Origin of the sequence: Catenuloplanes sp. NPDC051500 (assembly GCF_044454585.1) — a bacterium.
Taxonomy (GTDB): Bacteria; Actinomycetota; Actinomycetes; order Mycobacteriales; family Micromonosporaceae; genus Catenuloplanes.
This window is the reverse complement of sequence record NZ_JBITDX010000033.1, coordinates 1-56,564: the sequence shown is the minus strand read 5'-3', so window position 1 is coordinate 56,564 and position 56,564 is coordinate 1. Positions and strand designations below refer to the sequence as shown.

The 56,564-nt window shown below is 70.5% G+C and carries 53 protein-coding genes and 1 pseudogene (1 of these 54 running past the window's edge); 14 read left to right on the top strand and 40 right to left on the bottom strand.

Annotated elements, in window-relative coordinates; translation table 11 throughout:
• A protein-coding gene (locus ACIA8K_RS38085; protein WP_396068351.1) for a GNAT family N-acetyltransferase crosses the window boundary here: on the bottom strand, positions 1–226 show its 5' end (the start). Its footprint begins 614 nt before the window's first position; the window shows 226 of its 840 coding nt (coding positions 1–226); its start codon is at positions 224–226; the stop codon falls past the left edge of the window.
• A 107-nt stretch (positions 227–333) separates the two neighbouring features.
• Entirely contained in the window at positions 334–921 is a 588-nt protein-coding gene (locus tag ACIA8K_RS38080) for a TetR-like C-terminal domain-containing protein (RefSeq protein ID WP_396068350.1), read from the bottom strand.
• Between the two features lie 113 nt (positions 922–1,034).
• Here ACIA8K_RS38080 and ACIA8K_RS38075 point away from each other — a divergent pair, with 113 nt between their 5' ends.
• Positions 1,035–2,210, top strand: a complete 1,176-nt coding sequence (locus tag ACIA8K_RS38075; RefSeq protein WP_396068349.1) for a macrolide family glycosyltransferase — start codon at positions 1,035–1,037, stop codon at positions 2,208–2,210.
• A gap of 13 nt (positions 2,211–2,223) precedes the next feature.
• Here the strand turns inward: ACIA8K_RS38075 and ACIA8K_RS38070 are convergent, their stop codons facing one another.
• From ACIA8K_RS38070 to ACIA8K_RS38060, 3 genes are read right to left on the bottom strand one after another with little or no spacing between them, the layout of a single operon-like run.
• A complete protein-coding gene (locus ACIA8K_RS38070; protein ID WP_396068348.1) occupies positions 2,224–2,892 on the bottom strand; it encodes an NADPH-dependent F420 reductase in 669 nt (222 codons plus the stop codon).
• 30 nt (positions 2,893–2,922) lie between these two features.
• Positions 2,923–3,858, bottom strand: a complete 936-nt coding sequence (locus tag ACIA8K_RS38065; protein ID WP_396068347.1) for an SDR family oxidoreductase — start codon at positions 3,856–3,858, stop codon at positions 2,923–2,925.
• 27 nt (positions 3,859–3,885) lie between these two features.
• Entirely contained in the window at positions 3,886–4,509 is a 624-nt protein-coding gene (locus ACIA8K_RS38060; RefSeq protein WP_396068346.1) for an NADPH-dependent F420 reductase, read from the bottom strand.
• 154 nt (positions 4,510–4,663) lie between these two features.
• Here ACIA8K_RS38060 and ACIA8K_RS38055 point away from each other — a divergent pair, with 154 nt between their 5' ends.
• Complete coding sequence (locus ACIA8K_RS38055) at positions 4,664–5,575, top strand: LysR family transcriptional regulator (protein ID WP_396068345.1); 912 nt, start codon at positions 4,664–4,666, stop codon at positions 5,573–5,575.
• A gap of 42 nt (positions 5,576–5,617) precedes the next feature.
• Here the strand turns inward: ACIA8K_RS38055 and ACIA8K_RS38050 are convergent, their stop codons facing one another.
• The 5 genes from ACIA8K_RS38050 to ACIA8K_RS38030 all read right to left on the bottom strand — a co-directional run bounded on the left by ACIA8K_RS38050 (position 5,618) and on the right by ACIA8K_RS38030 (position 10,925).
• Positions 5,618–6,676 carry a PQQ-dependent sugar dehydrogenase gene (locus ACIA8K_RS38050; RefSeq protein ID WP_396068344.1) on the bottom strand — a complete coding sequence of 353 codons (1,059 nt, stop codon included), beginning with the start codon at positions 6,674–6,676 and terminating at the stop codon, positions 5,618–5,620.
• 89 nt (positions 6,677–6,765) lie between these two features.
• Positions 6,766–7,797, bottom strand: coding sequence for a LacI family DNA-binding transcriptional regulator (locus tag ACIA8K_RS38045; protein ID WP_396068343.1), 1,032 nt, complete (start codon positions 7,795–7,797; stop codon positions 6,766–6,768).
• Between the two features lie 26 nt (positions 7,798–7,823).
• A complete protein-coding gene (locus ACIA8K_RS38040) occupies positions 7,824–8,687 on the bottom strand; it encodes a carbohydrate ABC transporter permease (RefSeq protein ID WP_396068342.1) in 864 nt (287 codons plus the stop codon).
• Complete coding sequence (locus tag ACIA8K_RS38035; RefSeq protein WP_396068341.1) at positions 8,684–9,616, bottom strand: carbohydrate ABC transporter permease; 933 nt, start codon at positions 9,614–9,616, stop codon at positions 8,684–8,686. Before ACIA8K_RS38035 ends, ACIA8K_RS38040 begins: the two co-directional genes overlap by 4 nt.
• Position 9,617: 1 nt before the next feature.
• The gene (locus ACIA8K_RS38030; protein ID WP_396068340.1) at positions 9,618–10,925 is read right to left on the bottom strand and encodes an ABC transporter substrate-binding protein; all 1,308 of its coding nucleotides are present in this window, start codon (positions 10,923–10,925) and stop codon (positions 9,618–9,620) included.
• 260 nt (positions 10,926–11,185) lie between these two features.
• Here ACIA8K_RS38030 and ACIA8K_RS38025 point away from each other — a divergent pair, with 260 nt between their 5' ends.
• Together ACIA8K_RS38025 and ACIA8K_RS38020 are read left to right on the top strand one after the other, a co-directional pair.
• The gene (locus ACIA8K_RS38025; RefSeq protein ID WP_396068339.1) at positions 11,186–13,186 is read left to right on the top strand and encodes a beta-galactosidase; all 2,001 of its coding nucleotides are present in this window, start codon (positions 11,186–11,188) and stop codon (positions 13,184–13,186) included.
• Between the two features lie 111 nt (positions 13,187–13,297).
• The gene (locus ACIA8K_RS38020; protein WP_396068338.1) at positions 13,298–14,821 is read left to right on the top strand and encodes an arabinogalactan endo-beta-1,4-galactanase; all 1,524 of its coding nucleotides are present in this window, start codon (positions 13,298–13,300) and stop codon (positions 14,819–14,821) included.
• Between the two features lie 138 nt (positions 14,822–14,959).
• Here ACIA8K_RS38020 and ACIA8K_RS38015 read toward each other — a convergent pair whose 3' ends face one another.
• A complete protein-coding gene (locus tag ACIA8K_RS38015) occupies positions 14,960–15,427 on the bottom strand; it encodes a GNAT family N-acetyltransferase (RefSeq protein ID WP_396068337.1) in 468 nt (155 codons plus the stop codon).
• A 1,656-nt stretch (positions 15,428–17,083) separates the two neighbouring features.
• On the opposite strand from ACIA8K_RS38015, the gene ACIA8K_RS38010 reads away from it, so the two are divergent.
• The gene (locus ACIA8K_RS38010) at positions 17,084–17,683 is read left to right on the top strand and encodes a PadR family transcriptional regulator (RefSeq protein WP_396068336.1); all 600 of its coding nucleotides are present in this window, start codon (positions 17,084–17,086) and stop codon (positions 17,681–17,683) included.
• A 137-nt stretch (positions 17,684–17,820) separates the two neighbouring features.
• On the opposite strand, the gene ispG is transcribed toward ACIA8K_RS38010, so the two are convergent.
• From ispG to ACIA8K_RS37985, 5 genes are read right to left on the bottom strand one after another with little or no spacing between them, the layout of a single operon-like run.
• A complete protein-coding gene (ispG, locus tag ACIA8K_RS38005) occupies positions 17,821–18,999 on the bottom strand; it encodes a flavodoxin-dependent (E)-4-hydroxy-3-methylbut-2-enyl-diphosphate synthase (RefSeq protein WP_396068335.1) in 1,179 nt (392 codons plus the stop codon).
• Between the two features lie 16 nt (positions 19,000–19,015).
• Positions 19,016–20,281 (bottom strand): M50 family metallopeptidase, encoded by a 1,266-nt coding sequence (locus ACIA8K_RS38000; RefSeq protein WP_396068334.1) that lies wholly within the window; start codon positions 20,279–20,281, stop codon positions 19,016–19,018.
• Entirely contained in the window at positions 20,281–21,516 is a 1,236-nt protein-coding gene (gene dxr / locus ACIA8K_RS37995; protein ID WP_396068333.1) for a 1-deoxy-D-xylulose-5-phosphate reductoisomerase, read from the bottom strand. The genes ACIA8K_RS38000 and dxr overlap by 1 nt, the downstream gene beginning before the upstream one ends.
• Positions 21,517–21,567: 51 nt before the next feature.
• Positions 21,568–22,173, bottom strand: coding sequence for a Uma2 family endonuclease (locus ACIA8K_RS37990; protein WP_396068332.1), 606 nt, complete (start codon positions 22,171–22,173; stop codon positions 21,568–21,570).
• Between the two features lie 30 nt (positions 22,174–22,203).
• Positions 22,204–22,779: a GNAT family N-acetyltransferase gene (locus ACIA8K_RS37985; protein ID WP_396068331.1), complete on the bottom strand. Its 576-nt coding sequence runs from the start codon at positions 22,777–22,779 to the stop codon at positions 22,204–22,206.
• Between the two features lie 48 nt (positions 22,780–22,827).
• Between ACIA8K_RS37985 and ACIA8K_RS37980 the strand changes: the two genes are divergently transcribed.
• Complete coding sequence (locus ACIA8K_RS37980; RefSeq protein WP_396068330.1) at positions 22,828–23,613, top strand: YhjD/YihY/BrkB family envelope integrity protein; 786 nt, start codon at positions 22,828–22,830, stop codon at positions 23,611–23,613.
• A 9-nt stretch (positions 23,614–23,622) separates the two neighbouring features.
• Positions 23,623–25,191, top strand: a complete 1,569-nt coding sequence (locus ACIA8K_RS37975) for a phytoene desaturase family protein (protein ID WP_396068329.1) — start codon at positions 23,623–23,625, stop codon at positions 25,189–25,191.
• Positions 25,192–25,197: 6 nt separating this feature from the next.
• Here ACIA8K_RS37975 and ACIA8K_RS37970 read toward each other — a convergent pair whose 3' ends face one another.
• The 4 genes from ACIA8K_RS37970 to ACIA8K_RS37955 all read right to left on the bottom strand — a co-directional run bounded on the left by ACIA8K_RS37970 (position 25,198) and on the right by ACIA8K_RS37955 (position 29,095).
• On the bottom strand, positions 25,198–25,653 hold the full coding sequence (locus ACIA8K_RS37970; RefSeq protein WP_396068328.1) for a hypothetical protein: 456 nt from the start codon (positions 25,651–25,653) through the stop codon (positions 25,198–25,200).
• 4 nt (positions 25,654–25,657) lie between these two features.
• On the bottom strand, positions 25,658–26,278 hold the full coding sequence (locus ACIA8K_RS37965) for a hypothetical protein (RefSeq protein WP_396068327.1): 621 nt from the start codon (positions 26,276–26,278) through the stop codon (positions 25,658–25,660).
• 318 nt (positions 26,279–26,596) lie between these two features.
• A complete protein-coding gene (locus tag ACIA8K_RS37960) occupies positions 26,597–27,496 on the bottom strand; it encodes an aminoglycoside phosphotransferase family protein (RefSeq protein ID WP_396068361.1) in 900 nt (299 codons plus the stop codon).
• 48 nt (positions 27,497–27,544) lie between these two features.
• A complete protein-coding gene (locus ACIA8K_RS37955) occupies positions 27,545–29,095 on the bottom strand; it encodes a Rieske 2Fe-2S domain-containing protein (RefSeq protein WP_396068326.1) in 1,551 nt (516 codons plus the stop codon).
• A 166-nt stretch (positions 29,096–29,261) separates the two neighbouring features.
• Here ACIA8K_RS37955 and ACIA8K_RS37950 point away from each other — a divergent pair, with 166 nt between their 5' ends.
• Positions 29,262–29,483: a DUF2631 domain-containing protein gene (locus ACIA8K_RS37950; protein ID WP_396068325.1), complete on the top strand. Its 222-nt coding sequence runs from the start codon at positions 29,262–29,264 to the stop codon at positions 29,481–29,483.
• Between the two features lie 1,144 nt (positions 29,484–30,627).
• Here the strand turns inward: ACIA8K_RS37950 and ACIA8K_RS37945 are convergent.
• From ACIA8K_RS37945 to ACIA8K_RS37910, 8 genes and pseudogenes are all read right to left on the bottom strand, one after another.
• Positions 30,628–31,338: pseudogene (locus tag ACIA8K_RS37945) on the bottom strand (DivIVA domain-containing protein); the annotation flags it as partial.
• 160 nt (positions 31,339–31,498) lie between these two features.
• Positions 31,499–32,677, bottom strand: coding sequence for a 23S rRNA (adenine(2503)-C(2))-methyltransferase RlmN (gene rlmN / locus ACIA8K_RS37940; protein ID WP_396068324.1), 1,179 nt, complete (start codon positions 32,675–32,677; stop codon positions 31,499–31,501).
• 265 nt (positions 32,678–32,942) lie between these two features.
• Complete coding sequence (locus ACIA8K_RS37935; RefSeq protein ID WP_396068323.1) at positions 32,943–33,881, bottom strand: phosphatidate cytidylyltransferase; 939 nt, start codon at positions 33,879–33,881, stop codon at positions 32,943–32,945.
• Positions 33,882–34,519: 638 nt separating this feature from the next.
• Positions 34,520–35,077, bottom strand: a complete 558-nt coding sequence (gene frr, locus ACIA8K_RS37930; RefSeq protein ID WP_396068322.1) for a ribosome recycling factor — start codon at positions 35,075–35,077, stop codon at positions 34,520–34,522.
• 149 nt (positions 35,078–35,226) lie between these two features.
• Positions 35,227–35,979: a UMP kinase gene (gene pyrH, locus ACIA8K_RS37925; protein ID WP_396068321.1), complete on the bottom strand. Its 753-nt coding sequence runs from the start codon at positions 35,977–35,979 to the stop codon at positions 35,227–35,229.
• 194 nt (positions 35,980–36,173) lie between these two features.
• Positions 36,174–37,004, bottom strand: coding sequence for a translation elongation factor Ts (tsf, locus tag ACIA8K_RS37920; protein WP_396068320.1), 831 nt, complete (start codon positions 37,002–37,004; stop codon positions 36,174–36,176).
• A gap of 92 nt (positions 37,005–37,096) precedes the next feature.
• On the bottom strand, positions 37,097–37,993 hold the full coding sequence (gene rpsB, locus ACIA8K_RS37915; protein ID WP_396068319.1) for a 30S ribosomal protein S2: 897 nt from the start codon (positions 37,991–37,993) through the stop codon (positions 37,097–37,099).
• Between the two features lie 292 nt (positions 37,994–38,285).
• Positions 38,286–39,152: a hypothetical protein gene (locus ACIA8K_RS37910; RefSeq protein ID WP_396068318.1), complete on the bottom strand. Its 867-nt coding sequence runs from the start codon at positions 39,150–39,152 to the stop codon at positions 38,286–38,288.
• A gap of 162 nt (positions 39,153–39,314) precedes the next feature.
• Between ACIA8K_RS37910 and ACIA8K_RS37905 the strand changes: the two genes are divergently transcribed.
• From ACIA8K_RS37905 to ACIA8K_RS37880, 6 genes are all read left to right on the top strand, one after another.
• Positions 39,315–39,674 carry a YraN family protein gene (locus tag ACIA8K_RS37905; RefSeq protein WP_396068317.1) on the top strand — a complete coding sequence of 120 codons (360 nt, stop codon included), beginning with the start codon at positions 39,315–39,317 and terminating at the stop codon, positions 39,672–39,674.
• A 10-nt stretch (positions 39,675–39,684) separates the two neighbouring features.
• Complete coding sequence (locus ACIA8K_RS37900) at positions 39,685–41,205, top strand: YifB family Mg chelatase-like AAA ATPase (protein WP_396068316.1); 1,521 nt, start codon at positions 39,685–39,687, stop codon at positions 41,203–41,205.
• Positions 41,202–42,389 (top strand): DNA-processing protein DprA, encoded by a 1,188-nt coding sequence (gene dprA, locus ACIA8K_RS37895; RefSeq protein WP_396068315.1) that lies wholly within the window; start codon positions 41,202–41,204, stop codon positions 42,387–42,389. Before ACIA8K_RS37900 ends, dprA begins: the two co-directional genes overlap by 4 nt.
• Before the next feature lie 550 nt (positions 42,390–42,939).
• Positions 42,940–43,896: a tyrosine recombinase XerC gene (locus tag ACIA8K_RS37890; protein ID WP_396068314.1), complete on the top strand. Its 957-nt coding sequence runs from the start codon at positions 42,940–42,942 to the stop codon at positions 43,894–43,896.
• Between the two features lie 40 nt (positions 43,897–43,936).
• Positions 43,937–45,124 (top strand): aminotransferase class V-fold PLP-dependent enzyme, encoded by a 1,188-nt coding sequence (locus tag ACIA8K_RS37885; protein ID WP_396068313.1) that lies wholly within the window; start codon positions 43,937–43,939, stop codon positions 45,122–45,124.
• Positions 45,125–46,445: 1,321 nt separating this feature from the next.
• On the top strand, positions 46,446–47,135 hold the full coding sequence (locus ACIA8K_RS37880) for a murein hydrolase activator EnvC family protein (protein WP_396068312.1): 690 nt from the start codon (positions 46,446–46,448) through the stop codon (positions 47,133–47,135).
• 476 nt (positions 47,136–47,611) lie between these two features.
• On the opposite strand, the gene ACIA8K_RS37875 is transcribed toward ACIA8K_RS37880, so the two are convergent.
• From ACIA8K_RS37875 to proS, 12 genes are all read right to left on the bottom strand, one after another.
• Entirely contained in the window at positions 47,612–47,935 is a 324-nt protein-coding gene (locus tag ACIA8K_RS37875) for a DUF2469 domain-containing protein (protein ID WP_033343857.1), read from the bottom strand.
• Positions 47,932–48,780, bottom strand: a complete 849-nt coding sequence (locus ACIA8K_RS37870) for a ribonuclease HII (RefSeq protein ID WP_396068311.1) — start codon at positions 48,778–48,780, stop codon at positions 47,932–47,934. The genes ACIA8K_RS37875 and ACIA8K_RS37870 overlap by 4 nt, the downstream gene beginning before the upstream one ends.
• Positions 48,773–49,231, bottom strand: coding sequence for an NUDIX hydrolase (locus ACIA8K_RS37865; RefSeq protein ID WP_396068310.1), 459 nt, complete (start codon positions 49,229–49,231; stop codon positions 48,773–48,775). The genes ACIA8K_RS37870 and ACIA8K_RS37865 overlap by 8 nt, the downstream gene beginning before the upstream one ends.
• 20 nt (positions 49,232–49,251) lie before the next feature.
• Positions 49,252–49,893, bottom strand: a complete 642-nt coding sequence (gene lepB / locus ACIA8K_RS37860; protein WP_396068309.1) for a signal peptidase I — start codon at positions 49,891–49,893, stop codon at positions 49,252–49,254.
• Positions 49,890–50,699, bottom strand: a complete 810-nt coding sequence (gene lepB / locus ACIA8K_RS37855) for a signal peptidase I (protein ID WP_396068308.1) — start codon at positions 50,697–50,699, stop codon at positions 49,890–49,892. The genes lepB (ACIA8K_RS37860) and lepB (ACIA8K_RS37855) overlap by 4 nt, the downstream gene beginning before the upstream one ends.
• 329 nt (positions 50,700–51,028) lie before the next feature.
• Positions 51,029–51,385, bottom strand: a complete 357-nt coding sequence (gene rplS, locus ACIA8K_RS37850) for a 50S ribosomal protein L19 (RefSeq protein WP_396068307.1) — start codon at positions 51,383–51,385, stop codon at positions 51,029–51,031.
• A gap of 112 nt (positions 51,386–51,497) precedes the next feature.
• A complete protein-coding gene (gene trmD, locus ACIA8K_RS37845; protein WP_396068306.1) occupies positions 51,498–52,268 on the bottom strand; it encodes a tRNA (guanosine(37)-N1)-methyltransferase TrmD in 771 nt (256 codons plus the stop codon).
• Entirely contained in the window at positions 52,269–52,838 is a 570-nt protein-coding gene (gene rimM, locus ACIA8K_RS37840; protein WP_396068305.1) for a ribosome maturation factor RimM, read from the bottom strand.
• A 4-nt stretch (positions 52,839–52,842) separates the two neighbouring features.
• Positions 52,843–53,103 (bottom strand): RNA-binding protein, encoded by a 261-nt coding sequence (locus ACIA8K_RS37835; protein ID WP_033343864.1) that lies wholly within the window; start codon positions 53,101–53,103, stop codon positions 52,843–52,845.
• Complete coding sequence (gene rpsP, locus ACIA8K_RS37830) at positions 53,078–53,611, bottom strand: 30S ribosomal protein S16 (RefSeq protein WP_396068304.1); 534 nt, start codon at positions 53,609–53,611, stop codon at positions 53,078–53,080. Before rpsP ends, ACIA8K_RS37835 begins: the two co-directional genes overlap by 26 nt.
• A 229-nt stretch (positions 53,612–53,840) precedes the next feature.
• Positions 53,841–54,488: a DUF402 domain-containing protein gene (locus tag ACIA8K_RS37825; protein ID WP_396068303.1), complete on the bottom strand. Its 648-nt coding sequence runs from the start codon at positions 54,486–54,488 to the stop codon at positions 53,841–53,843.
• A gap of 66 nt (positions 54,489–54,554) precedes the next feature.
• Positions 54,555–55,961: a proline--tRNA ligase gene (gene proS, locus ACIA8K_RS37820; protein ID WP_396068302.1), complete on the bottom strand. Its 1,407-nt coding sequence runs from the start codon at positions 55,959–55,961 to the stop codon at positions 54,555–54,557.
• Positions 55,962–56,564 lie beyond the last annotated feature (603 nt).

Here is a 56,564-nt window from a genome sequence, read left to right as displayed (position 1 = left end):
GCGGGGTGGCCAGGATCGGGGTCAGGTGGGCGCCGGACCAGAGCAGCGACTCGAGCTGGCGGCGGGCACCGTAGCCGTAGACGCGGCCGTCGCTGCGCCACCAGGACAGGCCGTGCGCGGCGATCCGCTCGGCGACCTGGGCGGTCGCGTACGGATCGGAGTCGAGGACCCTCATCACAGCCCCGCGCTCGGTCTCGCCGAGCTGGCGAACCGGCATCGTCAGCACGCCCTCAAGCCTGCCAGATCCCCGGGGGTTCGCGTGCATCAACTCCCCGCCCTTTCGGTCCGTCCGCCTCCACCTGCCACTACCCGGAAATCGCAACATTGACCCCGTCAGTGCGCGGGACGCATCGCGGCGACGGCGAGATCCACGAGTCCGTCCGCGTACCGCTCGGTGAGCGGGCCGGTGCGCAGCAGCCACCTGTGGTAGAGCGGGCCGAAGAGCAGCTCGACCGCCAGGTCCAGGTTGAGGTCGTCGCGGACCTGGCCGGCGCGCTGCCCTGCGCGCAGCCGGTCCTTGACCGCGTCCAGCTGCGGGCGGAGCAGCCGGTCGCGGACCTGCCCGGCGAGGTCCGCGTCGATGAGCGTCTCGATGGTGATCGCCCTGGTGGTCTCGGAGATGCGCGGGTCGGCGAACTCCGCGACCGTGGCGCGCAGGACGAGCCGCAGGTCGGCGGCGAGGTCGCCGCTGTCGGCAAGCGTCATGCCGGTTACCTCGACGGCGTCGACGAGCGCGTCGAGCACGATCGCGCCCTTGCCGCCCCACCAGCGGTAGATGGTCTGCCGGCCGGCGCCGGCCCGGGCGGCGATCGCGCCGATGGTCAGGTCGGCGTATCCGGTCTCGGCGAGCAGCGCAAGCGTGGCGTCGAGGATTGCGCGGCGGGTGCGTTCGTTGCGGCGGGCGGGGTTCGGTGCGGACACGCGGTCACCCTATCGCAGCGAGACGAGTCGTCTCGTCTTGACAGCGCGGCGGCAATGCACCACGGTTGAAAGCGAGACGAGCCGTCTCGTCTCGCTATCGAGTGGAGATCTACATGCCGCACATCGCCATGGTCAGCATTCCGTTCCACGGGCACGTCAACCCGAGCCTGGAGTTGCTCCGCGCGCTTGCCGCCCGCGGCCACCGGGTCACTTACGCAAACGACCCGTCCTGGGCCGACACCGTGCGCGCCACCGGCGCGGAGCTGAAACCCTACGACTCGGCGCTGCCTGCGGACGGGGGTGTGGACGGCGACACGATCGACCAGCTCACCATGTTCCTCGACGACGCGATCGCGATGCTGCCGCAGCTGCGCGCCGCCTATGAGCGTGACCGTCCCGACCTGTTCCTCTACGACATCGCCGGATCGCCGGCCCGGATTCTCGGTGCGCGGTGGGGCATCCCGGCGATCCAGCTCTCCCCCACGATGGTCGCGTGGGACGGCTACGAGCAGGAGATGGCGCCGGCGATCGAGGCGATGCGGGCCGACCCGCGCGGCGCCGACTACTACCACCGCTTCACCGAGTGGCTCGTCGCCGAGGGGTCCCCGGTCACCGACGGGCCCACCTTCATGGGCCGGCCGGACCGTGCGCTGGCGCTGATCCCGCGAGCCCTGCAGCCGCACGCCGACCGGGTGGACCCGGCGGTGGTCCAGTTCGTCGGCCCGCTCCTCGGCGACCGCGCCGCCGCTGACCTGTGGACCCGGCCGGACGGTGCGGAGAAGGTGCTGCTGGTCTCGCTTGGTTCCGCGTTCACCCGGCACCCGGACTTCTACCGGCGCTGCATCGCCGCTTTCGGCGGACTCGCCGGCTGGCACACGGTGCTGCAGATCGGCAGCGAGGTCGACCCGGCCGAGCTGGGTGACGTGCCGGCCTCGGTCGAGGTCCGGCGCTGGGTGCCGCAGCCGGCGATCCTGGCCCGGGCGGACGCGTTCCTGACCCACGCGGGCATGGGCGGGAGCACTGAGGGGCTGTTCCACGGCGTCCCGATGATCGCGGCCCCGCAGGCGGCGGACCAGTTCGCAAACGCGGAGCAGCTGGCCGCCCTGGGTGTGGCCCGGGTGGTCGACCTGGCGACGGTGAGCGCGGACGAGCTGCGGAAGGCGTTGATCGAGTTGACGACGGATCCGGAGGTCGCGGGGCGGTGCACGGCGCTGAGCGCGCAGGTGCGGGCGGAGAGCGGCGTGGACCGGGCGGTCGCGCTGATCGAGGAGGCGCTGCCCGCCCGGTAGGGAGCGATGCCGGTCACCGCGTCGCGGCGGCCAGTGCCGCGCGGATGGCCTCCTCCCCGGCCTGCCGGCCCTTCTCATCCGAGGGCGGCCCGTACGGGGTTCCCCACACCGGCGTGCCCGTTGCCTGCCGCCAGCTGCCGGCCAGCGATCCGGCGTCCACCACGCCGTATCCGATGGACTCGATGAATGCGGTGACCGCCTCCTTCGCCGGACCGGAGTCCCCGGCGATCGGCAGGTAGGAGCGGTCGCCCGCCCCGGCCGGGCGGGCGAGTGACAGCAGGTGCTTGAAGAAGATGGTGTTGAACGCCTTCACGGGTACGGCGTCCGGGACGTACCGCAGCAGCAGCTCGGTCGAGGTGAGGGACGTGCCGTCGAGCTCGGCGATGTGCCCGTCACGCTCCGGGCCGTAGTTGCACGTGTCGATGACGGTCTTCCCGGCCAGCGGGGCGGCGGGCACGGCGGGGAAGGCCTTGACCGGCACCGTGACCACGACGAGGTCACCGGCGGCCGCGGCCTCCCCGACCGTCGCGGCGGACGCCAGCGGTCCCAGTTCCGCGACCGTGTCCGCGAGCGTTTCCGGCCCGCGCGAGTTGCTGAGCACGACCCGGTGCCCGGCCTGGACGGCGAGGCGCGCGATGGCACCGCCGAGTTGTCCGCTTCCAAGGAATCCCACGGTCGTCATGTTCTTGGTGTCCTTCCGGACTCGTTGACGTCAGGCGGAGGGAAAGTAGTGACCGTTGTCGAGATCGGCGAGCAGACCCGGCTGGGCGGGCTCCCAGCCGAGCGTCCGGCGGGTGATCAGGTTGGACGCCGGGTAGCTCTGCGTCACGATGTTCGCGAGGAACCCGAAGTAGCCCGGCACCATCAGTTCGTCCACCGGGATGCTCACCGCGGGCAGTCCGAGGCGGCCGCCGATGGCCTCGGCGATGTCGCGGAGCGGGACGGCCCCGTCCCCGACCGCGTGCCAGTAGCTGCCGGCCGGCCCCTTCTCCAGCGCCAGGCGGAACAGGGAGGCGACGTCGCGGGCATGCACGGCGTTCCACAGGTTCGCACCGTCTCCGGGGTAGCCGACGATGCCCTTCTCCTTGGCGAGCGCGATCAACTGCACGAGGAAGCCGGCCCGGTCGGTCGTGCTGTGCGCGATGTTGGCGATCCGCACGACCGACGACCGGACTCCCCGCTCGGCGAGGCCGATCACGGCCGACTCCACGACGTTGCGCACACGCAGGGTGCCCCGGTGCTCGTCGCCGACCGGAAGGGCCGGGTCCTCCTCGGTGGCCGGCCGGCCCAGGTTGCCCGGCGAGCCGATGCTCCCGGCGGTTACCAGCGGCTTTCCGGTTCCGGCAAGCGCCTCACCGTACGCGAGCATGATCGGGAGTTCCGCGGCGGCGACGGCGTCGATCCCGCCGGAGACGAGCAGGTCCTGCCGGTGCGCGACATGGATAACGCCGTCCGAGTCCGCGGCCGCCTCCTTGAGCCCGTCGAGATCCTCCAGGCCGCCGCGACGCACTGTCGCGCCGAGCGCGGACACCGCCGCGGCGGCCGCGTCCGACCGGGCAAGGCCGGTGACCTCGTGCCCGGCGGCAATGAGTTCGGGGATGATGTACGAACCGGAATGGCCGGTCCCGCCAGTGACGAAGACGCGCATGTCAGTGCTCTCTGTGAGTGAATGGCGTCAGCCGAGGCGGCTGACGCCGAGCGTGAAGTCGAAGTCCCCGATGCCGTGGCGGGCCAGACTGATCATCAGCAGGCCCGTCCCCTCCAGCCAGTGCGCCATCTCCAGGCCGCCGGCATCCAGCGGACGCAGGCCGAGGCTCTCGACGAACGCCGACACGCTCGCCTTGGCCCGCGCGTCGTCGCCGGCGAGGAGCACGTCCAGTGCGCGGCCCGGGGCGAGCACGTGGCCGAAGACGGTGTTGAACGCCTTCACGACGTGGGCGCCCGCCGGGGCGGCCTCGGCGATCTGCTGCGCGGCGGACGTGCCGTCCGGGGTGACCAGCCCGGTCGCGTCCGGGTTGACCGGGTTGGTGATGTCGATGATCACCTTGTCGGCAAGCGCGTTTCCGTACCGGGTGACGACCGGTACGGCGCCGGCGTGTGACACGGCGAGGATGACGATGTCGCCGACGGGGACGGTGCCGAACGTGCCGGCCGTGGCGCCGGTGCCGAGCGCGGCGGCCAGATCCTCGGCCTTGCCCCGGTCACGGCCGATGATCTCGACTTCATGGCCGCCGGCAAGCGCCCGCTCGGCCAGCGCCCTGGCCATGCTTCCGAGGCCGATAATGCTGATGCCGCTCATTTGTGTTCCTGCTTTCCACAATGCCGGTTTCTTTATGTCGAATTGATGCCGGCCCATTTGCTACTCATTCATGGTGCCATCGGCGTGAATTGCCGTCCAAGACCTCTTCCGGTCGCGGTGATACCCTCGGGGCATCACCGGTTCGGGAGGCGCCATGGATCTGGACCTGCGTAAACTGCGGTACTTCGTCGCTGTGGCCGACCGGTTGCACTTCGGCCAGGCCGCCGACGAGTTGCACATCGCCCAGCCGGTGCTCAGCCGCCAGATCCGCGCGCTGGAGCACGATCTCGGTGCCGAGCTGTTCACGAGGGACCGGCACGGCGTCGCGCTGACCGACGCGGGCCGGCAACTGCTGGCCGACGTCGGCCCGCTGCTCGCCTCCGCACATGCGGTCCGCCGCCGGGTGTCGGCGGCCGCCCACGGCAGCCGGCGGCTGGTGGTCGGCTTCCGCGCCGGGATCACTGTCATCCCGGCGGCACAGGCGTTCGAGGCCCGGCATCCGGACGTGGTGGTGGACGTTCAGCGGATCGAGGGGGACGACCAGGCCGCGATGCTGCTCGACGGCAGCATCGACGTCGGCTACGTGCGGCTGCCCATCGACGAGACAGGCCTGCGCGTCACGCCGCTGTACACCGAGCCGCGGGTGGCGGTGCTGCCCGCCGGCCACCGGCTGGCCGGCAAGGAGGAGATCACCGAGGCCGACCTGGCCGGCGAGATGCTGATCTGGCACGCCGACCCGAGCACGCAGCCCACCCGGCGCCCGCACCCCAACGCCGGGTACCTGGCGCGCGGGGTGGACGAGACGCTTGAGCAGGTCGCGGCCGGCCGGGGCATTTCATTCCTGGCCCGCTCCGCGACGGTGTTCTATTCCCATCCGGACATCGTCTATGTGCCCGTCCCGGATCTGGCGCCCGACGAGGTGTGCCTTGCGGTGGCGGCATCGCGCAATTCGCAGATGGTCGACGAATTCGTCGCCGCGGCTCAGGCGACGGCCGATATAACCGCGGAATGCGGCAACTACGAAATGTGGCAACGGCAGAGCAATGCCGTTTCACAACGCACGTGAAAAGGCGGCCCCGGAGCCTTGACTCCGAGGCCGCGGCAACGGTCAGGCGGGCGGGAAGCGGAGGACCCGGTCGTCGGCCGGGCTCGGCGAGCCCCGGCCGTCGCGGTTGCTTGTGGTGATCCAGAGGTGGCCGTCCGGTCCGGTGGCGACGGTGCGAAGCCTGCCGAACTGGTTCTGCAGCACCGCGGACGGGGTGCCGACGCCACCCGAGGCGGTGAGCGGGACGGTCCACAGGCGGGTGCCGCGGAGGGCGGCGATGTAGAGCGTCGAGCCGGAGATGACCGCGCCGCTCGGCGAGGCCTCGGCCGTGGACCAGACCACAAGCGGGTCTACGTAGCGGGGGTCACCGCCGACGCCCTCGACGACCGGCCAGCCGTAGTTGGCGCCCGGGGTGATCAGGTTGACCTCGTCCCAGGTGTTCTGGCCGAACTCGGCGGCGTAGAGGCGGCCGGCCGCGTCCCAGGCGAGCCCTTGCACGTTGCGGTGGCCGAGCGAGTAGACAGGCGAGCCGGAGATCGGGTTGTCCGCCGGCACCGAGCCGTCCGGGTTCAGCCGGAGGATCTTGCCGCCCAGGCTGGCCGGGTTCTGCGCGTTCGCGGTGGTGCCGGCGTCCCCGGCGCCGGCGTAGAGCTTGCCGTCCGGGCCGAACGCGATGCGGCCGCCCGCGTGGATGCTGCCGCGGGGGATGCCGGTCAGGATCGTCTGCGGTGCGCCGATCGCGTCGAGCCGGAAGCGCACGATGCGGTTGTCGGACGCGCTGGTCAGGTAGGCGTAGACCCACTCGTCGGGGGAGACGGCGAGGCCGAGCAGACCGGCCTCGCCGACCGGGGAGACGCCGGGGACCACACCGGCCACGACCTGCGCGCCACCGTCGGCGGGCAGGCGCAGCAGGCGGGCGGTCATCCGCTCCGCGACAAGCGCGTCGCCGTTGGGCAGCCATGTCAGGCCCCACGGCACCTCCAGGCCCTCGGCCGCGGTCCGGGGAGCGGAGAAATCAAAACCGGCTGCCAGGGGTACGGATTCGGCCGCGGCGTCCACGGCCACCGCGCCGGCGAGCAGCACCGCGGCGGTGGCGGTGACAGCTGCTGTTGCCTTGCGCATGTCAGACCTCCTCGATATGCATCGATGAATGTCGCTGCGCGAAGCGTAACCAATACCGCGATCCACCGCACATCGGGCGGTCGCCGAGCCTAGGCGGACTCGCGGATGATCAGGTCGGTGGGGAGGATGACTGCCGCGTGCTCCTCGCCCGCGATGTGCGCAAGCAGGAGCCGCACCATCTCCTGGCTGACCCGGGCGAACGGCTGGCGGATCGTGGTCAGGCTGGGCGAGGTGGTGGTCGCGACCTTGGAGTCGTCGAAGCCGCCGATCGCGACGTCGCCCGGCACGCTCTTGCCGATGCGCTGCAGGTACGAGATCGCGCCCACCGCCATCAGGTCCGAGCAGACGAAGACCGCGTCCAGGTCCGGGCTGGCGCGCAGCAGACGTTCCATCGCGGCCTCACCGGACGCCTGGCTGTAGTCGCCGCCCTCGATCATTCCGGGCGCCGCGTCCGGAACCACGTCGCGGTACCCGGCGAGCCGGTCGACGCCGCCGGACGTGTCCAGCGGGCCGGTGATGATGCCGATCCGCTGGTGGCCCTGGGAGCGCAGGTAGGAGACCATCTGCCGGGCGCCGTCCCGGTCGTCGGCCGCGACGTAGCTGACCTCGCGCTCGTGGCCGAGCGGCCGGCCGCAGACCACGAACGGCAGCCCGCGGCCCTTCAGCTCGTCAAGCAGCGGGCTGCCCAGGTGGTTGGAGACGACAAGCGCGCCGTCCACGTGGCCGGCTGTCACCCAGCGGCCGATCCGCTTGCGGTCCTCGCTTGTGCCGGCCACGGTGAGCAGCAGCGTGATGTCGTGCTCCGCGAGGACCTGGGTGCAGCCGCGCAGCAGATTGTTGAAGTTCGGGTCCTCGAAGAGCCGGTCCTGCGGCTCGGAGAGGATGAACGCGACCGAGTCGGAGCGCTGGGTGACAAGGCTGCGCGCGTGCTGGTTGACCACGTATCCGGTTTTGCGGATGGCCCGCTCGACCGCCTCCAGCGCGGGCCCGCTGACGTTGTGGCCGCCGTTGAGCACGCGGGAGACCGTGCCCCGCGAGACACCCGCGACCGCGGCGACGTCGTCCATGGTCGGGCGCGGACGCTGCGGGCGGGTGCTGCGGGGACGGTTCGGTTCGGCCACGTGTCACATTCTCCGATACGGGCGCATCAGCCTTTCACCGCGCCCGAGATCAGGTCGGTCCGCCAGTACCGCTGGAGCGTCAGGAAGAGCGCGATCAGCGGCACGATCGACAGCAGCGACCCGATGATCACCTGGCTGTACAGCGCCGGCACCGTCGAACCCTGGTTGAGCAGCGTGAACAGGCCCACCGTGACCGGGAACTTGCTGTCCGAGGAGAGCATGATGAACGGCAGCAGGAAGTTGTTCCAGATCGCGACGAACTGGAACAGGAAGACGGTCACCAGCCCGGGGACCATCATCGGCAGCCCGATCCGGGAGAAGATCCGGAACTCGCCGGCCCCGTCCGTGCGCGCGGCCTCGACCACGGTGTCCGGCACGGCCGCGGCCGCGTAGATCCGGGCGAGGTAGATGCCGTACGGGCTGATGATCTGCGGGAGCAGCACCGACAGGTAGGTGTCGGTCAGCCCGATTTTGGCCAGCAGCAGGTACTGCGGGATGGCGAGCGTGATGCCGGGTACGAGCACGCCGGCCAGCAGCACGTTGAAGATCGCGTTCCGCCCGGCGAACCGGTACTTGGCGAGCGTGTAGCCGGAGATGCCTGAGACAAGCGCGGAGAGCAGCCCGCCGACGCCCGCGTAGAGCGCGGTGTTCAGCAGCCAGCGCCAGTAGAGGCCGCCCGCGCTGAGATCGGTCAGGTTCTCCACGAAGCCGGTGCCGGGCGCGAACGTGAACGTGGTGAACAGGTCCGACCCGTTCTTCGTCGACGCGGCGACCACCCAGGCGATCGGCAGCAGGCAGTAGATCGCACCCAACATCAAGATCGACGAGCCCAGCCAGGGGGTACGCCTGCGCGCTCCCACCCGTACCGTGGCGGGGTTGTGATGTGTCATCTGTTCTCACCGCCGAAGGCCTGGCGCGAGACCAGGCGGAGGAAGCCGAAGGACAGCAGCAGCGTCACAAGCGCGATGACGACCGAGCTGGCCGCGGCCGAGTAGATGTCGTTCTGCGAGAACGCGTCGCGGTAGACCTTCATCAGCGGCGTCCACGAGGACGAGATGGAGTTGGTGAGCGAGCGGATCGTCAGCGGCTCCGTGAAGACCTGGAGCGTGGCGATCAGCGAGAAGACAGTCGTCATGATCAGTGAGGGCATCAGCAGCGGGATCTTGATGCGCAGCGCGATCTGCAGGTCGGACGCGCCGTCGATCGACGCGGACTCGTAGATCTCGCCCGGCACCGCGCGCAGCGAGGTGAACAGCACGATCATGTTGAAGCCGACGCCGCCCCAGACCGCGATGTTGACGATCGCGAAGAAGACCGAGCCGCCGTTGAGCGGGTCCGGCTCGGGCAGGCCGAGGCCGCCGAGGATGTCGTTGAACGGGCTGACCGCGGGCAGGTAGAGGAAGCCCCAGAGCATGCTGGCGATCACGCCGGGCACCGCGTAGGGCAGGAAGATCGCCAGCTTGGCGAACCTGCCGAACCGCACCCGAGGCGCGTCGAGCAGCAGCGCGAAGAGCAGCGCCAGGCCCAGCATGATCGGGATCAGCACCAGGCCGTAGAGCAGCACCCGCACCGCGCTGCCGAGCAGGTCCGGGTCGCCGAGCGCGGTCGCGTAGTTGTCGAGGCCCGCCCAGATCTCGGTGCGGGACTTCTTCCCGAGGCCGAGCCCGCTGACCTTGACCTGGCGGAAGCTGAGGTAGATCGCGTAGCCGATCGGCAGCAGCAGGAAGAGCGTGAACAGGATGATCGCCGGGGCGAGGAAGAGGTACGGCACCCCGCGGGGCGCCGTACCCTTCCGGCCTTTGCTGGCCGTTGTGCTCATCTCAGCCGGCGACCGTGAAGCCGTTTTTCTGCATGTCGGCGACGGTGGCCGACTGCATCGCGTCAAGCGCGCCGGAGAACGGCGTCTTGCCGGTGATCGCCTTGGCGAACGCGTCCTTGTACGTGTCGTAGGTGACGTTCACGTTCGGGCCCCAGGTGAAGCCGGCCGCGCCGCCCGCTATCGACTTCGCCGACGTGTAGAAGTCGGCCTGCTGCGGAAAGAACGCCGGCGGCGCCTGGAGGTGCTGGCTGGACTGCGCCGCGGTGGCGGCCGGGTAGATCGCGCCCGAGGTGATCAGCGAGTCGGTCGCGGCGGTCTCGGTGTTCATCCAGGTGGCGAACGTGACTGCTGCGGTCTTGTGCTTCGACGCCTCGGTCACGCCTGTCGACGAGCCGCCCCAGTTGCCGGTCTTGTTCTCCCCGGCGGCCCACTGCGGCAGCGGCGCCATCGCCCACTTGCTCTTGGTGTCGGGCGCGTTGCCCTCAAGCACGCCGGGGCCCCAGACCGCGCTCGGCCAGGCGATGATCGTGCCGTCGTTGAGCGCCTTGTTCCACTCCGGCGTGTACATCGGGTTGCCGGAGACCGCGCCCTCGTTGACCAGGCCGCCCCAGTAGTCCGCGACCTTCTTCGTGGCTGCGTCGTTGACTGACACCTTCCAGGTCTCGCCGTCGATGCCCCACCAGGACGCGCCCGCCTGCTGGGCCAGCCCGGCGAACCAGCCCGGGTCCGCCGCGGAGAACGTGGTCAGGTACTTCGCGCTGTCCTTCTGCCGGACCGTGCGGGCGGTGGCGGCGAACTCGTCCCAGGTCTTCGGCACGGTCAGGCCGAGTTCCTTGAAGATGTCCTCGCGGTAGTAGAGCATCATCGGCCCGGAGTCCTGCGGGATCGCGTAGACCGCGTCCGTGCCGAGCGTGACCTGCTGCCAGGCGCCCGCGGGAAACTTGTCCTTCGCCGCACCGGCCTGGTCAGCGATGTTCGCGAGCACGTCGTTGCTGACAAGCGTGGGCAGCGACTGGTACTCGACCTGGGCCAGGTCCGGCGGGTTGCCGGCCTTCGCGGCGGTGAGCAGCTTGGTGACGATGTCCGCACCGCCGGCCTGCTTGCTCAGCACGACCTTGATCTCGGGGTTCTGCTGGTTCCACAGGTCGACGGTCTTCTCGATGCCGGGCGCCCAGGACCAGAAGCTCAGCTCGACCGGGCCGGTCGGCTCGGCCTCCGCGCCGTCGTCGCCGCCGGAGCAGGCGGCGGTCGCGAGCAGGGTGGTCGCCAGCGCGGCGGCGGCGAGGGTCTTACCTATCGAAGGCCTCATCGGGAGCCTTTCTATGACGTGCGGTTTCGCCTCGCGAGCAAGGCGGCCTACCTGCGACGTGAGAACCGGGCCGGCTTCACGGGTGCCCGTGGGATGCCGGCGTTACCGGTGCGTGACTGGCTGGAAACAACTGTGAGCGCTCACAGCCTGGCGCGCACATCGCACAGTGTCAAGGGCCACTTTTGCTGTTGGCAGCGCTGTTCAAAGCTGTGCAATCATGCGCTGAGTACGTTGGGAGCGTTCACAGTTCGGAGCCGCACATGGTCCAGGTCTCTCAGTTGGCGGTCCCGCAGGCCGCGCCGCTCATCCCCCGATTGGACCGGATCGCCTACGGCGGCGACTACAACCCGGAGCAGTGGCCGGAGGAGGTGTGGGCCGAGGACGTGGCGCTGATGCGCGAGGCCGGCGTCAACCTGGTCAGCGTCGGCATCTTCAGCTGGGCGATGCTTGAGCCGCGGCCGGGCGTGTTCACCTTTGAGTGGCTGGACCGGCTGCTCGACCTGTTGCACACGCACGGGATCGCGGTGGACCTGGCGACGCCGACCGCCGCTCCGCCGCCGTGGTTCCTGCGCGCCTTTCCGTCCGCGCGGCCGATGACCGTCCAGGGGACGCCGCTGGGCGGTGGCGCACGGCAGACGTTCTGTCCCAGCTCGCCGGAGTACGCGTCGGCGGCCGCCGCGATCACCACGTCACTGGCGCGGCGCTATGCCGCGCATCCGGCGGTGGTGCTGTGGCACGCGCACAACGAATACGGGGGCGCGAACGGGATCTGCTACTGCCCCGGGTCGGCCGCGGCGTTCCGTACCTGGCTGATCACGAAATATCGGACTTTAGAGGCGTTGAATGCCGCCTGGGGTACCGCGTTCTGGAGCCAGCGCTACTCCGACTGGGACGAGATCGAGCCGCCGATCACGGCGCCGACAGCTGTCAACCCGGCGCAGGAGCTGGACTACTACCGCTTCTCCTCCGACGCGCACCTGGACAACTTCCGCCGCGAGCGGGACATCCTGCACACGCTGTCCCCAGGCATCCCGGTGACCACCAACTTCATGCTTGCGAACTGCAAGAACATCGACTACTGGACCTGGGCGGCCGAGGTCGACCTGGTCTCCAACGACCACTACCTCCAGGCCGAACGCCCGGACAACCACATCGAGCTGTCCATGTGCGCGGACCTCACCCGCTCCGTGGCCGGCGGCGCGCCGTGGCTGCTGATGGAACACTCCACCGGCTCGGTCAACTGGCAACCCCGCAACATCGCCAAGAAACAGGGCGAGATGGTACGCAACAGCCTCGCGCACCTGGCCCGGGGCGCGGACGGGATCATGTTCTTCCAGTGGCGTGCCTCCCGCTACGGCGCCGAGAAGTTCCACTCCGCGATGCTGCCGCACGGTGGAACCGACACCCAGACCTGGCAGGACGTGGTCGCACTCGGCGCCACACTGTCCACTCTGTCCCCGCTGCGCGGCACGCCGGTCGCCGCGGACGTGGCGATGCTCTGGGACTGGGAGTCCTGGTGGGCGCTGGAACTGCCGTGGCGGCCGTCGTCCGAGCTCGCGTTCCGGGAGCGGCAGGAGGCGTTCTACGAGGCGCTGTGGCGGCGGCACCTGACAGTCGACTTCGCGCGGGCCTCCGGCTCCCTGGCCGGCTACCCGATGGTCATCGCCCCGGCCAGCTACCTGCTGACCACGTCGGACGCCGCGAACCTGCGCGAGTACGTGGCCGGCGGCGGCACGCTCGTCGTCTCCTACTTCTCCGGGATCGTGGACGAGAACGACGCGGTGCACCCCGGTCCGCACCCGGGCGCGCTGCGGGACGTACTCGGCCTGCGGGTGGACGAGTTCCTGCCCCTGCACGCGGACGAGACGGTCACGCTCGACTCCGGACTGACCGGCGATCTGTGGGCGGAGCGGGTGCGGCTTGACGGCGCCACAGTGCTCGCGTCCTACCTCGACGGCCCGGCGGCCGGACTGCCCGCGATCACCACGCACGAGTACGGGGCCGGGCGGGCGATCTACGTCTCCACCCGGCTGAACGGCGCGTCGCTCGACGCGTTCGTGGGCGCGCTCGGGCTGCCCGCGCGTGACCTGCCGGCCGGCCTGGAGGTGGTGCGGCGCGGCGAGTACGTGGTCGCGCTCAACCACACCGCCGCGGCACTCACCCTGCCCGGGTCCGGTGTGGAGGTGCGCAGCGGCGACGCCTGCGTGGACGGCGTCGTGGTGCCTGCCGGTGAGGTGCGGGTGCTGCACGCCCACCCTTGACAGCGATCCACATGAATGGTTCCGTGAGCGCTCACAGTGTTGCGTCGACATTTCGTGGCAATGTGCCTGTCGATGCGTCTGTGAGCGCTCACAGAAATCCTAGGAGCCGTCATGCTTCGCAGACCCGTTCTCGTCTCTTTGCTCTCACTCGGGCTGGTGCTCGGCTTCTCCGCTCCCGCGCTCGCTTCCTCCGGGATCTCCAACGCCGGCTTCGAGTCCGGGCTCGCCGGCTGGTCGGAGAGCGGCAGCCGGGACGCCTCGTTCACCGAGACCGGCGGCTTCGAGGGGAGCACCCGGCTCACCCACTCGGCCTCCTCCGCGTACCGGGTGGAAACCACCCAGGCCGTCACCGGGCTCGCGCGCGGGCCGCACACGCTCAGCCTGCGCGTGCGGTCGGACGGCAACCAGCCGGACGCGTACGTCTCACTTCGCAACTGCGGCCCCTCGGAGCGGCGGGCCTCGATCCCGCGTACCGGCGATGCCTGGGTCCGGCTTGCCGTCACCGTCACCGTGACCGGCGGCCGGTGCACGATCGTGCTTCACTCCACCGCGCTCGCCGGGCAGTGGACGCACTTCGACGCGCTGTCGTTCGGCCCCGGGTCCGGCGCGTCCGGCCTGGCGATCCGCGGCGCGGACGTCTCACACGTGACGAAGAACGAGGACCACGGCGCCGTCTACCGGGACTTCTCCGGGCCGCGCCGGGACCCGTTCCGCCTGCTGGCCGCGAACGACGTCAACTACATCCGGCTCAAGGTCTGGGTCGACCCGGCCGACGGCTACAACAACCAGGCCGACACGCTCGCAAAGGCGCGGCGGGCACACGAGGCCGGGCAAAAACTGCTCATCGACTTCCACTACTCGGACGCGTGGGCCGACCCCGGCAAGCAGAACAAGCCCGCCGCCTGGGCCGCACTGCCGTTCGACGGGCTGCGGCAGGCGGTCTACGACCACACGTTCTCGGTCCTGTCCGCGCTGCGGGCCCAGGGCACCCCCGCAGACCTGGCGCAGGTCGGCAACGAAATCAACGGCGGTCTCCTCTGGCCGGACGGCCGCTGGGACAACTGGGACGGCCTCGCCGCGCTGCTCACCGCCGGCAGCACGGCGGTCAAGGACGCGTCACCGTCCACCCAGGTCGTGCTGCACCTCGCCGAGGGCGGCAACAACGGCGGGCACCGCTGGTGGTTCGACCAGGCCGTCTCGCGCGGCGTCCCGTTCGACGTGATAGCGGTCTCGCACTACGTCTACTGGCACGGCACGCTCGGCGCGCTCCAGGCCAACCTCAACGACCTCTCCGCGCGGTACGGCAAGCCCGTCCTGGTCGCGGAGACGGCCTACGGGTTCACGCTCGCCGAGCACGACCACGAGACGAACATCTTCAACGCCTCCCTGGCCGCGACCGGCGGTTACCCCGCCACGCCACAAGGCCAGTCCGACGCGCTTCGCGACCTCCTGACCGTGGTCGACGGCGTTCCCGGCGCGCTCGGCGTCTTCTACTGGGAGCCCACCTGGACCGCGGTCCCCGGAGCCGGCTGGGACCCCGCAGACCCCGCATCCGGTGACGGCTGGGAGAACCAGGCCCTGTTCGACTACTCAGGCAGGGCGCTGCCCGCGCTGAAGGTCTTCACCCGCTTCTGAAGTCCGTCCTGCCTCGGTGTGTGCTGCACGGACTTCATGGTTGCTTTCCATGCTCACCTCGCCTGGGCCAGCGAGGCACCGGCTCGTGCCGAACTGGCCTCAGGCACCACCGAGACGTCGCCATCCAGGCGCCGGTGGTCAGTTGCCGATCGGCGGGTCCAGGACGAACAGGAGATGCGTCTTGCCGCCGTGCGTGATGACGCCGTCGCGGCGGAAGCCGGTCTTCTCCAGGAGCCGGACCGAGCCGGCGTTGCCCTCGAACGGATCGGCGTAGAGCGGGCGGGTCCGCTCCTCGGCCAGGAACAGTGCCAGCGCCGCCGTGCCGATGCCGCGGCCCCACCAGGCACGGCCGAACCAGTAGCCGATGAAGCGGCGATCCTCCTCCCACCAGGCGACGATGTTGCCGGCGGTCGCGCCGTCGACGGAGACGGCCCGGAGGAGGTTGGCCGGGTCGCCGAGAACCCTCGTGGTCCAGTGGTTCATGAACGTCTCACGGTCGCGGGACGGAAAGTTCGCCAGGTCGGCCGCCTCCGGGTCCAGCTGCTGCTCGTAGAACGTCTCCAGGTCGGCCTCGGTGACGTCGCGCAGGCTCACCTCATCACTCATGGCAGCAATTGTCGTCCCGGCCACCGGCGCTTCCTCGATGCCGATGTCTGGAATATTGCTTTCGCGCGCTTTGCCGCTGGACATTCCGGGCGCCTTTGCTCTGCTTACCAGCCTGTTGCTCCTCGCATCCGGCCGTTTGGGGATCCATGATCGAATTCGCTGGGGCGTGCTGAGTCGTTTGGCTGGTCGTCGCGCTTACAGAGCGCGAGAGCAGCACGGCCGTCGTCTCAGCGGCTGCGGGTCGAGGCGGCCGCGCCTGGGAGGTCGCAAGGGCCGGTACCGAGGCAGCGGGTGTGGCGGCTGCGGCCTGGGTGGTTGCAAGGGCTGGCACCGGAGCCGGCGGCTGGCAGCAGGGCGGTTGGTTTCGGCCTGGGCGGCCGCAAGGACCGGCACCGGAGCTGGGGGGTGGCGGTAAGGCCGGTGATCCCGGCCTGGGCCGGCGCAAGGACGGGCACCGAGGCCGCGAGTTTCACAGGTGCGCGAGCCGATCGCGGCACTTCAGCAGGCCTCAAGGCCGGACACCAACGCGAAGTCACATCGGATCCGAAGATGTCAGGACCCAACCCCCACTCACGATCCGCCTCATGGAGGCACGCGACCAGTGTCCACGTTTCGAGCGCCGAGCCCGACATTTCGTCATATAGGTGCCTCCTTGCGCGTTCATCCTGACGCCGCAAGATCAGCAAGACCCACATCAAGATCCTTGCGGCTCTGGTGGCCCTTATCCGAGCGCGATAAGGGCCACCAGAGCCGCAAGGATCTTGCATCCCGTCAGATGGACGCGAAATCCCGCACAACGAACCAATCTCGGCGCGAAGTGCCCGAGCTGCCGTTGCCTCTGGCGCGGCGACACACGAGAGGAAAGATCGACTGACCCTTCGGCAGCTCTCGGCTTCGATGACTGCCCTTGCGACGACCCAGGCCGAGATCGTCCGCTCTCCCGCCAGCCACCAGCTTCGGTGCCAGCCCTTGCGACCACCCAATCTGAAACCAACCGCCCTGCCGCCAGCCGCCGGCTCCGATGCCGGCCCTTGCGACCACCCAAGCCGAGATCAACCGCCCTCCCGCCAGCCCCCGGCTCCGGCGCCAGCCCTTGCAACCACCCAAGCCGAAACCAACCGCCCTCCCACCACCCGCCGACTCCGGTGCCAGCCCTTGCAACCACCCAGGCCAAGATCAACCGACCCGCCCGCGACACCCGCTGTCTCGGAGACGGCCCGTGCGACCGCCCAGACCGCAGCCGCCCAGGACCAGCCGCCGCTTAGACGATGACCGCGCTGCCCCGCGGGCCGCGAGACCGCTGGCCAGCCGGAACAACCCGCCACACTCCCGGGCCCGATGGCAGCGCTTCGATCGTCAGCCCCGGACCGTGGCACGCCAACGGGCAGCAGTGGGAACGAATTGCCGGATGAACTGCGCCCCGGGTGTGGTTCTGGCGCGGCGGGAACGGCTCCGGAGCGGCGTGCGGAGCGCCAGCGGAGCCCGGCGCTCCGGTTTGCCCGCGGGAGCGTGCGGGCCGGACCGCCGCGGGAGCGGGAAAGTCAGGGTTTGACCTTCAGGGTTTTTCTCGGGGTTGGCGGCGATACGTTTCCGATATATCGTCGAACTATCAACGACAACACGCCGACAGTCTGGTCGGTGGGACGGAGAAGAGTCATGAGGGGTTTTGCCAGGGAGTTCTGGGGAGACGAGGCGCGGCGGCGGGGGTTCGGCTTTCCGCCGTTCGGGCCGGGCATGGGGCCGTGGGGGCCGGGGCACGGGCCTGGGCACGGCGGTCCGCACCACGGGCCGGAGGGGCATCGTGGGCGTGGGCGCGGCGGCCGTGGGCGGAGTGTGCGCGCGGCGGTGCTGGCGTTGCTGATCGAGCGGCCGATGCACGGGTACGAGATGATCCAGGAGCTGGAGCAGCGGACCGGCGGCATCTGGAAGCCGAGTCCGGGGTCGGTTTACCCGACGCTGCAACTGCTTGAGGACGAGGGCCTGATCGTCGCGGAGACGGACGGCGGGCGTAAGCGGTACACGCTCACCGACACCGGGCGGGAGGCCGCGACGACCGCGGCGGAGAACCCGCCGTGGGCCGAGTTCGGCGACGAGCACGTGTCGCAGGCGCACGACTTCCGGCAGGCCGCGTTCGGGATCATGAACGCGCTCAAGGAGGTCGGGGTCAACGGCACGCCGGAGCAGCGTCAGGCGGCGCTGGAGATCCTGACCGAGACCAAGCGCAAGCTGTACGCGATCCTCGCCGAATCCGAGTGAGGCCGGCGCCTCAAGCAAGGCCGGCGCCTCAAGCAAGGCCGGCGCCTCAAGCAAGGCCGGCGCCTCAAGCAAGGCAGGAAATGAGTGAAGCCCCGGGCCTGGTGGAAGCAGGCCCGGGGCTTCGCCCTGAAGGATAACTAGTGCACTGTCACGATCGGCTTCGTGGCGGGGAGCAGGTCGCGGAGCTCCTCCGGCAGGTCCGTGCCCATCTCGTCGGCGAGGCGCAGCGCCTCCTCGACAAGCGTCTCGACGATCATCGACTCCGGCACGGTCTTGATGACCTGGCCCTTGACGAAGATCTGGCCCTTGCCGTTGCCGGACGCGACGCCCAGGTCGGCCTCGCGGGCCTCGCCGGGACCGTTTACGACGCAGCCCATGACCGCCACGCGCAGCGGCGCGGGGAAGCCGTCGAGCGCGGCCGTGACCTGCTCGGCGAGCGTGTAGACGTCGACCTGCGCGCGACCGCAGGACGGGCAGGAGACGATCTCCAGGCCGCGCTCGCGCAGGCCAAGCGACTCGAGGATCTGGTTGCCGACCTTGATCTCCTCGACCGGCGGTGCGGAGAGGGAGACGCGGATCGTGTCACCGATGCCCTCGGCAAGCAGTGCGCCGAACGCGACGGCGGACTTGATCGTGCCCTGGAAGGACGGGCCCGCCTCGGTCACGCCCAGGTGCAGCGGGTAGTCGCACTGCTCGGCGAGCTGCCGGTACGCCCGGATCATGACGACCGGGTCGTTGTGCTTGACCGAGATCTTGATGTCCCGGAAGCCGTGCTCCTCGAACAGCGAGCACTCCCACAGCGCGGACTCGACGAGCGCCTCCGCGGTGGCCCTGCCGTACTTCTCAAGCAGGCGCTTGTCCAGCGAGCCGGCATTGACGCCGATCCGGATCGGGACCTTCGCGTCGCCGGCCGCCTTCGCGATCTCCTTGACCTTGTCGTCGAACTGGCGGATGTTGCCCGGGTTGACCCGGACGGCCGCGCAGCCCGCGTCGATCGCGGCGAACACGTACTTCGGCTGGAAGTGGATGTCCGCGATCACCGGAAGCTGCGACTTCTTGGCGATCGCGGGAAGAGCAAGAACATCGTCCTGCGAGGGTACGGCGACGCGCACGATCTGACAGCCGGACGCGGTCAGCTCCGCGATCTGCTGCAGCGTGGCGTTGATGTCGGACGTCAGCGTGGTGGTCATCGACTGCACGCTCACCGGGGCGCCGCCGCCGACCGGGACGGAGCCGACCATGATCTGCCGGCTGGCGCGGCGGGGGGCGAGCGGCGGCGGGGGAACGGCGGGCATTCCGAGACTGATGGCGGTCACAAGGCTGTCCTTCGACTCAGTTCAGAGTGATCGGGTTGACGATATCGGCGGTCAGCGTGAGCAGCGTGAACGCCCCGAAGATGAGGATGACCACGTAGGTCAACGGCATCAGCTTGAAGTAGTCCACCCGGCCCGGGTCGGGCTTGCCGAGGCGCGCGTAGAGCCACGACCGGACGCGCTCGAACCAGGAGATCGCGATGTGGCCGCCGTCCAGCGGGAGCAGCGGCAGCAGGTTGAAGATGCCGATGAAGAAGTTGAGCACGACAAGCAGGTTGAGCGCGACCGCGTACTCCTGGCGCTCGACGAGTTCGCCGCCGAGCCGGGTCGCGCCGAGCACGCTGATCGGCGTCTCCGGGTCGCGCTCCTCGCCGACGATCGCGGCCCAGAGCAGCGGGATCTTCTCCGGGATGCGCTTCAGCGACTCGAACGTGCCCTGCACCATGTCGATCACGCCGTGGTACGTGAGCCCGAACGCAGCACCGGGGCCGGCCACCGTCTTCGGGATCACCGGGGAGATGCCGAGCACACCGACCGTCTCGATGTCATCAGGCGTGATCTGCTCGACCGTCTCCACATCCGAGTCCTGCTTGACCTTCTCGGCCAGCGGGATGGTGACCGTGGCGGTCTGCGACACGCCGCCCCGCTCGAACGTCAGCGTGGTCGACTTGCCGCCGGCCGCCCGGACCAGCGCGCTCATCTGCGCCCAGCCGGTCACCGCCGTCCCGTTCACCGCGGTGATCACGTCACCAGGCTGCAGGCCGGCCGCCTTCGCCGCGCTCGGCGGGCTGGTCGCCGGGTCGCACACGACCTGCTTCTTGTTCTCGACCACGATCTTCGGGGTGGTGCACTCGGAGATCGAGGCGACCTCGGGGCGGACCTCGTCGACCTTGGCCGCGTTGCTGAACGGGATGAACGCGAACGTGCCCCAGAGCAGCACCGTGCCCAGCGCGAAGTGCATGGCGGAACCGGCGGCCATGACGATCGTGCGCTTCCAGAGCGCCTGCCGCCACATCGCGCGCGGCTCGTCGCCGGGCTCGACGTCGTCGTCCTGCGGGACCATGCCGACGATCTTGACGAACGCGCCGGCCGGGATGGCCTTCACGCCGTACTCGATCTCACCTCGCCGGAACGAGAACAGCGTCGGGCCGAAGCCGATGAAGAACCGGGTGACCTTCATCTTGAACAGCTGTGCCGACCACATGTGGCCGGCCTCGTGCAGGGCGAGCGAAAGGATCAGGCCGATCGCGAAGACCAGCACGCCGACCCAGAACATCCAACCCATCAGGCTCCCCCGGTCACGCTCGCCGGGCTCCCGGCGCTCATGGTGGCAATGATCTCTCGGCTTCGCGTCCGCGCCCAGGCCTCAGCGGAAAGCACGTCGTCGACGGTACCCGGTTCCCCGAAGTCGGGTGCCTCCGCGAGGACGTCCCGGACGGTGTCGACGATGCCCAGGTACGGCAGGCCGCCACGCGCGAACGCGGCCACGCACTCCTCGTTCGCCGCGTTGTAGACCGCCGGGCGGCACCGGCCCTCGCTGCCCGCCTTCTTGGCCAGCGCCACGGCCGGGAACGCCTCGTCGTCAAGCGGCTCGAACGTCCAGGCGCTCGCGGTGCTCCAGTCGACTGGTTTCGCCGCGCCCGGCACCCGCTCCGGCCAGCCCAGCGCCAGCGCGATCGGCAGCCGCATGTCCGGCGGGCTCGCCTGGGTGAGCGTCGAACCGTCCACGAACTCGACCATCGAGTGGATCATCGACTGCGGGTGGACGACGACCTCGATCCGGTCGTACGGGATGCCGTACAGCTCGTGCGCCTCGATCACCTCAAGGCCCTTGTTGACGAGGGTGGCCGAGTTCATCGTGATGACCGGGCCCATGTCCCAGGTCGGGTGCGCGAGCGCCTGCTTCGGCGTCACGTCCTGCAGTTCGTGCCTCTTGCGGCCCCGGAACGGGCCACCGCTCGCGGTCAGAATCAGCTTGTGCACCTCGTCGGCGCTGCCGCCGCGCAGGCACTGGGCAAGCGCGGAGTGCTCCGAGTCGACAGCCACGATCTGATCCGGGCGCTGGATCGCGGCGCGGACCAGCGAGCCGCCCGCGACAAGCGACTCCTTGTTCGCAAGCGCAAGCGTGCGACCGTGCTTGAGCGCGGCGAGCGTCGGCGCCAGGCCGAGCGAGCCGACCACGCCGTTGAGCACGATGTCGCACGGCAACTCGGCCAGCCGCGTCATCGCGTCCGGCCCGGCCACGATCTTCGGGATCTTGAACTCACCGCTTGTCCAGCCGCGCCGGGAGGCCTCCGCGTAGAAGGCTAGCGTCAGGTCCTGTGCGGCGGTGGCCTTGGCCACACCGACGACCTCCACGCCGAGCTCGAGCGCTTGCCGGGCCAGCAGCTCGACGTTACCGCCGCCCGCGCCGACCGCGACGACCCGGAAGCGGTCGGGGTTGCGCACCACGATGTCGATGGCCTGCGTGCCGATGGACCCGGTCGAACCGAGCAGAACGATGTGCCGAGGCGAACTCACGCCCCCATTCTCCCCCACCGATCCTGGAAGCCCGCTGAGCGCCCGGGGTGGTTACTCGTCGAGCAGGTCGGCGGGGTCGAACTCGACGGCGAATGGCTCCTTCATCACGAACATCGTGCCGGCGGCGGCCGCGACGAGCGGCTGGTACTCGCCGTCCTCCAGCGCGAACAGCGTGACCGCCGGGACCCGGTTGCGGAAGTCGACCCGAAGGAAGAACGGGACGCCCGCCGCCGCGTACTCCTTGGGGCGGTCAATGACGTCCTTGCGGCGGTTTCCGGGAGACACGATCTCGCCTAGCAGCACCGCAGACTCGATCTGCATGCTCGTCTTGCCTGCGCCAGCCTCGCGAAGAATCACGACGTCAGGAATGAAGAGGTCGTCGCCCGAGATCACGTTCACCGCGTGATAGACGAAAAAGCCTGCCGGCCGGGCCACCTGCTTCAGTCGAAGGGTCAGTTCGAGCTTGATGATCTGGTGATCGGTCCCGCCACGCGGGCTGACGACCACGCTTCCGCGGAAAGCCTCGACCCGTGGCCCGTTGGTCTCGGGCAGCAGCTCCAAAGCGCGCGCAGAGGTCCACGGCTCGTCACAAAGACCAAGCCAACGCAGCGAGGGTACGACCGGGGCCTCGGACTCTTCGATCGACCTGACTTCCATGTGACCTCCGCTCTCCCTCTGCGCGGAACATCATGTCGAAGCAGGCCTGCCCGCGCCGCCCTGTCGCTCGTTCGTGCGCACGAACGTTTCCAGCGGGGTGCCGCCGTACCAGCGGTCGGACCGCAGACCCAGCGGACGCATGCCGAGGCGGGTCGCGACCGCGGCCGAGGCGGTGTTGCCGGGGTAGATGACCGCGTAGACCTCGGGGGCGCCGGCGGCCAGCTCGCGGTCGAGCAGCGCGCGGGCCGCCTCGGTCGCGTAGCCGCGGCCCCAGGAGCCGGGGTGCAGGAACCAGCCGATCTCGATGTCCGCGGTGTAGGTGGTGTTGTCCAGGCCGGGCAGCGGCTTCAGCACCACGCCGCCGGCCACCGTGTCCGTGCCGAGCGGCTGGATCGCCCAGACTCCGTACCTGCCGCCGGTCCGCGCGGACAACGACTCCCAGCGCTCCACCATCGCCAGGATCGCGGCCGGGTCGGTGACGGGCCGGCGGTCGGCGAGCCAGCCGGCCACCTCCGGCCGGGACCGGATGTCGCGCAGCCGTACGAGGTCGGATTCGTCAGCACGCCAGGTTCGCAGTTCCAAACGATTTGTTCGCAGCGTCACCACCCGCCCGACGCTAGCGTGCCCGGACGCCATCTGGGAAAAGAGAGGCCCATGGGTCTTTTCACGCCGTTGCGGGGGCGGGATCTCGCGTTGCATGCCGCCGCCATCACCTACTACGGCGGGATCGCGGTGGTGCCTGTGGCGCTGCTGGCGATCTGGGCCGCGTCAGTGCTGACAGGTGAGGACGCGATGCGCGCGCTGGCCGCGCCGGCGATAGAGGCGTTGCCGGACCGGATCGGCGCGGACCGGGCCGCCGCCGCACTTCTGAACGCGGGACTTGGGCTGACGCCGATGCTTGCGCTGGCGTCGCTGCTGCCGGCCACGTTCTACGGCGAAGGGTTGCGGCGGGCGTTCGTGTCGGTGTCCGGGCCGCGCGCCGAATCGATGACCGGGTGGCGCGGGCGGGTGCTCCTGCTCCCGCTGCTTGTGGCGTCGCCAGGGTTGCTGGCCGCGACGCTGGCCTGCGTCCCGTACGCCTCCCGCCTCTTCGACCAGGGCGGATGGGCACGATTCGGAGGCATTGTGGTCTCGTTCACCGCGGTGTGGCTGGCGCTGACGCCGGTGCTGATCTGGGTCTACCGGGGGCTGGCGCCGGGCCGGTCGCCGGGCTGGGTGCGGACCGTGCTGGTCGGGTCGTTCACGGCCGCGAACCTGTCCGGCTTCCTGCACGGGTTCATCCTGTTCTGCTCGCTGCCGCTGGATCTGGGCATCCCGTTCGGCGGCCTTGACCCGGTGGGCGCGGCGGTCGCGGTCGGCCTGTGGCTCTACCTGTTCCACGTGATCGTGCTCGCGGGATTTGCGGCGAGCAGAAGCCCGGTACCCGCCACGGACGCCTAACCTGAGCTGATGATTCCCTCCAGAGCCGATGTGATCATTGTCGGGGCCGGGCACAACGGGCTGGTCTCCGCGATCCTGCTGGCCCGCGCGGGCCTCGACGTGGTGGTGCTGGAGGCATCGGAGGTGCTCGGTGGCGCCGCGCGTACCGAGACCCCGTTCCCGCGCGTGCCCGAGTTGCGGCATTCCACAGGTTCGTACCTGCTCGGCCTGATGCCGCCGGAGCTGCTGCGCACGCTTGACGTGGACATCCCGGTGCTGCGCCGGGACCCGCACTACTTCCTGCCGACGCCCGCACCGCACGGCCCCTACCTGCTGTTCGGCCGTGACCGGGCGGCCACCCGCGCGCAGCTGACCGACTTCTTCTCGGCGGCGGACGTGGCGGCGGACGACGCGATGCAGGCCGAGCTGGCCGCGTTGCGCGACGATCTGGCGCCGGCCTGGCTGGCCCCGCCGCTGTCCGTGGAGGAGACCGCGTCCCGCTACATCCGGGCGTCGCTTCAGGAGATCTTCGTCGACCTGGTGCGCGGCTCGGTCGCGGACTACCTGGACCGCTTCGACTTCCGCTCCGAGCTGCTGGTGTCCATGTACGCGGTGACCGACGGCCTGTCCGGCCTCAACGCGGGCCCGGACGACGCCGGCACCGGCCACAACTTCCTGGCCCACAACATGTGCCGGCTGCCGGGCGCGGACGGCACCTGGATGATCGCCGCGGGTGGCATGGGCACGGTCTCCGCCACGTTCGCGTCCGCAGCCCGCACGTCAGGAGCAAAGATCTTCGCGGGTACGCCGGTGAGCGCGATCTCCGTGGACGGCGGCGCGGTGTCCGGCGTGACGCTTGCGGACGGCCGGTCCATCGCGGCCTCCGTGGTGCTCGGCGCCTGCGACCCGTACCGGCTGATGGGTCTGGTTCCTCCTGGTTCTCTGCCCTCGTCGCTCGTCACCCGGATGGAGGCGGTGCGCCGCCCGGGCACCACGATGAAGGTGAACCTGGCGCTCTCCGGGCTGCCGTCGTTCTCCTGTCTGCCGCCGGGGTCGCCGAGCCCGTTCGGCGCCACGATCCACCTGCTGCCCGGCTCCGCGTCCGGTGGGGCGCCGATGACGGCGCTGCGGGAGATGTGGGCCTCGGTGGTCGCCGGTGAGCTTCCGGCCGAGCCGACAATCGAGTGGTACCTGCACACCACTGTGGACCCGTCGCTGCAGGACCCGGCCGGGCACCATTCGTCGGCGCTGTTCGTGCAGTCAGTGCCCTACGCCCCGGCCGGTGGCTGGGACGCGCTGCTGCCGTCCTACGTGGACCGGCTGCTCGACATCTGCGAGTCCTACGCGCCTGGCACCCGTGGCCTGGTCGCGGACGTGGTGCCGCTGACACCGCCCGGCATCGAGTCGCACTTCGGCATCACCGGCGGCCACATCCACCACGTCGACAACACGGTGTCGTTCACCGACCGGATGCCGTACGCGACCGGGCTGGACGGCCTCTACGCGGGCAGCGCCGGCACGTTCCCGGCCGGCAGCGTGATCGGCGCGGCCGGCCACAACGCGGCCGTGGCGATCCTGACCGACCTCGGGCGTGTGTGACGCGCGTCAGGCACCGGGTTCGTCCAGGCCCAAGCGGCGGCGAAGCTCACCGTGGGAGTCGACGACCGCGTCCAGATAGAGCGCGAGCGCCCGGTCCGCGGGCACCGGCGCGTCCAGGTGCACCTCGTAGCACTCGCGTTCCACGTGCTCGGCCGCGACGACGCCCGGCTGCGCCCGCAGCGCCGTCTCCATCAGGTCCTCGGGGTCGAGGTCGCTACCGGTGTCGATGACTGCCTTCGCCTCGTCGCCGAGCCAGAAGCCCCAGTGGCGGCCGTCCGTGGTGGTCACCGAGAGCGCGAGGAGCAGGTCGAGGCGGGACAGGGACGCGTCGGGATAGCCACGGCCGGCGAAGAGGTCACCGAAGCGGGCGGGAGCCCGGGACATGGCCTCCCGCACCGCCGGCCGGTCCCGCAGCTCCCCGCCCTCCCCACCGGTCCAGGTGTGCCGCCGCCACCACCGCATGTCCTTACCTGCTCCACACGACGGTGTCGAACGTCATGCTGTGGAACTCCTCGAACGAGCTGACGGTCAGCCGCGCGGTGCGGCCCTCGCTGGTCCGCACGCAGAGGACGGTGCCCTTCTTGACGTTCTCCACGATCCTGATGCCCTGGGTGGCGGCCGCGTCCTGGCACTGCGCGTAGTCCGGGACGCCGTCGCCCTTCCACTTGGCGATCCGTGCGCCGCCGTCGAAATCGGCGACGTCGCCGACGGACTCCCGCATGTCCGTCTCCAGCAGCACGTCGTTGTCGGCGTCCTCCTCGGAGAGCTGCGGCGGGACCGTGTCCAGGTCCATCGCGTCGTCGGTGGCGCCGGCCTGCAGGGTGATCTTCCGGTTGAACTGCTCGGTGGGAATCTCCGCCGCCCCGCTCGGGGTGGTGGCGGGCGATGAGGCCGGCGGCGCGGCGGCCGGGCCGGCGGTGACGGTGCTGGCCGGCGTGGTGCCGGCCGTGGTGCTCGGGGCGCCGGCGTTGCTGGTACCGCCGCCGCTCGCGAGCAGCGCGAACACGCCGGTGATCACCGCGGCCAGAATGACGCCCAGGAACGGCAGCCAGAGCGCGAGACCGCGCAGGCTGGGATTCTCGGCCACGGGAAACTCCTCCATCGACGGGCCGCACCAGTATCGGGCGGCCCGGACCGCCGATGCTATCGATATAGGACAACGTCCCGGGACGCGCCACGGCCGCCGGAAGCGCCGCGGGAATCGCGGGGCTTTCCCCGCGCCGCGCGGAACCGGCTCCGATGCGCAGCGGCAAGCGACACGAAGCGGAGTCTTGGTGCGAAGCAAGGTTTGCCCGCGGGAGCAACGCTGCTGCACCACGCTGGAAGCGGGAAGATCGGGGTCTGGGTTCCGTCCTTCGAGGAGCCCTGCGAGCAACGCTGCCGCACCACGCCGGAAGCGGGAAGATCAGTCTCTTGATCTGTGGTCGTCGAGGATCGCTTCCAGGCGGTTGCGGCATTCCTCGGCGAACTCCGGGAACGAGTCGCGGTAGTAGGAGAGCCCGCTGACCCCGGGCGCGATCGCCCACGCGCGGGCCCGCTGCCAGGTGAGGTCGTCGAGGCCGAGCGCGTCCCGGTAGGCCTCGCGCGCGGCGGCCGGGAAGTCCCAGATCGGCGCGTGCTCCGCGTCCGGGAAGCCGACCGCGATGCCGGCGAAGTCGATCACCGCGTGCAGCGCACCGTCGCGGACCAGCAGGTTCGTGGGTTTGAGGTCGGCGTGCAGCCAGACGTGCGGCGCGACCGGGTCGGGCAGCGCGAGACCCGCACGCCACAGCCGTTCGAGCGTGCCGACGTCGGACACCAGGCCCTCGCAGCGGGCGAAGCAGGGGCTGACCCAGTCGTCGCAGTCGCGCAGGAGACCGCCGCGGTACCAGGACAGCTCGCCGGCGCGGGTCTGGCCCATCAGGTCGGTGCCGTGCAGTGCTCGCACGAAGGACGCCAGGTCATTGCCGAACGCGGCCCAGTCCCGCACGGTCGCCGGCCCGGCCTCGGCGCCCTCGATCCAGCGGTAGACCGACCAGGGCAGCGGGTACGCCTCCGACGGCGAGCCCGCGAAGACCGGCTCCGGAATGGTGAGCGGCAGGTGCGGGGCGAGCCGGGGCAGCCAGCGGCGCTCCTTGGCCAGCGCCTCCGCGTTGAACGGCGTACGCGGCATCCTGACCAGCAGGTCACCGCCGAGCCGGTACATGGTGTTGTCGGTGCCGGCGCCGGCCCGGGTCAGCGGCAGCTCCGCCCACTCGGGGCGCTGCGCGCGGAGCAGCGATCTGATCAGCGTCTCGTCGACCGGGATCTCGCCCTCACGCAGCAATGTCACGCCCGACATGATCGGGCGTGACATCTGTGAGCGGCAAACGGTTTACGCGTCCTTGCGGGCGGCGCGGATCTTGTGGCCGACGGAGGTGAGGCAGCGGCCGGACGGCAGGTCGAAGCGCCAGCCGTGCAGCTGGCAGGTGAGCTGGTCGCCGTCGACGATGCCGAAGCGGGTCAGGTCGGCCTTGAGGTGCGGGCAGCGGCGCTGGACCTCCCAGTCGCCGAGCTCGATGCTCTCCGCCTCGACCGCGCGCTCGTGCTCGTCGTACCAGCCCTCGGCGTACTGCAGGCGCTCCTGGGAGAGGCACTTGAAGAACGCGTAGACGAACTCGTTGTACTGGCCGATGCGGGCGGCGGAGAAGCGGCAGGAGAGGAAGAGCGAGTTGACCCAGTCGACCTCGCCGATGAAGAGGAGGTGCTCGATCAGCGCGCGCTCGGTCTTGAAGCGGTAGCGGACCTTCTCGTCCGCGTACGCCCGGACCTCCTTGCCCGGGAAGTCGACCACGATCGACTCGACGGACTCACCGTCGTAGCCGACCAGGTCGAAGCGGACCGGGCCGCCGACGCCCTTGGCCATGTAGATCGACGCTTCGAGCAGCGGCTCGATGCGCCGCTTCATCTCGGCGAGGACGTCGATCTCCGGGTGCCGCCAGGACGCCTTCTCGGCCTCGATGATCGGGCGCTTGCGCTCCCGCATCTCCTCCAGGTGGGCGGCCTTGTTCGCGAAGAACTCGTCGACCGGCACCGGGTGCTCGGTCGTGATGCCACCCTCGGCGTTGAGTTCCGAGACGGAGCCGGGGAGCAGCACCACGCCGTTGGTGCCGCCGACCTTCGCGTACTCCGAGACGAAGACGCTCTGGTCCGGGAAGATCGCGCCCTCGTCGCCGAAGATGTCGTTGAACTGGTAGAGCGAGTCGTCAAGGAAGCACGGCGGGCCGGCGATCGGGAAGACGTGGTCCGCCTTCAGGTCGTCGATGTAACGCCAGGTCCTGTCGAACTGCCGCTCGCGCTTCTGCTTGCCGAACGCGCGCTTGGCGGCCTCGGGCAGCTCGTAGACCATCGGGTACCAGATCGCGCCGGAGAACTGCAGCATGTGCGCGTGCACGTGGCCCAGCTCCGCGAAGCGGGACAGGTCACTCGGGCGTGCGTCGTTCTGGTTGAGCAGGCGGATGCCGTCGTGCTCGACCCAGAGCGAGGAGTCGCCGATTGGGCCGTCGGTCGGCGAGATCAGCGCCTGAATCATGATCTTGAGGCCGCCGTCGAGCTCGACGACCTCCTCGTTCTTCGTCTTGATGAAGCTGCGGAAGCCCAGCTCGCGCAGCTCGTCCTCAAGCTCGCTCGTCGGGTACTCCGGCAACAGCACGGCGGCCTTCTTCGACACGTACCGCTTGAGGTTCTCCGCGTCGAAGTGGTCGCGGTGCAGGTGCGAGACGTAGAGGTAGTCGACCTGGCCGAGCGACTCCCAGTCCAGCTGCGAGTTGTCCGGGAACGGGAACCACGACGCGAAGAACGCGGGGTTGACCCAGGGGTCGGTCAGAATGCTTCCGGCAGCGGTGTCGATCCGCATGCTCGCATGACCGGTTCCCGTCACTCGCACGGCAGTGCTCCCTTAAGCTACGACGGCGGTGGTTCGTGCCAGACGTTACCGGACACCCGCGGGCGGCACTTCCGGTGCGTCGGCCGGGAGGCTTCTGCGTCACAACATCCACCGCATGTCAGACTAACCGGCGGATGTGAGTGCACAGCGCGAGGAAGGACCCACAGTGTCGGATAGCGAGCCGGTGGTCGCACCCGATCAGCTCAAGCCGGGCAACCGCAGGGCGGGACGCATCCTGGCGGTGCTGAGCATCCTGGGCCTGCTGGCCATGATCTGCGGAAACCACGAAGGCCGGATCGAGAACATCTTCCTGATCGTGATCGCGGCGGGCATCGCGGTGACGCTCCTCGGCGACGTCGTCCTGCGCCGCGCCGGCCTGCGGGAATAAGCCCGCTCCAAGACCAGACAAAGATCAAGCCCGCTCCCACGGTACGCCGGGAGTGGGCTTGATCCTTGTTGTGCTTGATTTTTGTCGTGCTTGAACTTTGTGGTCAGCGGCCCAGCAGGATGTCCTTGACCTCCTTGAGCGCGGCGTCCACCTCGGCCTCGAAGTAACCGCCGGGCACCAGGCCGAACTGCAGCGTGTCCAGGTCGTTCTCGTTCACAGGCATCGGCCCGCGACCGGACATGGCCGTGAGGATCTCGTCGAACAGCCGGTCCACCTGGTCCGGGTCATAACCGCTGCCGAACCGGCGCGGCTGGAACGTGCGACGCAGGTGGTCGACCCGCTGCAGGTCGCCTCCGGGACCACCGGGGCCACCGTGTCCGCCAGGGCCGGGGCCACCGGGACCGGGGCCGCCCGGGCCGCCGAAGCCGTTGCCGGGGCCGTCATAACCGCCGGGGCCGTCGTAACCGCCGGGACCGCCAGGACCTGGACCGCCGGGCGGCAGCGGCGGGCCGCCGAACGCGCCGGGTGGCGGGCCGCCGGGCGGAGGACCGCCGTAGCCGCCGGGGCCCTGAGGGCCGCCACCCATGCCGGGCGGGCCGGACTGCGGCTGGTTGCGGGGGCGCCGCTCCAGCTCGGGCAGGCGGATCTCCGCGGTCATGTCCATCTTGCCGTGGCGGCCGGGCTCAAAACCGGGGAAGCCGCCGCTCGGCGCGTCGAAGCTGCCGCCGCGGTCGCGCGGGTCACGCGGGTCCCGGTCGTCGAACTGGTCGTAGCCGCCGGGGCCCTGCAGGCCGCGCGGGCCGGGTCCACCCGGTCCGCCGGGGCCGGGACCACCGGGGCCCATGCCGCCGGGGCCACCCATGCCGGGACCGCCAGGCCCCTGCGGGCCGCCGCGCGGGGGCAGGTCGAAGCCGCCGGTACGCGGGTCGTCGCGCGGGGGAAGATCGAAGCCGCCGGTCCGCGGGTCGTCACGCGGAGGTGCGTCGAAACCGCCGGTACGCGGGTCGTCGCCGAAGCCGCCGCGCTCACGTGGGTCACGGTCGCGGGGGTCGCGGTCCCGCGGGTCGCGCTGCGGGGGGCCGCCGAAACCGCCGGTGCGGGGCTCGTCGAAACCGCCACGGTCTCGCGGGTCACGCTGCGGTGGGCCGCCGAAACCGCCGGTGCGGGGCTCGTCGAAACCGCCGAACGGCGGGGGTCCGTCGTCGAAGCCGCCGGCGCGGGCCGGAACGCGGCCCCCGGGCGGGCCCATCCGATCCGGCGGGCCCATGCGGTCAGGAGGACCCATCCGGTCGGGCGGGCCCATCCGATCCGGCGGACCCATGCGGTCAGGCGGGCCCATCCGGTCAGGCGGACCCATCCGGTCAGGCGGACCCATCCGGTCAGGCGGAGGGCCGAAGCCGTCGGGGCGGCCGGAGCCGTCATGCCGGCCGGGACCGTCGAAGCCGTCGGGGCGGCCGGGGCCGTCGAAACCACCGGGGCCGTCCGGGCCGTCGAAGCCGCCGGGCCCGTCGAAGCCGCGCGGGCCGGACGCGAAGCCGCTGCTGCTCATCCTGTCCGGCGGGCCCAGCCGGTCCGCGCCAGCCGGAACGCGCTCGGGCCCACGGGCGCCGCCGCGCTCGTCGAGCTCGGCGAGCTGCCGCTCCACCCGGTCCAGGTGCAGGTCGACCTGCCACTCGTCATATCCGCCGAAGCGCACGCGGAAGACCACGTCGTGCACTTCCTGCGCGAGGACCGGTGGGCCGCTCTGCTCGCCCGCGAGCGTGGCCTCGACCCGGTCGAGGAAGGTGTCGACCTCTTCCACCTTGTACCCGCGGCGAAGCGCGCGCCTCCGGAAACGCTGACCCTGACTCGTCACTGTGTCTCCTGGTTTCGGTTCGCTCGCTCAGCGCCGGCGGGCGCCCTGGTCGCGTACGCCGCCATCAGTGAACCCTCTCCACCTTGGTCCCGGCTGTGTGCGCCGCGACCGGCGTCCCACGGTGCGACGCCAGAACACACATACCCACAAGGGGAGAGGTTCATTGTGCCTCCGTACCGTCGACCGCGCTCGCCGCCAGCTGTCCACAGGCGCCGTCGATCTCCTGGCCGCGCGTGTCGCGGACCGTGGTGGAGATGCCGGCCGCGCGCAGGCGGCGCACGAACTCCCGCTCCACCGGCTTCGGGCTCGCGTCCCAGCGACTGCCGGGCGTGGGGTTCAGCGGGATGAGGTTGACGTGCGCCAGCTTGCCGGCCAGCAGCTTGCCGAGCAGATCCGCACGCCACGGCTGATCGTTCACGTCCCGAATCATGGCGTATTCGATCGACACGCGCCGCCCCGTGCGCGCCGCGTACGCCCACGCGGCATCCAACACCTCGGCCACCTTCCACCGCTGGTTGACCGGAACGAGTTCATCGCGCAGATCATCATCGGGCGCGTGCAGGGACAGCGCAAGGGTCACCGAAAGGTCCTCCTCGGCCAACTTACGCATGGCCGGGACCAGACCGACTGTCGAAACCGTGATATGCCGTTGAGAAAGGCCCAAACCGTCCGGCGCGGGGCTCGTCAGGCGCCGGACCGCGGCGATCACCCGCGGATAGTTCGCCAAGGGCTCGCCCATGCCCATGAAGACGACCCGGGACAGGCGCGGCGGGGAACCTGCCACCGCGCCGCTCGCCGCGATGCCGGCCAGGTAGACGACCTGGTCCACGATCTCGGCGGTGGAGAGGTTGCGGGTCAGCCCGGCCTGGCCGGTCGCGCAGAACGGGCACGCCATGCCGCAGCCGGCCTGGCTGGACACGCACGCGGTGATCCGGTCCGGGTAGCCCATCAGCACGCTCTCCACGAGCGCGTTGTCGTGCAGCTTCCAGAGCGCCTTGCGGGTGGCGCCGTCGTCGCAGGCCATCTCGCGCACAGGGGTGAGCAGCCGCGGCAGCAGGTCCGCGCCGATCTTCTCCCGCGCAGCGGCCGGGAGGTCGGTCATCTCCGCCGCGTCGCGCACGAAACGCCCGAAGTAGTGGGTGGAGAGCTGCTTGGCCCGGAACTCGGGCAGGCCCAGCTCCTTAACCGCCGCGCGGCGCCCCTCCGGATCGAGGTCGGCCAGGTGGCGCGGCGGCATCGCCGGACGACGGCGCCGCGGGCCGGCCTGTGCGGGCACGGCGTCGTCGGGCGTCTCCGGGGTGCTGGGAACGACGGGGATGAGAGGAAGAGTCGGGCCCATCACGGTGTCTGCAGCTGCCTCACTACGTCGGGTCAGAACGTCTCGGTCGGGCGGTGCCACCCGGATCACCCCGCGGTAATCGCAGAGTCACTCGGCGAGAATCGCAGGGCCACCCCGCGGGAATCGCACCACGCTGGGAACGCCGCCAGACCTCAACCAGTCTCCCACGGTACGGCCGGTAGTAATGCCGCACAGGGTGCCAAAGCTGCGTCCTCGCTCACCCCACCCCTTCCACACGCGGACCGGCGGCCTCCCGCCGGCCCGCTCAGGAACCGGGCGCCAGCACCGAGAGCAGCAGGAACGCGGTCGGCAGCGCGAACAGAACCGAGTCGAGCCGGTCCATCAGGCCGCCGTGGCCCGGAAGCAGGTTGCTCATGTCCTTGATGCCGAGATCCCGCTTGATCATCGACTCTGCCAGATCACCGAGCACCGCGGAGATCGTTACGCCGATTCCGAAAACCGCACCCCACCACGGGGGTACGTCCAGCAGCAGGTAACACAGCAGCGCGCTGCCAAGCGCGGACGCGAGCGCGGACCCGCCGAAGCCCTCCCAGGACTTCTTCGGGCTGATCGACGGCGCCATCGGATGCTTGCCGAGGAAGACGCCGGCCGCGTACCCACCGGTGTCGGTGAGCACCACGGCTACGACCGTGACGACCACCCGGGCCACGCCGTCGTCCGGGTAGGCGAGCAGCGCCGCGAACCCGCCGAGGAACGGCACGTATACAGTGACGAGCGTGGCCGCGGAGACGTCCCGCAGCCAGCCCTGTCTGCCGTCGCCGAGCCGCCACAGCGCGCTGGCCAGCACCGTCACCAGCAGACCGAGCGTGAGCGCGTCCGGGCCGGCGAACCAGGCCAGGCCGGCCATCAGCACGCCGCCGGCGATCAGCGGGATCAGCGGTGGGCGGGCGCCGCCGGCCGCGAGCGCGCGGGTCATCTCCCAGACGCCGACCACCACGAGCGCGGCGATCAGCAGCAGGAAGCCCTCCCGCCAGAAGAACAGCGAGCCGGCCACCACGGCGCCCAGGCCCAGGCCGACCCCGATTGCGGCGGGCAGGTTGCGGCCGGGAGCCGGAAGCCTGCTCTTGGCGGCGTCCGGGTCGTCGGAACCGTAGGAGGCGTGCCGGAGTGTGTTACCCGCAACTGGCGCACCGGACCGGGTCGCACGGCGGCGGCCCTTGCCCCGGCGGCGAGGCGGTTCCACGTCGTCCAGATCTCCGTCCGCCGGGCCGGCCGGGCCCTGCGGAACCGAGGCATGCGAAAGCGACGACGGGCCCGCGGGAGACTCCGGGCCCGCGCCGTATGAGCGCGACGGCGGGCCGGCGGGAGACTCCGGGCCTGCACCATATGAGGGGGACGGCGGGACGCCGGGCGGCTGTGGCCCGGCACCGATGGCGCGAGCGCCGGGCGGCTGCGGTCGCCCGGGACCGATGGCGCGGGCGCCGGGCAGGTCAGCACGAGGGCGGCCGGGAGCGGCGGCGCCGGGGCGGCCGGGAGCGTCCGCGCCAGGACGCCCGGGAGCATCCGCGCCAGGGCGACCGGGAGCATCCGCGCCAGGGCGACCGGGAGCATCCGCGCCAGGGCGACCGGGAGCATCCGCGCCAGGGCGACCGGGCACCACGGCCGGCGGTGGGCCGGACGGGCGGACGAACTCCGCGGTGGCTCCCGCGTCGGTGCCGGGCGGCGCGTAGACGGGCGCGATCGGCTCCCGGCCGGTCGGCCGGTCGCCGCGGGGATCGCGCTCGGGGCGCTCATCCGGCCAGTACGGATCGGGCGCGGCACCGCTGTGCCGCGCCCGCTGCCGTGCGTCGCGCGCGTCGTCGTGGGGGTCGAGGTGCGGCATCAGACCTCGAGGAGCTCGGCTTCCTTGTGCTTGACCAGCTCGTCGACCTGGGCCACGAACCGGTGGGTGAGGTCGTCGAGCTCTTTCTCCGCCCGCCGCCCGTCGTCCTCGCCGGCCTCGCCGTCCTTGACGATGCGGTCCAGCTCCTCCTTGGCACGGCGGCGCACGTTGCGCACCGCCACCCGGCCGTCCTCGGCCTTGCCGCGGGCGATCTTGACCATCTCGCGGCGGCGCTCCTCGGTCATCTGCGGCAGCAAGATGCGCAGCATCGAGCCCTCGTTGCCCGGGTTGACCCCGAGGTCCGAGTCGCGGATGGCCTTCTCCATGGCGCCAAGCATCGAGGCATCGTACGGCTTGATGATCGCCATCCGCGGCTCCGGGATGGCGACGGACGCCATCTGCGGCAGCGGGGTGGGCGTGCCGTAGTAGTCGATGATGATCCGGGAGAACATCGCCGGTGTGGCGCGACCGGTACGGATGGCGGCCAACTCGTCCTTGGCGTGCTCCACCGCACGCTCCATCTTGTCCTCGGCCTCGAGGAGCGTATCGTCGATCACCGCTCCCTCGCCTCCTCACTCCTGCTCGGCGGGTGCTGCGTCCAATACCCGGGGATCATCGCTGGTCGGGCGGGCTCCCGGCCTCACAAGAAGCGCGGCGCCGCCCGTACCCCATCATGCTCTTGAGTTTGATCTTGTGGTGCCCGGCCCTAGGCGGTGATCAGGGTGCCGATCTTTTCGCCGCCCACGGCCTTGATGATCGTGTCGGGCCCTTCGGCTCCGAAGACCAGCATCGGCATGCCGTTGTCCATGCACAGGCTGAACGCGGTCGCGTCGGCCACCCGCAGACCCTGCTGCAGCGCCTCGGCGAACGTGACGTTGTCGAGCTTGGTGGCGGTCGGGTCGGTCCGCGGGTCCGCGGTGTAGACGCCGTCGACGCCGTTCTTGCTCATCAGCACCACGTCGGCGTTGATCTCCAGTGCGCGCTGCGCGGAGACCGTGTCGGTGGAGAAGTACGGCATGCCGGCGCCGGCGCCGAAGATCACGACGCGGCCCTTCTCCAGGTGACGGATCGCACGAAGCGGGATGTACGGCTCGGCGACCTGGGCCATCGTGATCGCGCTCTGCACGCGGGTCTCGATGCCCTCCTTCTCCAGGAAGTCCTGGAGGGCGAGCGCGTTCATCACGGTGCCGAGCATGCCCATGTAGTCGGCCCGGTTGCGGTCCATGCCCCGCTTCTGCAGGTCGGCGCCGCGGAAGAAGTTGCCGCCGCCGACCACGACCGACACCTGGACGCCGCGGCGGACCACTGTCGCGATCTGGCGCGCCATGCCCTGCACCACATCCGGGTCGACGCCGACGCTTCCGCCGCCGAAGACCTCGCCGGAGAGCTTCAGCACGACCCGCCGCGGCTTGCCCGCCTTGGCCTCCACCGGAGCGATCTGCTCGGTCACCACCGTCATGCGGCCCGCCTTCCCTTCGCCTGCTGTCTATGACGCGGACTTACCCACCGGCGCTGCCACGCCGACACGTACCCGTCGCGGTGTGCACCATATGCGACGAGGAGACCGCGGTGCCTGTCGCAGTACACCAACGGCCTCCTCGTGTCATGGCCTACGGCGCCGGCTTGCGGGCCGGCGCCGTGCTCAAGCCCGGATCAGGCCTGGCCGACCTCGAGCCGGACGAACCGGGTGATCTCGATGCCCGCCTCGGCGAGAACGGCCTTCACGGTCTTCTTGCTGTCGGCGACCGAAGACTGCTCGATCAGCACGGTGTCCTTGAAGAAGCCGTTGACGCGACCCTCGACGATCTTCGGCAGCGCACCCTCGGGCTTGCCCTCCTCGCGAGCGGTCTGCTCGGCGATGCGGCGCTCCGACTCGACGACGTCCGCGGGGACCTCGTCGCGGGTGACGTACTTCGGGCGCATGGCGGCGATCTGCATCGCCACGGCGCGCGCGTCCGCGTCGGCGGCCTCGTCGGACTTGCCGGTGTACTCGACAAGCACGCCGACGGCCGGCGGCAGGTCCTGCGCCTTGCGGTGCAGGTAGACGGCGGTGGTGCCGTCGAGCACGGCGAACCGGTTCACGACGAGCTTCTCGCCGATCTTCACGGACAGCTCCTGCACGGCGGCGTCGACGGTGCGGCCGTCCGGCAGCGTGCTGGCCTTCAGGCCCTCGGCGTCGGAGACACCTGCGGTCTCGCCGTGCTCGACCAGCTCCTGCGCGAACGCGACGAAGTCCGCGTTCTTCGCGACGAAGTCGGTCTCACAGTTGAGCTCGAGAAGCGCCTTGCCGGAGTGGGCGACGAGCCCGTTCGCGGCGGTACGACCGGCACGCTTGCCGACGTCCTTTGCGCCCTTGATGCGGAGGAACTCGACGGCCTTGTCGAAATCGCCGTCGGCCTCGGTCAGGGCCTTCTTGCTGTCCATCATGCCGGCGCCCGTGAGGTCGCGCAGCTTCTTGACGTCCGCGGCGGTGAAGTTGGACATGACTCTCTCTTCGATGTCTGTGTCGTGGTGGCGGCGGTCTGTGGTGCGGGCCCGCGGGAGAGTCTCCCGCGGGCCCCGGCAAGACTTTCCTACTACTCGGCGGAGGCGGCGACCGGCTCGGCGGCAGCGGCGGGCTCGGCGGCGGCCGGCTCGGCAGCGGCAGCGGGCTCGGCGGCAACCGGCTCGGCGGCGGCCTTCTTCTCGCCCGACTCCAGCAGCTCGCGCTCCCACTCGGCCAGCGGCTCGTCCGCACCGACGGCGGTACCCTGCGGCTTCTCGCCGTTACGGCCGGCGCGGCCCGAGCGGGCGATCAGACCGTCCGCCACCGCGGTGGCGACCACGCGGGTCAGCAACTCGGCGGAGCGGATCGCGTCGTCGTTGCCCGGGATCGGGAAGTCGACCTCGTCGGGGTCGCAGTTGGTGTCAAGCACCGCGATGACCGGGATGCCCAGCTTGCGAGCCTCGTCGACCGCGATGTGCTCCTTCTTGGTGTCGACGACCCAGATCGCCGACGGGATCTTCTGCATGTCCCGGAGGCCGCCAAGCGTCTTGGTGAGCTTGGTCTTCTCCCGGAAGAGCTGCAGGGTCTCCTTCTTGGTGTACCCGGCGGCGGTGCCGGTCAGGTCACCCAGAGCCTCGAGCTCCTTCATGCGCTGGAGCCGCTTGTAGACCGTCTGGAAGTTGGTCAGCATGCCGCCCAGCCAGCGGTGGTTCACGTACGGCTGGCCGACCCGGGTCGCCTGCTCGGCGATGGCCTCCTGCGCCTGCTTCTTGGTGCCGACGAAGAGGATCGAGCCGCCCTCGGCGACCGTGTTCCTGATGTACTCGTACGCCTTCTCGATGTACTCGAGCGTCTGGCGGAGGTCGATGATGTAGATGCCGTTGCGCTCGGTGAAGATGAAGCGCTTCATCTTCGGGTTCCACCGACGGGTCTGGTGCCCGAAGTGAACGCCGCTCTCCAGCAGCTGGCGCATGCTGACTACAGCCATGGTGAAATGCTCCCTGCGTTGTCCCTGGTTGTGCCGCCGGTGCCATTCGGCCCGGCGCCTGGCGCCCGGTCGCCGGCCAGGGTGGGCCCGCCGCAAACGCGAGAACGGGACCAGGGAGGCCGGCGCCTCGTGGCGGGGTGTCGATGATCACTGCCCGTGATCATCGGCCGCCGTGAAGAAGGCGCGCGAGGTCGACCGCCTGTCACGGTCGCCGTGGACAAGCATACGCGGCTGCCGGGGTGGCGGGCCGGGAGGGCTCTCGTTCCGGTCTCCCGGTGTTACCCGGCCGTTCTCACCTGGCTGCGACGGCGGCCGCCACGAGCAGGATGAGGCCGAGGGGGAGGTGGGCCAGCGGCGGACGCCACCACGTGCGGTGATCGGCGGCGCGACCGGTGGTGAACAACGCGTAGAGGCCGAACCCGGTGAGCGGGAGGCTCAGCGCGAGCGCGAGGCCGCTCACCAGATTGCCGGCCGCGGCGACGCCACCGGTGAACCCGTCCAGCAGCAGGCGCAGCGCGGGGAACTCCAGAAGAACCACGACCAGGCCGATGGGTACGGCCAGGATCGGGCGGCGGGTGGTGTAGACGCGCTCACCGCCGGGGACGAAGGCCGGTTCGGCGGGGAACGCGTGGTGGGCACCGGTTTCGACCTCCGCCGGTGGGGCGGCGGCCTGCGGTGGGACCGTGACCTGCTGCGGGACCGCAACCTGCGGTGGGACTGTGACCTGTGGGGGGATGGACGCTGCGGATGGGTCGGCGGGCGGGCGGCGCAGGGCGGCGCGGTCGAGCGCCTCGGTGCGGTAGCGGGGGATGTCGCCGGTCAGCGGGTACGCGGCGGTGAGACCGGCGACCGCGGGCGGCTCCTCGGGCGCGGGCGGCGTGACCACCGGGAGCGCCTCCAGGCCACGGCCGGTGACCGCGTCGTACTCGTATCCGCGCCGCGAACGGACCTCGGGCTGGGCGGGGACCTCCGGAGCGGGCGTCTCCGGCGTCGGGACGCGCAACGCGTTCCAGTGGTCGCTGTAACCGGTCGGATCGGTCAGCGGGTCCGAGGCGCGCCGGGGGCGGGTGACCGCGCGCGGGTCGTCCGCGGGCGCGGTCCAGTCACGGTCGCCCTGCCACTGCGGCTCTGGTTCATCTGCATACCGACGTCCATCCACGGTCGGCACCGTATGTCACCGAAACTTCCGGGCGCTACTGCCGTGACGGGTGTCGTACCACAAAACCCCCAAGATCGACCGCCCGTCCACAGGCAGTTTCCCCCTCCACATCCCGATCTTGAGCCGTTGCCCCCACCCCCGCCCCCACCGACCGTGAACGCCATGACATCCACAACCCGCGCGGTCGGCGCCTACGGGGAACGAGTGGCGCTGCGGCACCTAATCGATGCGGGAATGACCCCGGTCGCCCGCAACTGGCACTGTGCCGACGGCGAAATAGACCTGATCCTCTCCGACGGCGACGAACTCGTCTTCTGCGAGGTCAAGACGCGTCGCTCGGCGGCGTTCGGCCTGCCCGCCGAGGCGGTCGGCCGGTCCAAACAACGTCGTCTGCGCCGCCTCGCCTGCCGCTGGATGGCCGCCGCCCCCGGGCACGGCGAGCACGTCCGCTTCGACGTGGTCGCCGTGATGCCCCAGCGCCGGGGCGCCGCGTCGGTCGAGCATCTCCGCAGCGCGTTCTGAGGCGGCGGCGATGAGCTACGCCAAGGTGTGCTGCATCGGGCTGGTCGGCGTGGAGGGCCACCTCGTCGAGGTCGAGGTCGACATCGCGCCCGGCCTGCCCGGGGTCACCCTCACCGGCCTGCCCGACACCGCGCTCAACGAGGCCCGCGACCGGGTCCGCGCCGCGATCGTCAACTCCGGCGAGGAGTGGCCGAACAGGCGGCTCACCGTCAACCTCCTCCCCGCCACGCTGCCCAAGCGCGGGTCCGCCTTCGACCTCGCCATCGCGGCCGGGATCCTCGCCTGCGCGGGCGAGCTCCCACCGGTCGGGCTGGACGGCGTCGCGATCCTTGGCGAGCTCGGCCTGGACGGCGCCGTGCGCCCGATCCGCGGCGTGCTGCCGATGGTCGCCGCGGCCGCCCGTGCCGGGCTCACCCGCGCGGTCGTCCCGCTGCAGAACGCGGACGAGGCCACCGTCGTGCCCGGCGTCGACGTACGCGCGGTCGACACGCTGCAACGGCTGATCGGCTTCGTCCGCGGCACGGACACGCTGCTCCCGCCACCCGGCCTCCCTCAGCCCCCGCTGCCGCCCGCGCCCGACCTGGCCGACGTGGCCGGTCAGCCCGTCGGACGCCGTGCCATCGAGGTCGCCGCCGCCGGCGGTCACCACCTGGCGCTGATCGGCCCACCCGGTGCCGGCAAGACCATGCTCGCCGAGCGCCTGCCGTCCGTGCTCCCCGAGCTGGACGACCTGGCCGCACTTGAGGTCACCGCGGTCCACTCGATCGCCGGCATGCTCCCGCCCGGCGGCCGGCTCCTCCGCCGCCCGCCGTTCCAGGCGCCGCACCACACGGCCAGCCTCGCGTCGCTCGTCGGGGGCGGCTCCGGGATCGCCCGGCCCGGCGCGCTCTCGCTGGCCCACCGTGGCGTGCTCTTCCTCGACGAGGCGCCCGAGTTCGCCTCCCGCGTGCTCGACTCGCTCCGCCAGCCGCTGGAGTCCGGCCGGGTCACGCTCAACCGCACCGGCGGCACCACGGAATACCCCACCCGGGTCCAGCTGATCATCGCGGCGAACCCCTGCCCGTGCGCGAAACCGGCCGGCGACAGCGCCTGCGAGTGCACGCCACTGGCCCGCCGCCGCTACCTCGGCCGGCTCTCCGGCCCGCTTCTGGACCGCATCGACCTCCGCGTCCGGCTGCACGCGATGCGCGCGGCCGACCTGGTCGGCGTGGACCAGCCACGGGAAGGGTCCACCGCCGTCGCCGCCCGCGTCGCTCAGGCCCGCGCCGCGGCCGCCGTACGGTGGTCACCCCAGGGCTGGCGGACCAACGCGGAGGTCCCCGGCGCCGCGCTGCGCCGGCCTCCCTGGCAGCTGCCCGCCGCGGACATCGGCCGGCTCCAGACGGCGCTCGACCGGGGCGCGCTGACCGCCCGCGGCTTCGACCGCACGCTGCGCCTGGCCTGGACCATCTCCGACCTCGACGGACTTGACCGGCCCGGCGCCGGCGAGGTGGCCGAGGCCAGCCAGCTGCGTGCCGGGGAGCACGGATGAGCGCCCGGGCGGACCAACTGGCCCGCATCGCGCTGAACTGGCTGCTCGAGCCCGGCCACCTGATCGGCTGGGAGATGGTTCAGGCCTACGGCGCGCCCGAAGCACTCTGGCGCATCCTCAACGACCCGGCCTGCCACTCCGCGACCCGAAACACTGCGGCCGCCCGCCTCGCGGCCGGCGACCCGCTGCAGACCGCGGAACAACTCCTGGCACGTGCCGCGGAGATCGGCGCACGCCTGATCACCCCCGGCGACGCGGAGTGGCCGGGCCAGGTCGACGACCTGCGCACCATCGACCTGCGCAGCGCTCGCGAGCGGGTCGACCGGGACACCCGGCCGCCACTCTGCCTGTGGGTACGCGGGCAGCTGCCGCTCGCCGCGTCGCTCGACCGGTCCGTCGCGGTCGTCGGCGCCCGCGCCGCCACCGAGTACGGGCAGCGGATGGCCTCGGAGATCGGCTTCGACCTGGCGAGCCGCGGCTGGACCGTCGTCTCCGGCGGCGCGTTCGGCATCGACGGGGCCGCGCACCGCGCCGCTCTGCGCGCCGGCGGCGTCACGGTCGCGTTCCTCGCGTGCGGCGTCGACCGGCCGTACCCCGCGGGCAACACCGCACTGTTCGAGCAGATCGCCGACGCTGGTCTGCTCGTCTCCGAGTGGCCGCCCGGCGCCGAGCCGCTGCGACACCGCTTCCTGGTCCGGAACCGCCTCATCGCGGCCGTCACCCGCGGCACCGTCGTCGTCGAGGCCGCGGCCCGCAGCGGCGCCATCCAGACGCTCGGCCGCGCGCACGGCCTCACCGGCCGTACCGCCATGGCGGTGCCCGGCCCGGTCGGCTCCGCGATGTCCGTCGGCTGCCACGACGCGCTCCGCAACCAGCCCGGCACCCGCCTGGTCACCGGCGCCGCCGACATCGTCGAGGAGATCGGCGCGATCGGCGAGGACCTCGCCCCACGACCACGCGGCCCGGAACAGGACCGCGACGCCCTGGACCCGGAGTCCGCCCGCCTGCTGGAGGCCTTCCCCGCCGGCCGCCGCGAGGTCACCGCCGACCAGCTGTCCGCCCACACCGGCATCGACCCCCGCACCACCCTGCGCCGCCTCGCCCTCCTGACCGAACTCGGCTTCATCACCTCACGAAACGGCGGCTATACCCTGGTCCCTCCTCGCCGCACCCCACGCCGGTGACCCAGCTCCCCTATCCCTGCCGTCCAGACCCACCGTCCGGCACCACCAAGCCCTCTTTAAAGAGGCCGGCCGAACACCGCCAGGCCCGAACACCGCCAGGCCCGAACGCCGCTGTCACGATCGGAAAGGAAGGTTTTATGCCTGCGAGGCTGGCCGGGTGCCTGGTCAAGACCGTGTTTGCCATCGGGCTATGCGCCGTGTTCCTGGCGGCGCTCCTCCCAGCTCTTTCCTCCGCAAGCGCTCCCCCGGCCGGCCGCCGACTCGGCCTCGTCGCTCTCATGTCCTGTCGTCCCGGCACAACCGGCCCAGAGATGAGGCGACTACGGCCACGGCTGCAGGCCGACAGCCACAGGATCGGCAAACCGGACCCATCCTCCATCTGCGCATCTCCACCAGCATTACGAACCCGGACCGGCACCACGTTCCCGGACCGCCTCGCAGACGATGGGAGCCCCACGCATCCCCCGACACCGAGCGGCGTTCCGACGACCGAGAGCCGCCGCTCGCGTGCCGGGTTGACGGCGGTCGCGACGGCGCGGACTGTCGACGGATGGGGACCAGCGATCACGGGCGTACCCGTGCGACACAGGCGATCTATGACGACCTGCCGCCGGCCATGCGCGTGGCGATCGACGAGTTCGCGCATCACCTGGCCACCATCGAGGACCGGTCCGTGCACACCGTCCGCGCCTATGTGGGCGACGCGGTCTCGCTGTTCGGTCATGCGGCCGCCGCCGGCTGCGCGAAGCTCGGCGACCTGGACATCGCTGAGCTGCGCGGCTGGCTGGCCGCGCAGCGTTCGGGCGGCGCCGCGCGCACCTCGATGGCCCGGCGAGCGGCGTCGGCGCGGGCGCTCACGGCCTGGGCCCACCGGGCCGGGCATCTGGAGCACGACGTGGGCGCCCAGCTGGCCAGTCCGCGCGCGCACCGTACGTTGCCGGGTGTGCTCCGGGCCGATCAGGCGGAGAAGCTTGTCACCTCACCGGCCGGCAGTGAGGAAGCGCCTGTGGAGGTACGCGACCGCCTCGTCCTGGAGCTGCTCTACGCCACCGGCATCCGGGTCAGCGAACTGTGCGGCCTGGACGTCTCCGACCTGGACCGGACACGCCGCCTGGTCCGCGTGCTCGGCAAGGGCGGCAAGGAGCGCTCCGTGCCGTACGGCGTGCCGGCCGAGCGGGCGCTGGACGGCTACCTCCGTACCGCGCGTCCCGCCCTGACCAGCCCGGACAGCGGCGACGCACTGCTGCTCGGCGCGCGAGGCGGCCGTCTGCAACCGACGATCGCGCGGCGGCTCGTGTCGGCGTACGCGCGGGCCGAGAGCCTGCCGCACACCACGCCGCACGGGCTGCGCCACTCGGCCGCGACCCATCTGCTGGAGGGCGGCGCCGATCTGCGCGCGGTCCAGGAGCTGCTGGGGCACGCCTCGCTTGCCACCACGCAGATCTACACGCACGTGTCGGTCGAGCGGCTACGCGCCGCGTACCGTCAGGCGCACCCCCGCGCCTGAAAAGCAGCATCCTGGCCGGTCTGCCCACTACGATCGACGGGTGGGCGCTGGTGACGTACGGCCGCCGGACGCGATAGCCGGCGCACGACTGCTCTTCTCGCTGGATCCGGCCGTCTCGTACCTGAACCACGGCACGGTCGGCGTGACCCCGATCGCTGTGCAGCGCGCGCAGCAGCGCCTCCGCGACGAGGTCGAGCTGGACCCGCTTCGTTTCTACACCCGAGGGCTGCGCGATCGGGTCGGTCACACCCGCCGGCACCTGGCCACCCAGTTCGGCGCGGACCCGGACGGCACCGCGCTGATCCCGAACACGACCGCCGGCATCTCCATCGTGCTGCAGTCGATGGGGCTGCGGCCCGGCGACGAGATCCTGCTGACCGACCACGGATACGGGTCGGTCACGCTCGCCGCCGCCCGCGAGTGCGCCCGGACCGGGGCCGTGGTCCGCACCGTGGCGGTGCCGCTGACCGCCGCTGACGGTGAGGTCGTGTCGCTGCTCAAGGCCGGTTTCACCGACCGTACCCGCTTGTTGATCGTGGACCAGATCGCGTCCTCCACGGTGAAGCTCTTTCCGCTGGTGCCCATCGTGGAGGCCGCCCACCGGGCGAACGTGGCGGTGCTGGTCGACGGCGCGCACGCCCCGGGAATGCTGCCGCTCGCGATCGACGAGATCGGCGCGGACTTCTGGGTCGGCAACCTCCACAAGTGGGCGTTCGCGCCGCGTTCGGTGGCGCTGCTGACCGTGGCGCCACGCTGGCGGGACCGGATCGAGCCGCTCGCCGTCTCCTGGGACCACGCCGAGGGCTTCCCGGCGAACGTCGAGTCGCAGGGCACGCTCGACGTCACACCATGGTTGTCCGCACCGACAGGTCTCTTCGTGCTGCGCACACTCGGCCAGGACCGGGTGCGCGCCCACAACGCCGCGCTCGCCGCCTACGGCCAGCGGGTGATCGGCGCTGCGCTCGGCCTCCGCGCCGCAAGTCTGCCGGACCCCGGTGGCGCGGGCATCGCGATGCGCATCATTCCGCTCCCGCGCGGCGCGGCCACCACCGACGCGGACGCGGTCGCGCTCCGCCACCGCATCGCCGACAAGCTGGGCGCCGCGGTCGGCGTCAACGCCTGGAACGGCCAGGGCTGGTTGCGCGTCTGCGCCCAGGTCTACAACCAGCCCGACGAGTACGACCGCCTCGCCGCCCGCCTCCCCGCCCTGCTCACCGCCGGCGACTGACAAAGATCAGGCATTTCCCGTCGGGTCGTCACTCACGTGCTGCGAACTCCCGCGGGCACCGGTTCAACGTCACTTGGCCTTTTTGATCATGGTCGTCGACCTGGCCTTTTGCTACTACCTTTCGGGGCAGGGTGAGGGCCGCCGCAGCCCGCTGAATCACGAACTTTCGGGCGCGACGCACCCGGCCGGTCCGTGGGAGCGGACCTCGACCGCAAAAGTCGGTAGTGGCCTGCCTAGCTCGGCGATGCTCACCATGAATCTGGAAGGTCAGTACGTCCCGCGGGGCAGATCAAGCGCGGCATGCTCCGTACCCCAAGGACGAAGCCCACCCCGGCACCGGAAATGTCGTCTCATAAGCACCTGGCCGGTGGAGTGGCCGCGGACGGCCAAGATTCTTGTTTTGCTCACGGTCCTTTCCCGGCGGCGCAAAGGACCGTGAGCAAAACAAGGATCTTGATTCCCGCATAGTGGAAGGTCCATCTCCGGCCGGCGGGCTGGACGGCCTCGCCGGACATGGACCCTGAGCCCGAAAGCTCAGTAACACCCACCTGCATCCGCGCCCTGCCCGCCGGACCAGGCAGAAGAGCATCCGCACCGGCCACAGGCCCACGGCCCGACCCAGTCCACTTCAAGATCAAAATATGCTCAGTGGTATTGGGCACCGGTCGTCGCTGGCGCCCCCTGCCTGCCTCGCCGCCGCAAGGTCAGAACCGAGGACCCGGTGTCCTCCACTCCCCGTAGCCGCAGCACGGCGGCCCGCATCGCGTGCACGGGCTGCCTGACCACCGGCCCCGACAGCGGAAAGGGACGGCGCGGTCATCCTCAGCGCTCCCGACGACACGACCTGAGGCCTCGACTCGATCGTCCGAATCGAACATCGCACCGCCACCCGATGTCCGTGACGCCACGCAAACGCCGGCGAATGCTCGCCGACCACCCAGACGGCGCCGTCGAACGGCGTGGTCATCCTCACTGCTCCCTGCCGACGTCACGACCTGAAGCCTCGACTCGAGCGTCCGAACCTGGCACCGCACCGCCTCCCGGAGCCGTCGCGCCATGCAAACGACGGTCGGAAACTCGCCGATCACCAAACCGCCAGCCGCGCGCCGACACCGCCGAGCACCCGCCGTCCACCACCACATCGAGTGGCCGCCAGCCGGCGCCGACACCCCTGACAGCGAATCCGTAAATGTGCGAGCTGGTCCAAGTCTGGGCCGAAAACCGCGCTGACCTGTGGACGGCTATCCACATGCCAAGAATCTGTCCACAGATCTTGAGGTGCGTGGTCGTGCCGGTCCGGTGTTCGGACGATCCTCTGGGCATGCCAGTCGCGCTACTCGTTCTGATCATCACGGTGGCCACCACAGTCCTGCCCGCCGGCATCACCCGGATCGGTCCCGGCGGCCGGGTTCACCCGCCGCCCGCCGCCGCGATAGGGCCCACGCTGTCACCCTTCGCCGAGCGGCACCGCTCCCCGTCCAGCCCTGCCGGTCAGGAAGGGGTGCGGCACGAGCAGCCACCACCGTTCCGCACCCGAGGCCGCACGACGGGGCCACCGCTCACCGCAGTCGCAGCCCGGGAACCCGTACCAGTGAGGTTTTCCTGGCCGCTCGACGGGCCGTCACCGGTCCTGCGCCGTTTTGATCCGCCGCCGCAGCCCTGGCTCCCCGGTCACCGCGGCGTGGATCTCGGTGCGGAGCCCGGCAGCACGGTCCGGGCCGCGGGCGACGGCACCGTGGTCTTCGCCGGTATGGTCGCCGACCACGGTGTGGTCAGCATCGAGCATCCCGGCGGCCTGCGCACCACCTACCAGCCGGTCCACATCGGGATCGCCGCCGGGCGGAAGACCAGCGCCGGCACGCCCCTGGGCACCCTCGCCACCGGCCACTCCGGCTGCCCGGCCGCCGCCTGCCTGCACTGGGGTCTCCGCCACGGCTCGGATTACCTGGATCCGCTGCTCCTCCTAGCCCTCGGACGCGCCCGCCTGCTCCCGCCGGCCGCAGGCCCTTAGAAGTCCGTGTCGACGTGGATGCGGGGAACAAGACCCGGGACCTCACCGCAGCCCCGCATCCACGACGACACCCGCTCCAGAAGGTGTCTGGTGGATCGCGGTTAGCCCAGGTGTGCGGCGGCGGCGCCTGCGGGCCGGTGTGATGGACAGGCATCTGCGCCAGACCACGCCTGGACCTCGCCGCAGGCCGTCGGAATCCGCCAACACGCCCCGGGTCGCGTCTTCGCACAGCAGGGCCCTGGCGCCGTCACAACGCCCAGCTACTGACGACGCAGCCCAGGACGGCCCAGCCCGGGACGACCAGCCCAAGACGACCCGACCACGGCGGAGGACCCCAGGCGACGCACGCCGGGTCGTCAGAAGGCCCCACCGGCGGAGACCCGCCCCAGGCACCGAGCGGCGACCGTCGGCACCTACCCACGGAAGAGCCCGGAGTGCGGCACCACCGCGACCCCGGGCTGGAAAGGAGGCGAACGTCAGCTGGGGAAGCCGGTGTCCGTCGGCAGGGAGATCTCCGGCTTCTCCAGCTCCTCGACGTTGACGTCCTTGAACGTCATCACGCGCACGTTCTTGACGAAGCGGGCCGGGCGGTACATGTCCCAGACCCACGCGTCCTGCATCTCGACCTCGAAGTAGACCTCGCCGTCCGAGTTGCGCACATGGAGATCGACATGGTTCGCGAGGTAGAAGCGCCGCTCTGTCTCGACCACATAGGAGAACTGGCGCACGATGTCGCGGTACTCCCGGTAGAGCTGCAGCTCCATCTCGGTCTCGTACTTCTCGAGATCTTCTGCGCTCATGGTTGTCCGCCCTTCATCTGGCCATCTTCCCCCACCCACGTCGGCGGTCGTGGCTGCTGCTCCGATGCCACGCCGACGGTACTCCAGCCCGTGCCGACTTTCGCCATCGCCTCAGCCGATGTGCCACCGGACGACACAACCGACGGACGATCGGATTCCGCGCTGACCGGGCGGCGTGCCCGCGGCGGGCTGCCGGACCGGCCGGAGATCGCCGCCACGTTGGCGTACGAGAATCGATGCTCCACGCACGGCCCGTGCTCCGCCAGTGCCGAATTGTGCTCAGCGGTCACGTACCCCTTGTGGTCGGCGAAGCCGTACGCCGGGAAGTCGGCGTCCAGCTCCACCATGATCCGGTCCCGGGTCACCTTGGCGAGCACGCTCGCCGCCGCGACGCACGCGGCGACCTGGTCGCCCTTCCACACGGCGAGCCCGGGCACGCCGAGTCCGTCTACCGCGAAGCCGTCGGTGAGGACGTACTCGGGGCGGACGGAAAGCGTTGCCAGCGCACGGCGCATGGCCGCGAGGTTACACACATGGAGGCCGCGTGCATCCACCTCGGTGGGCGGTATGACCACGACCGAGTACACGAGCGCCCGCTTGACAACTTCTGCGTAGATTCGTTCCCGGGCCGCGGCGGTCAGCAGCTTCGAGTCGGTCAGCCCGTCGATCTCGCCGCGTTTTCCGGTGGGCAGCACCACGGCGGCCGCGACCAGCGGCCCCGCGCAAGCACCGCGACCGGCCTCGTCCGCGCCGGCGACCAGCTGGAAGCCGCGGCGCTGCAACGCCCGCTCCAGCGCGTAGATGCCGCCCTCGCGCCGGACGATGGTCTTCGGCGGGCTAAGCACCGGCGGTCACCCGGCGCAGCAGCTCCGCCAGACCGCCCGGATGGACCGGCTCGGTCGCGGAGTCCAGCTCGGAGACCGGCCACCACCGGTACTCCAGGAGGCTGGCGCGCTCGGCCTCGTCGAGCCCACTCGTGTCGACGGCGAACCCGGCGGTACGCAACAGGAAGAACTCCTGCTCCTGCCGGTACCAGACGTTGTCGAACGGGAACTCGGTCACCTCGGCGTGCACCGGCCCGCCAAGCGCCGCGACCGGCACGTCAAGCCCGGCCTCCTCGCGCAGTTCGCGCCGGGCCGCCTCGGCCGGCGTCTCGCCCGCGTCGAGCCCGCCGCCGACCGTGAACCAGTACGGCTCGCCGGGCCGGCCCGGGTCGACGCCCCGGAACAGCAGGACTCGGCCGGCCTCGTCGACCAGCAGCACGCGAGCCGCGCGGCGCGGCACGAAGTCCACCATCACCCCAGCCTAGGAGACCCTCAGCCGCCGCTGCCGGACGGGACCGACTCGAACGTGTCCGGCGCGGAGAGCCAGTCGGCGCGGCCGAACGGCCAGAAGAGCACGAACGCACGCCCGACCACCGCGTCCTCGGAGATCGTCGACTTCTCGATCTCACCGGTCGTGGTCCAGTGCTCAAGCGAGTCGCCGGACTGCGAGCGGTGGTCGCCCATCACCCAGAGGCGGTCGGCCGGCACCACGATGTCGAAGTCTGTGGATGCGGGCGGGTCCTGCAGGCCGTTCTCCGAGTAGATGTACGGCTCGTCCAGCGAGGCGCCGTTCACCTGGATGCGCCCCTGTGCGTCGCAGCAGATGATGTGGTCGCCGCCGACGCCGATGATGCGCTTGATGAAGTCCTCGCCCTCGGGTGTGCTCCGCCACTCGGCGGGCGCCTCGAACACGATGATTTCGCCGCGCTGCGGGTCGCGGAAGTTGTACACGAGCTTGTTGACCAGAACCCGGTCATAAATGTTGAGCGTGTGCTCCATGGACGGGGACGGGATGTAGAACGTCTGGAGCACGAACGTCCGCACCAGGATGGCGACCAGCAGCGCCACACCCAGAAGAATCGGTAGTTCTTTCCAGAACGAACTGCGTGACTTGTCGGTCTGCTCGTCGATCACGAAGGGAGCCTACGACGGCGGGCTGAGAATCGAGACCGGGAACGCGCGTTAAACGCCAGAGATGCCAACAAGGGGACAGTGAGCACGAATCCCCCTCCAGTGTCAGGCGCCGTCTCCTGGGGCGCCGAGGCGGAGGCGGGCACGTCGTCCCACGCCTCCGGCACGGGAATCCCGCTCCAGCTGTCTCGCGGCCAGACGATCACGAAGGCCTGGCCGACCACGTTCTCCACCGGAACCGGGCCCTGGCACCGGGCATCGAGCGAGATTGATCGGTGGTCGCCCATCACGAAGATCTGACCGGCCGGTACGACCACGTCCGCGAACCGCCGCGTGGTGCAGTTGCCGCCGTTGCCGCCGACCGTGTCGTCGAGCGGTGAGTCCTGGAAGATGTAGGGCTCATCGATCGGCTTGCCGTTGACGGTGATCCGCCCCAGCTCGTCGCAGCAGGCGACCGTGTCGCCCTCGACGCCGATGACCCGCTTGATGAAGTCCTTCTCACCGGGCCGGCCGTACCCGATCAGGTCGCCGATGGTGCGGCTCATCTTCGTCATGAACGTCAGGCCGGACGTGTCATTTGTGTGCTCCGGCGCCCAGCGGTCCGTGCCGTGGAACACCACGACCTCGCCGCGCTTGGGCACCCGCACGTCGTAGACGACCTTGTTGACAAGCACCCGGTCGCCGATGAGCAGCGTGTTCTCCATCGACCCGGAGGGGATGGAGAACGCCTGCACCACGAACGTGCGGATCAGCACCGCGAGACAGAACGCCACCACGAGCAGGATCGGCAGCTCCAGCCAGAGCGCCATCTGCTTGACCCGCTTCCGCGGCTTCTCATCCCCGCCGTCACCGTCCGGAAGGCCGCCCCCGCCACCTCGTCGGCGGCGGGGCGGCTCCTCGTCGGCGGAGTCGGCGACAGCCCGACCCCGGGAACTGGAGGAGGCACCAGAGCCCGGATACAGCACTACCGCTCGAGCCTCGTCCCCGTTGATCTCCTCGGGGGAAGGCGTCGAGCGGTAGGGCGGAGTTTTTCGACTGTCGCCGTCGTAGCGCCCGTACGTCACAGATGCAAGCTTAGGTCGCGTTTGGCGCTACGGCTGCTCTCAGAGCGAGAGAAGGTTTACCCGTCCGGGGGACGTCAGTTGGAAACCTTCTCGCGCTTCTCCTTGATCTTCGCGGCCTTACCGCGGAGGTCACGGAGGTAGTAGAGCTTCGCCCGGCGGACGGCACCGCGGGTGATGACCTCGAGCCGGTCGATCGACGGGCTGTTGAACGGGTAGGTGCGCTCGACGCCGACGCCGAAGCTCACCTTGCGGATCGTGAAGGTCTCGCGCAGGCCGGAGCCGTGGCGCCGGATGACGACACCCTGGAAGACCTGGACACGGGAGCGGTTGCCCTCGACGACCCGCGCGTACACCTTCAGGGTGTCGCCGGCGCGGAAGTCCGGGATGTCGGTCCGCTGCGACTGTGCTTCCAAAACGTCGAGCGTGTTCATCGCTGCTGCATCCTCAAGGCTCGTGGCGAATCCCCGCGCCAAGGCCAGTGGCGGCGCGAAAGAAAATCTATCCGTTGCGCAGATAGGGCTGTGCCCGATCGCGGCAACCCCTCTACTCTGCCACACCGGCCTGCGGCACCGGAAATCCGGCCCCGGTCAACGTGGCGAGATCGTGCTTGTCAAACGTCTCCGGCCGGGTGACCGCAAGCATATCCGGTCGCTGTGCGGCCGTGCGCAGAAGCGACTGCGCCCGCCGCCACTTCGCGATCCGGCCGTGGTCGCCGGACCGGAGCACCTCGGGCACCTCCCGGCCGCGCCAGACCGCCGGCTTCGTGTAGAGCGGCGCCTCCAGCAGGCCGTTCGCGTGCGACTCCTCGGTAAGCGACTCCGCGTTGCCGAGCACGCCGGGAAGCAGCCGCACGACCGCCTCAAGCATGACGAGCACCGCGACCTCGCCACCGAACAGCACGTAGTCGCCGAGTGAGACCTCGCGCACCCGCATCCGGGTACCGGCCTCCTCAAGCACGCGCTGGTCGATCCCCTCGTACCGCCCACAGGCGAAGATCAGCCGGTCCTCGTCCGCGAGCGAGTGGGCGAGCGCCTGGTCGAAGCGCTGCCCGGCCGGGGTCGGAACAAGAAGAACAGGATCATCCGGGGGTACGACGAGCGCGTCGAACGCCTCACCCCACGGTTCCGGCCGCATGACCATGCCCGGACCGCCGCCGTAGGGCGAATCGTCCACGGTCCGGTGCACGTCATGCGTCCACTGCCGCAGGTCATGCACGGCGAGGTCGAGGACCCCTGTGGCACGTGCCTTCCCGATCAGGGAGAGCTCCAGCGGGGTGAAGTAGTCCGGGAAGATCGTCAGAACGTCGACGCGCATCTACAGATCCAGTAGGCCTTCCGGCGGGTCGATGACGACCCGGCCACCTTTCACGTCGACCTCGGTGACGATCTGCCGCACGAACGGGACCAGCGCGGTGCCGCCCTGCACCCGCTTCAGCACGAGCAGGTCGGACGCGGCCGCGTGGTCGATCCGGAGCACCTCGCCGACCGTAGCGCCGGTGGTGTCGACGACGGTGAGCCCTCTGAGCTCGTGGTCGTGGAACTCGTCCGGGTCGTCGAGCGGCGCCACCTGGTCGCTGTCCACGCAGAGCAGCACGCCCTGCAGCGCCTCCGCCACGTCCCGCCCGCGGATGCCCTCGAACGTGATGAGCAGCTTGTCCTGGTGCGGGCGGATGGTCTCGATGACCAGAGTCTTAGGAATCTCGAAGCGCACGGCGCCGTCCGGGGCCGGACCGCCCTCCGGAGCAGTGCGGACCTTCGAGGAGATCTCGGTGGTCAGCACCGCCCCGGGGACGAAACGCGCCTCGGGATCGTCCGAACGCACGTGCACGGCGACCTCGCCGTGCACGCCGTGCGCGCGGGCGATGTGCCCGATGATGAGGAGCATCGACTCAGTACGCGTCGACTATGTCGACTCGCACGCCACGTCCGCCGATCGACCCGATCACGGTACGCAGCGCCTTGGCCGTGCGCCCGCCACGCCCGATGACCGTTCCCAGGTCCTCGGGGTGGACGCGCACTTCCAGCCGCTTACCGCGGCGCGAGTCGACGAGCCGGACGCGCACGTCGTCCGGGTGGTCGACGATGCCCTTGACGAGGTGCTCCAGCGCTGGCCGGAGCGCCCCGTCAGCTCGCGTCGCCGGCGCCCGCACCAGCGGGCTCCTCGGTCTTGGCCTCGGCCGGAGCCTCGGTCGTGGCCTCCGCCTTCGGCTCGGACTTGGCGTCCGCCTTGGCGTCAGCCTTCGGCTCGGACTTGGTCTCGGCCTTGGCGTCGGCCTTCGGCTCGGACTTCTTGGCCGTCGACTTCGACGGGGTGACGCCGGCCGCGGCCTGCGCCTCAGCGTCGTAGACGGCCTTGCGGTCCACCTTCGGCTCCGCGACCAGGAGCGGCGGCGGGGCCGGCAGGCCCTTGAACTTCTGCCAGTCGCCGGTCTTCTCCAGGATGCGCTGCACGGCCTCGCTCGGCTGCGCGCCGACCGACAGCCAGTGCTGCACCCGGTCCGACTTGACCTCGATCACCGAAGGGTGCTCCTTCGGCTGGTAAATGCCCACGTACTCGATGGCCCGGCCGTCGCGCTTGGTCCGCGAGTCGGCCACGACGATGCGGTACTGGGGGTTGCGGATCTTGCCCATCCGCAGGAGCCGGATCTTTACGGCCACTGTCTGTTCGCTCCTGTTGCGATTTACACCGGTCTTGGAAGACCGGCGCGCGGGTGAGCAGGCGGGCTCCCACGTGGGGCATGGGATCCGATGCTTCAAGGACTGGCGTCGCGTTCGCAGTTAGAGGGCAACAAACGCGTGCCGGATGCCAGCTCACCATTGTGCCAGATCCGGGGCCGCCGGATGAAACGACCCCGCATCCCGTACCCATATCAGGGCGAAGCGTGTTTTATCGCTCCAGAACCGGACGGTCCCATCCGGGGAGCGGCGCACCGGGCAGCCACGACGGGTCCGGCCGGAAGTCGACCCAGCTACCGTCGAACGGGAACTCCCCCGCCTCGATCTGCTCGATCGCCCGTTTGCCCTCGGCCCACACCGCGTCCGCGTCCGGCACCCAGTAGTGGTCCGGGAACGCGAGGCGCTCGGCGAACTCGTCCTCGTCCTTCCACCGCCAGCTGCGGTCGGGAGCGACCACGATGTCCAGATCCTGGTCGACCATGTCCACGCCGGCCACGGCGCCGTCATGCCAGCGGCGCGCCGGGTCCTCAAGGTTGACGTACCAGCCGGTGAAATTCCCGTCGTCGTCACGGAACCACCAGACCGAGTGCGCGGCGCCGACCGGCATGAACTTGAGCACGCCCGGCCCCTGCCAGATGCAGTGCTCAAGCCGGTAGTCGAGGCCTGTCCACTCGCTGAACGGCATCTCGCGCATGCCACGGCCGTCCGCGGCGACCTCGTTGACCACCTCGGTGCCGCGGGCCAGCCAGACCAGCAGTCCTCGGTGATCGTCGCTCACCACCCGGACCGGGCGCACCCAGCCGATCCGGTGATGACGGACGTTCCTATGCATGATTAATTGGCCGCGCGCGAATCCCACGGTCAGCCAGGTTAACCGCCGCCGGTGACCGCGTCATGACGACGCGGCCACCACCCGGGAGTGAATTCAGTACGAGCGTCCCAGCACCGCGACCAGGTCCGGCTCGTTCTCCGAGTCCGGCACCGTGCCGTCCGGGCGGATCAGGCAGCGCACCGTCACCGCCGACTTGTTCGCCTCGGCCTCGCCCTCAGTACCCACCGCGGACCAGGGCAGACGCGCCCAGCCGGTGGCCGACGCCGCAAGCGCCTCGGCAAGCGTCTTGACCTCGTGCGTGTTCGCCTCGCGGTGCGCCAGCGCCTGGTCGTAAAGCGCCTGCTGGTCCGCCGCAAGCGCCTCGGTCACGGCCGCCACCACACCGGCCAGCGGCGTGCTCGTCTTGCTGCCGTCGAAGCGCCGGGCCACCGTGACATTCCCGTTGGCGAGATCCCGCGGCCCGATCTCGACCCGGATCGGGTAGCCCTTCAGCTCCGCGTCCACCGCACGGCGCCCGAACGGCGTGTCCACCCGGTCGTCGAAGCCCACCCGCACCCCCGCGGCTTTGAGATCGTCGCGGAGCTGCGCAGCGGCTTCACCGACGCCGTCGCCACCCTTGACGACCATCACGTGCGCCTGGATCGGCGCCAGCGCCGGCGGCACCCGCAGCCCGCTGTCGTCGCCGTGGCACATGATCAGGCCGCCGACCATCCGCGTCGAGGTGCCCCAGGACGTGGTCCAGGCGTGCTCGCGGCCGCCGCTCGCGGACGAGAACGCGATGTCGAACGCCTTCGCGAAGTTCTGCCCGAGCTCGTGCGAGGTGCCCATCTGCAGCGCCTTGCCGTCGCCCATCATGCCTTCGAGGCAGTAGGTGTTCGTCGCGCCCGCGAACCGCTCCCGGTTCGTCTTGCGGCCGACCAGCACCGGCATGGCCAGCACCTTCACCATCAGATCCTCGTAGGCCTCGTGCAGGATCTTCTTCGCGTAGGCCCGCGCGTCCGCCTCCGAGGCGTGCGCCGTGTGCCCTTCCTGCCAGAGGAATTCGCTGGTCCGCAGGAAGATGCGCGGCCGCATTTCCCACCGGACGACGTTCGCCCACTGGTTGAGCAGCAGCGGCAGGTCCCGGTAGGAGTCGATCCACTTCGCCATGAACTCGCCGATCACGGTCTCGCTTGTCGGCCGCACCACCACCGGCTCCGCAAGCTGCTTGCCACCACCGTGCGTGACGACCGCGAGCTCTGGCGAGAACCCCTCGACGTGCTCCGCCTCACGGGTCAGGTAACTCTCCGGGATGAACAGCGGGAAATACGCGTTCTCCGCGCCCGCGTCCTTGATCCGCGCATCCATCTCGGACTGGATGCGCTCCCAGATCGCATACGCCGTCGGCCGGATCACCATCGTCCCGCGCACCGGGCCGTTGTCGGCCAGCTGCGCCTTGGCGATCAGATCCTGGTACCAGCGGGGAAAATCCTCCGCACGGGGAGTGAGCACGCGAGCCATAACCGCACATCCTAGGCCGGGCGCCCGCTCCACTGTCGCGCGACGTGCACCTCGCCCACCCGAGAAGATCAAACTCATTTCCCGCGTCCGCGGTGGCCCGGTCCGCATGCTCCCGACTCCGGTGCCTATTCGCGTGCGGCGGTCTGGGGCCTCATGATCGAAGGGCTGGCAGCGAGCCGAGAGTCCGGCGGGTCGTTCCGGCTGGTCAGCGGTCTCGCGGCACGCGGGGGCAGCACGGTCATCGTCTGAGCGGCGGCTGGTCTGGGCGGCTGCGGTCTGGACGGTCGCAAGGGCCGGCACCGAGAGAGCGGACGTGGCCGGGTAAGCCGGATGGGCTCGCCTTCGGTGATCGCAAGAGCCGGCACCAAGACAGCGGACGCGGCCGGGTAAGCCGGTCGAACTCGCCTTAGGTGATCGCAAGGGCAGGCACCAAGACAGCGGGCGCGGCCGGATAAGCCGGTCAAGCTCGCCTTCGGTGATCGCAAGGGCAGGCACCAAGACAGCGGGCGCGGCCGGATAAGCCGGTCAAGCTCGCCTTCGGTGATCGCAAGGGCAGGCACCAAGACAGCGGGCGCGGCCGGATAAGCCGGTCAAGCTCGCCTT

Excerpts from the sequence above, each read along its gene's own strand:
- ACIA8K_RS38075 (WP_396068349.1), top strand. The coding sequence starts at position 1,035 with ATGCCGCACATCGCCATGGTCAGCATTCCGTTCCACGGGCACGTCAAC.
- ACIA8K_RS38070 (WP_396068348.1), bottom strand. The coding sequence starts at position 2,892 with ATGACGACCGTGGGATTCCTTGGAAGCGGACAACTCGGCGGTGCCATC.
- ACIA8K_RS38065 (WP_396068347.1), bottom strand. The coding sequence starts at position 3,858 with ATGCGCGTCTTCGTCACTGGCGGGACCGGCCATTCCGGTTCGTACATC.
- ACIA8K_RS38060 (WP_396068346.1), bottom strand. The coding sequence starts at position 4,509 with ATGAGCGGCATCAGCATTATCGGCCTCGGAAGCATGGCCAGGGCGCTG.
- ACIA8K_RS38055 (WP_396068345.1), top strand. The coding sequence starts at position 4,664 with ATGGATCTGGACCTGCGTAAACTGCGGTACTTCGTCGCTGTGGCCGAC.
- ACIA8K_RS38050 (WP_396068344.1), bottom strand. The coding sequence starts at position 6,676 with ATGCGCAAGGCAACAGCAGCTGTCACCGCCACCGCCGCGGTGCTGCTC.
- ACIA8K_RS38040 (WP_396068342.1), bottom strand. The coding sequence starts at position 8,687 with ATGACACATCACAACCCCGCCACGGTACGGGTGGGAGCGCGCAGGCGT.
- ACIA8K_RS38035 (WP_396068341.1), bottom strand. The coding sequence starts at position 9,616 with ATGAGCACAACGGCCAGCAAAGGCCGGAAGGGTACGGCGCCCCGCGGG.
- ACIA8K_RS38030 (WP_396068340.1), bottom strand. The coding sequence starts at position 10,925 with ATGAGGCCTTCGATAGGTAAGACCCTCGCCGCCGCCGCGCTGGCGACC.
- ACIA8K_RS38025 (WP_396068339.1), top strand. The coding sequence starts at position 11,186 with ATGGTCCAGGTCTCTCAGTTGGCGGTCCCGCAGGCCGCGCCGCTCATC.
- ACIA8K_RS38020 (WP_396068338.1), top strand. The coding sequence starts at position 13,298 with ATGCTTCGCAGACCCGTTCTCGTCTCTTTGCTCTCACTCGGGCTGGTG.
- ACIA8K_RS38015 (WP_396068337.1), bottom strand. The coding sequence starts at position 15,427 with ATGAGTGATGAGGTGAGCCTGCGCGACGTCACCGAGGCCGACCTGGAG.
- ACIA8K_RS38010 (WP_396068336.1), top strand. The coding sequence starts at position 17,084 with ATGAGGGGTTTTGCCAGGGAGTTCTGGGGAGACGAGGCGCGGCGGCGG.
- ACIA8K_RS38000 (WP_396068334.1), bottom strand. The coding sequence starts at position 20,281 with ATGGGTTGGATGTTCTGGGTCGGCGTGCTGGTCTTCGCGATCGGCCTG.
- ACIA8K_RS37990 (WP_396068332.1), bottom strand. The coding sequence starts at position 22,173 with ATGGAAGTCAGGTCGATCGAAGAGTCCGAGGCCCCGGTCGTACCCTCG.
- ACIA8K_RS37980 (WP_396068330.1), top strand. The coding sequence starts at position 22,828 with ATGGGTCTTTTCACGCCGTTGCGGGGGCGGGATCTCGCGTTGCATGCC.
- ACIA8K_RS37975 (WP_396068329.1), top strand. The coding sequence starts at position 23,623 with ATGATTCCCTCCAGAGCCGATGTGATCATTGTCGGGGCCGGGCACAAC.
- ACIA8K_RS37970 (WP_396068328.1), bottom strand. The coding sequence starts at position 25,653 with ATGCGGTGGTGGCGGCGGCACACCTGGACCGGTGGGGAGGGCGGGGAG.
- rlmN (WP_396068324.1), bottom strand. The coding sequence starts at position 32,677 with ATGGGCCCGACTCTTCCTCTCATCCCCGTCGTTCCCAGCACCCCGGAG.
- pyrH (WP_396068321.1), bottom strand. The coding sequence starts at position 35,979 with ATGACGGTGGTGACCGAGCAGATCGCTCCGGTGGAGGCCAAGGCGGGC.
- tsf (WP_396068320.1), bottom strand. The coding sequence starts at position 37,004 with ATGTCCAACTTCACCGCCGCGGACGTCAAGAAGCTGCGCGACCTCACG.
- rpsB (WP_396068319.1), bottom strand. The coding sequence starts at position 37,993 with ATGGCTGTAGTCAGCATGCGCCAGCTGCTGGAGAGCGGCGTTCACTTC.
- ACIA8K_RS37905 (WP_396068317.1), top strand. The coding sequence starts at position 39,315 with ATGACATCCACAACCCGCGCGGTCGGCGCCTACGGGGAACGAGTGGCG.
- ACIA8K_RS37900 (WP_396068316.1), top strand. The coding sequence starts at position 39,685 with ATGAGCTACGCCAAGGTGTGCTGCATCGGGCTGGTCGGCGTGGAGGGC.
- dprA (WP_396068315.1), top strand. The coding sequence starts at position 41,202 with ATGAGCGCCCGGGCGGACCAACTGGCCCGCATCGCGCTGAACTGGCTG.
- ACIA8K_RS37890 (WP_396068314.1), top strand. The coding sequence starts at position 42,940 with ATGGGGACCAGCGATCACGGGCGTACCCGTGCGACACAGGCGATCTAT.
- ACIA8K_RS37880 (WP_396068312.1), top strand. The coding sequence starts at position 46,446 with ATGCCAGTCGCGCTACTCGTTCTGATCATCACGGTGGCCACCACAGTC.
- ACIA8K_RS37875 (WP_033343857.1), bottom strand. The coding sequence starts at position 47,935 with ATGAGCGCAGAAGATCTCGAGAAGTACGAGACCGAGATGGAGCTGCAG.
- ACIA8K_RS37865 (WP_396068310.1), bottom strand. The coding sequence starts at position 49,231 with ATGGTGGACTTCGTGCCGCGCCGCGCGGCTCGCGTGCTGCTGGTCGAC.
- lepB (WP_396068308.1), bottom strand. The coding sequence starts at position 50,699 with ATGGCGCTCTGGCTGGAGCTGCCGATCCTGCTCGTGGTGGCGTTCTGT.
- rplS (WP_396068307.1), bottom strand. The coding sequence starts at position 51,385 with ATGAACACGCTCGACGTTTTGGAAGCACAGTCGCAGCGGACCGACATC.
- trmD (WP_396068306.1), bottom strand. The coding sequence starts at position 52,268 with ATGCGCGTCGACGTTCTGACGATCTTCCCGGACTACTTCACCCCGCTG.
- rimM (WP_396068305.1), bottom strand. The coding sequence starts at position 52,838 with ATGCTCCTCATCATCGGGCACATCGCCCGCGCGCACGGCGTGCACGGC.
- proS (WP_396068302.1), bottom strand. The coding sequence starts at position 55,961 with ATGGCTCGCGTGCTCACTCCCCGTGCGGAGGATTTTCCCCGCTGGTAC.